Source organism: Flavobacterium sp. RHBU_24, from assembly GCF_046613695.1.
In the GTDB taxonomy this organism is placed as follows: domain Bacteria; phylum Bacteroidota; class Bacteroidia; order Flavobacteriales; family Flavobacteriaceae; genus Flavobacterium.
The window spans coordinates 1-44783 of sequence record NZ_JBKJHD010000025.1; the positions used below are offsets into that span (position 1 = coordinate 1).

At 41.0% G+C, this 44783-nt stretch carries 42 protein-coding genes and 1 pseudogene; 17 read left to right on the plus strand and 26 right to left on the minus strand.

The features are described from left to right. The 3 genes and pseudogenes from ACLI09_RS16845 to ACLI09_RS16855 form a co-directional block, all read right to left on the minus strand. Positions 1 to 5775, minus strand: a pseudogene (locus tag ACLI09_RS16845) (hypothetical protein); the annotation flags it as partial. A gap of 448 nt (positions 5776 to 6223) precedes the next feature. Next, positions 6224 to 7414, minus strand: a complete 1191-nt coding sequence (locus ACLI09_RS16850; RefSeq protein WP_411420816.1) for a vWA domain-containing protein — start codon at positions 7412 to 7414, stop codon at positions 6224 to 6226. Between the two features lie 24 nt (positions 7415 to 7438). Continuing rightward, positions 7439 to 8230, minus strand: coding sequence for an SIMPL domain-containing protein (locus ACLI09_RS16855; protein WP_411420817.1), 792 nt, complete (start codon positions 8228 to 8230; stop codon positions 7439 to 7441). 150 nt (positions 8231 to 8380) lie between these two features. Between ACLI09_RS16855 and ACLI09_RS16860 the strand changes: the two genes are divergently transcribed. Together ACLI09_RS16860 and ACLI09_RS16865 are read left to right on the plus strand one after the other, a co-directional pair. After that, positions 8381 to 10201, plus strand: a complete 1821-nt coding sequence (locus ACLI09_RS16860) for a histidine kinase (protein ID WP_411420818.1) — start codon at positions 8381 to 8383, stop codon at positions 10199 to 10201. Beyond that, a complete protein-coding gene (locus tag ACLI09_RS16865) occupies positions 10198 to 10947 on the plus strand; it encodes a LytR/AlgR family response regulator transcription factor (protein ID WP_411420819.1) in 750 nt (249 codons plus the stop codon). The genes ACLI09_RS16860 and ACLI09_RS16865 overlap by 4 nt, the downstream gene beginning before the upstream one ends. Before the next feature lie 212 nt (positions 10948 to 11159). Here ACLI09_RS16865 and ACLI09_RS16870 read toward each other — a convergent pair whose 3' ends face one another. The 3 genes from ACLI09_RS16870 to ACLI09_RS16880 are packed head-to-tail and all read right to left on the minus strand — an operon-like array spanning position 11160 to position 12858. After that, on the minus strand, positions 11160 to 11597 hold the full coding sequence (locus ACLI09_RS16870) for a DUF6526 family protein (RefSeq protein ID WP_411420820.1): 438 nt from the start codon (positions 11595 to 11597) through the stop codon (positions 11160 to 11162). Positions 11598 to 11600: 3 nt separating this feature from the next. Next, positions 11601 to 12161: a YdeI/OmpD-associated family protein gene (locus tag ACLI09_RS16875; RefSeq protein WP_411420821.1), complete on the minus strand. Its 561-nt coding sequence runs from the start codon at positions 12159 to 12161 to the stop codon at positions 11601 to 11603. A 1-nt stretch (position 12162) separates the two neighbouring features. Continuing rightward, a complete protein-coding gene (locus ACLI09_RS16880; RefSeq protein ID WP_411420822.1) occupies positions 12163 to 12858 on the minus strand; it encodes an HAD family hydrolase in 696 nt (231 codons plus the stop codon). 200 nt (positions 12859 to 13058) lie between these two features. Here ACLI09_RS16880 and ACLI09_RS16885 point away from each other — a divergent pair, with 200 nt between their 5' ends. After that, positions 13059 to 14297, plus strand: a complete 1239-nt coding sequence (locus ACLI09_RS16885) for a DUF1036 domain-containing protein (RefSeq protein WP_411420823.1) — start codon at positions 13059 to 13061, stop codon at positions 14295 to 14297. On the opposite strand, the gene ACLI09_RS16890 is transcribed toward ACLI09_RS16885, so the two are convergent. The 5 genes from ACLI09_RS16890 to ACLI09_RS16910 all read right to left on the minus strand — a co-directional run bounded on the left by ACLI09_RS16890 (position 14298) and on the right by ACLI09_RS16910 (position 17629). After that, complete coding sequence (locus ACLI09_RS16890) at positions 14298 to 14696, minus strand: GNAT family N-acetyltransferase (RefSeq protein WP_411420824.1); 399 nt, start codon at positions 14694 to 14696, stop codon at positions 14298 to 14300. It abuts the gene before it with no gap. Between the two features lie 10 nt (positions 14697 to 14706). Then, entirely contained in the window at positions 14707 to 15081 is a 375-nt protein-coding gene (locus ACLI09_RS16895; RefSeq protein WP_411420825.1) for a nuclear transport factor 2 family protein, read from the minus strand. Next, the gene (locus ACLI09_RS16900; protein WP_411420826.1) at positions 15082 to 15639 is read right to left on the minus strand and encodes a putative glycolipid-binding domain-containing protein; all 558 of its coding nucleotides are present in this window, start codon (positions 15637 to 15639) and stop codon (positions 15082 to 15084) included. It abuts the gene before it with no gap. A 247-nt stretch (positions 15640 to 15886) separates the two neighbouring features. Continuing rightward, positions 15887 to 16909, minus strand: coding sequence for a hypothetical protein (locus ACLI09_RS16905; protein ID WP_411420827.1), 1023 nt, complete (start codon positions 16907 to 16909; stop codon positions 15887 to 15889). 348 nt (positions 16910 to 17257) lie between these two features. Further along, positions 17258 to 17629, minus strand: coding sequence for a hypothetical protein (locus ACLI09_RS16910; RefSeq protein WP_411420828.1), 372 nt, complete (start codon positions 17627 to 17629; stop codon positions 17258 to 17260). A gap of 107 nt (positions 17630 to 17736) precedes the next feature. On the opposite strand from ACLI09_RS16910, the gene rmuC reads away from it, so the two are divergent. The 5 genes from rmuC to ACLI09_RS16935 all read left to right on the plus strand — a co-directional run bounded on the left by rmuC (position 17737) and on the right by ACLI09_RS16935 (position 24116). Next, positions 17737 to 19137: a DNA recombination protein RmuC gene (gene rmuC, locus ACLI09_RS16915; protein WP_411420829.1), complete on the plus strand. Its 1401-nt coding sequence runs from the start codon at positions 17737 to 17739 to the stop codon at positions 19135 to 19137. Continuing rightward, positions 19134 to 19700, plus strand: coding sequence for an acyl-CoA thioesterase (locus ACLI09_RS16920; protein ID WP_411420830.1), 567 nt, complete (start codon positions 19134 to 19136; stop codon positions 19698 to 19700). The genes rmuC and ACLI09_RS16920 overlap by 4 nt, the downstream gene beginning before the upstream one ends. A gap of 42 nt (positions 19701 to 19742) precedes the next feature. Then, complete coding sequence (locus ACLI09_RS16925) at positions 19743 to 20825, plus strand: hypothetical protein (RefSeq protein ID WP_411420831.1); 1083 nt, start codon at positions 19743 to 19745, stop codon at positions 20823 to 20825. A 126-nt stretch (positions 20826 to 20951) separates the two neighbouring features. Further along, positions 20952 to 22040 (plus strand): hypothetical protein, encoded by a 1089-nt coding sequence (locus ACLI09_RS16930; RefSeq protein WP_411420832.1) that lies wholly within the window; start codon positions 20952 to 20954, stop codon positions 22038 to 22040. A 24-nt stretch (positions 22041 to 22064) separates the two neighbouring features. Further along, positions 22065 to 24116 carry an FG-GAP-like repeat-containing protein gene (locus ACLI09_RS16935; RefSeq protein ID WP_411420833.1) on the plus strand — a complete coding sequence of 684 codons (2052 nt, stop codon included), beginning with the start codon at positions 22065 to 22067 and terminating at the stop codon, positions 24114 to 24116. Positions 24117 to 24161: 45 nt separating this feature from the next. On the opposite strand, the gene ACLI09_RS16940 is transcribed toward ACLI09_RS16935, so the two are convergent. Further along, the gene (locus tag ACLI09_RS16940; RefSeq protein WP_411420834.1) at positions 24162 to 25427 is read right to left on the minus strand and encodes an aminotransferase class I/II-fold pyridoxal phosphate-dependent enzyme; all 1266 of its coding nucleotides are present in this window, start codon (positions 25425 to 25427) and stop codon (positions 24162 to 24164) included. A gap of 215 nt (positions 25428 to 25642) precedes the next feature. Between ACLI09_RS16940 and ACLI09_RS16945 the strand changes: the two genes are divergently transcribed. The 7 genes from ACLI09_RS16945 (at position 25643) to ACLI09_RS16975 (ending at position 30647) form a co-directional block, all read left to right on the plus strand. After that, positions 25643 to 25978, plus strand: coding sequence for a TM2 domain-containing protein (locus tag ACLI09_RS16945; RefSeq protein ID WP_411420835.1), 336 nt, complete (start codon positions 25643 to 25645; stop codon positions 25976 to 25978). A gap of 4 nt (positions 25979 to 25982) precedes the next feature. After that, complete coding sequence (locus tag ACLI09_RS16950) at positions 25983 to 26390, plus strand: DUF2752 domain-containing protein (RefSeq protein WP_411420836.1); 408 nt, start codon at positions 25983 to 25985, stop codon at positions 26388 to 26390. After that, complete coding sequence (locus tag ACLI09_RS16955; protein WP_411420837.1) at positions 26387 to 26899, plus strand: hypothetical protein; 513 nt, start codon at positions 26387 to 26389, stop codon at positions 26897 to 26899. Before ACLI09_RS16950 ends, ACLI09_RS16955 begins: the two co-directional genes overlap by 4 nt. 93 nt (positions 26900 to 26992) lie before the next feature. Further along, positions 26993 to 27328 (plus strand): TM2 domain-containing protein, encoded by a 336-nt coding sequence (locus tag ACLI09_RS16960; RefSeq protein ID WP_411420838.1) that lies wholly within the window; start codon positions 26993 to 26995, stop codon positions 27326 to 27328. 18 nt (positions 27329 to 27346) lie between these two features. Then, positions 27347 to 27919, plus strand: a complete 573-nt coding sequence (locus ACLI09_RS16965) for a non-canonical purine NTP diphosphatase (protein ID WP_411420839.1) — start codon at positions 27347 to 27349, stop codon at positions 27917 to 27919. 99 nt (positions 27920 to 28018) lie between these two features. Continuing rightward, a complete protein-coding gene (locus ACLI09_RS16970; protein ID WP_411420840.1) occupies positions 28019 to 29794 on the plus strand; it encodes a DEAD/DEAH box helicase in 1776 nt (591 codons plus the stop codon). A gap of 79 nt (positions 29795 to 29873) precedes the next feature. Continuing rightward, a complete protein-coding gene (locus ACLI09_RS16975; protein WP_411420841.1) occupies positions 29874 to 30647 on the plus strand; it encodes a carboxypeptidase-like regulatory domain-containing protein in 774 nt (257 codons plus the stop codon). Here ACLI09_RS16975 and ACLI09_RS16980 read toward each other — a convergent pair. Continuing rightward, entirely contained in the window at positions 30644 to 31309 is a 666-nt protein-coding gene (locus ACLI09_RS16980) for a TrmH family RNA methyltransferase (protein ID WP_411420842.1), read from the minus strand. The genes ACLI09_RS16975 and ACLI09_RS16980 overlap by 4 nt on opposite strands. Before the next feature lie 57 nt (positions 31310 to 31366). Between ACLI09_RS16980 and ACLI09_RS16985 the strand changes: the two genes are divergently transcribed. Both ACLI09_RS16985 and ACLI09_RS16990 read left to right on the plus strand, forming a co-directional pair. Continuing rightward, positions 31367 to 31897, plus strand: a complete 531-nt coding sequence (locus ACLI09_RS16985) for an RNA polymerase sigma factor (protein WP_411420843.1) — start codon at positions 31367 to 31369, stop codon at positions 31895 to 31897. Continuing rightward, entirely contained in the window at positions 31897 to 32679 is a 783-nt protein-coding gene (locus tag ACLI09_RS16990; protein WP_411420844.1) for an anti-sigma factor domain-containing protein, read from the plus strand. The genes ACLI09_RS16985 and ACLI09_RS16990 overlap by 1 nt, the downstream gene beginning before the upstream one ends. Positions 32680 to 33241: 562 nt before the next feature. Here ACLI09_RS16990 and ACLI09_RS16995 read toward each other — a convergent pair. The 13 genes from ACLI09_RS16995 to ACLI09_RS17055 all read right to left on the minus strand — a co-directional run bounded on the left by ACLI09_RS16995 (position 33242) and on the right by ACLI09_RS17055 (position 44587). Then, entirely contained in the window at positions 33242 to 33730 is a 489-nt protein-coding gene (locus ACLI09_RS16995; RefSeq protein WP_411420845.1) for a hypothetical protein, read from the minus strand. Continuing rightward, entirely contained in the window at positions 33730 to 34689 is a 960-nt protein-coding gene (locus ACLI09_RS17000; protein ID WP_411420846.1) for a hypothetical protein, read from the minus strand. Before ACLI09_RS17000 ends, ACLI09_RS16995 begins: the two co-directional genes overlap by 1 nt. Then, a complete protein-coding gene (locus ACLI09_RS17005; protein ID WP_411420847.1) occupies positions 34673 to 35197 on the minus strand; it encodes a hypothetical protein in 525 nt (174 codons plus the stop codon). Before ACLI09_RS17005 ends, ACLI09_RS17000 begins: the two co-directional genes overlap by 17 nt. Continuing rightward, the gene (locus ACLI09_RS17010) at positions 35190 to 36377 is read right to left on the minus strand and encodes a PilN domain-containing protein (RefSeq protein ID WP_411420848.1); all 1188 of its coding nucleotides are present in this window, start codon (positions 36375 to 36377) and stop codon (positions 35190 to 35192) included. The genes ACLI09_RS17005 and ACLI09_RS17010 overlap by 8 nt, the downstream gene beginning before the upstream one ends. 4 nt (positions 36378 to 36381) lie before the next feature. Then, entirely contained in the window at positions 36382 to 38286 is a 1905-nt protein-coding gene (locus ACLI09_RS17015) for a type II secretion system protein GspD (RefSeq protein WP_411420849.1), read from the minus strand. A 2-nt stretch (positions 38287 to 38288) separates the two neighbouring features. Beyond that, positions 38289 to 39686: a GspE/PulE family protein gene (locus tag ACLI09_RS17020; RefSeq protein ID WP_411420850.1), complete on the minus strand. Its 1398-nt coding sequence runs from the start codon at positions 39684 to 39686 to the stop codon at positions 38289 to 38291. A gap of 2 nt (positions 39687 to 39688) precedes the next feature. Continuing rightward, a complete protein-coding gene (locus ACLI09_RS17025) occupies positions 39689 to 40081 on the minus strand; it encodes a hypothetical protein (protein ID WP_411420851.1) in 393 nt (130 codons plus the stop codon). 92 nt (positions 40082 to 40173) lie between these two features. Then, on the minus strand, positions 40174 to 40596 hold the full coding sequence (locus ACLI09_RS17030) for a type IV pilin protein (RefSeq protein ID WP_411420852.1): 423 nt from the start codon (positions 40594 to 40596) through the stop codon (positions 40174 to 40176). 11 nt (positions 40597 to 40607) lie between these two features. Beyond that, positions 40608 to 41732, minus strand: a complete 1125-nt coding sequence (locus ACLI09_RS17035) for a type II secretion system F family protein (protein ID WP_411420853.1) — start codon at positions 41730 to 41732, stop codon at positions 40608 to 40610. Further along, positions 41722 to 42216, minus strand: a complete 495-nt coding sequence (locus ACLI09_RS17040; protein WP_411420854.1) for a type II secretion system protein J — start codon at positions 42214 to 42216, stop codon at positions 41722 to 41724. The genes ACLI09_RS17035 and ACLI09_RS17040 overlap by 11 nt, the downstream gene beginning before the upstream one ends. Further along, positions 42209 to 42550, minus strand: a complete 342-nt coding sequence (locus tag ACLI09_RS17045) for a type II secretion system protein (protein ID WP_411420855.1) — start codon at positions 42548 to 42550, stop codon at positions 42209 to 42211. The genes ACLI09_RS17040 and ACLI09_RS17045 overlap by 8 nt, the downstream gene beginning before the upstream one ends. After that, a complete protein-coding gene (locus ACLI09_RS17050; protein WP_411420856.1) occupies positions 42525 to 43736 on the minus strand; it encodes a hypothetical protein in 1212 nt (403 codons plus the stop codon). Before ACLI09_RS17050 ends, ACLI09_RS17045 begins: the two co-directional genes overlap by 26 nt. Next, positions 43733 to 44587 (minus strand): toxin-antitoxin system YwqK family antitoxin, encoded by an 855-nt coding sequence (locus tag ACLI09_RS17055; RefSeq protein WP_411420857.1) that lies wholly within the window; start codon positions 44585 to 44587, stop codon positions 43733 to 43735. Before ACLI09_RS17055 ends, ACLI09_RS17050 begins: the two co-directional genes overlap by 4 nt. Positions 44588 to 44783 lie beyond the last annotated feature (196 nt).

Below are 44783 nucleotides of genomic sequence, written 5' to 3' on the forward strand. Positions count from 1 at the left end.
ATAACCCTGTACATACGCGGTGCCGTTGAAGGCATAGTCATATATATAAAAACGGTTGTTAGAGGTGCCCATAGAGAACGTACGAAGCGTTTGGCCCGTTATTGGCGCAGACCACAGGGTGTAGTCCAGCCTGTAAAGCGGGTTACTCAGCTTATGGAACTCTATTTTACCGGTGTTATTATTTGCGGTAGCAGCGGTGCCCTGTACTATGGCGCCGTTGTTATTTACTATTATGTTAGGAGTACTTTGGCTGCTTGTAATGTTACTTTCCACCCTCAGGGTAGCGCCACTGTTTACGGTAAGCATAGCGCCGCTTGCAACAGTAAGATTATTAGCATATGCCGTACCCGAAGTTACAGTAAGGGTTTTTCCCGAAGGTATAGTAACACAGTCTGCCACTGTAGGTATACCCGCAGGAAACCAATCGGTGCCCACGCTTGCAGACCAGTCTGTACCTGTGCCTACAAAACGTTTCTTATAATTTTCTACAAGTTGCGATGCCGTTTTAGGGCAGGTACCTATGTTAGCCGTTGCTACATAAGCCTGGCTTCCGCTTGGTGCCGCATAAACCGTAGTAGCATTGCTGCCAGAATAAGCTGTTGTTAAAGCTGCATCAGTATACAGGCCTGTAGCAGGCGCCCATGTAATTACAGGCGTACCGCTAATCTTTACGTTATCTATTACCCAACCATAGTAATCAGTAGCACCGTTATAAGTGTACCTAAAACGTATTAAAAAATTAGTGTTGGTAAGATATTCCGCAAGATTAATGGTTTCTGACCTAAATAGTGCGGTAGCTGGGGCCGTACCCGGTGTAGATGATGCACTGGTAAACTGGCTTGCCCATGCAGTGTAACTGCTGGAGTCAAAGCGTACCGTAGTATTAGTAAGTGTACCTGATCCCTGGTAGGCGCTGGCAGGGAAAGGTGTCCAGTTAGCACCTCCGTTAGTAGAAAATTGCACTGTACCATAATCAGCACCAGCCTGGCTTGCACAAATATGATCAAAAGTAAGGGTAGCATTACCAGAATATTTGGTAAGGTCTATCGCCGATGTAAGTGTTGCTGTTGTGTTACCGTTTCCATAAGTACCACCATAACCTACCAAAGAAATAGCCCGCGTACCTTGTGTATAATATGACTCACTATAAATTGCACCATTATTTGTAGTAAGTGTAAACAGCGTGTTTGCATCATCATTTTCAAAACCTTCAGCTACAAGGTTAGCAACGTTGTTATTGCCTACAGTTAGTTCCACGTAATCAACATTACAGGCGTCTGCACCCGGAGGCGAGGTAACCCCTGAAACCGTAATCTGGTCAGGGCCTCCTTTTACCGTAGCGATTACCATCGTCCTTGCATCAGACTCGCAACTGCCATTATAAGCCGTTACATAATAAGTAGTAGTAAAGGTTAACGATGGTGTATTCCAGGTACCGGTTGTTGAAGTTGTATAGGTACCCCCCGATGCCGTGGTATACCAGCGGTATTCGGTAGCCCCGGTACCCACAGCCTGAAGTGTTACAGGGCCGGAACCACAACGCTCTCCATTTGTTACACTTGTTATTAGTGCGGTACATGGCACTTTTAGCACCACGTTATCAATAGCAGCTGCGGGCTGGAAACCATCTACGTCGTCATTGGTCCATTGAAAAACCAGGCGCATAGTGCTACCCGCAAACGAGCTTACATCAACCGCTGCATTTACATAATTTGTAAAACTTGACTGGTTACCAAAATATGTACCCACCTGTATCCTGCCTGAACCCGAAGTTATTTCTGTACCGGCTGTGGGAATATAGGTTACAGGAACTAACCATACGGTTAAATAATCGTACTGGTCTGTAGCATATACTTCGCCAAAAGCCTTCCAGTCGAAGGAAAGAGCAAGGTTTGTGGTACCCGCCGGGATAGTAATATCGCGGTAAACCTGTGTTACTGAAATTTCTGTTTCTGATTCATAGGTATTTGTAATACCTCCATCATCACTAATGTATAATGATTTAGACCCTCCGTTATTCACAGCAGTACCTATATACCATTTATTAAGCTGCGTGTCATTTACCATTGTCCAGTTCGCTGCGCCTTCAAAATTATCCACAAAATCGATAGTTCCCGGAACCTGGAGCGTTGTAAACGAACCACCACTAGCCCAAAGGCCTTTATCTGTTCCACAAACAGAACGAACCCACCAGTAGTATTTTGTATTAGTTGTTAACGATGTTAAAGATGCCGAATTTGTTGTTACAATATTTTCAGGGACAACAGCTGTAGCATCTAAAGGTGCCGTATTTGTTGTGCTATAGTAATATTCATAACCTGTAGATGGCACATTTACAGGGTTTGTCCAACCTATAGTTGCTGTCGTAACCGCAACCGATGTGCTTGTGTACCCACCTGAAGGCGAGGCACATGCCGGAGTTAAATCTAGTTTAAAATCATCTACTCCTAAGTACCACGGACTGCTTGTAGAGGTAACGCTAAGGCCAAAATAATAAGTAGCTGTAGTGGTAGGCGTAAAAGTGACGGTATACAACGTATAGCCTGCCGTACCTACTGAGCTCGTAATAAACGTACCAATGTTTGTGGCACCTGTAGCCGATGCGGTTGTGTTAGCCAGTACATCCCCTGTAAAACCCATATAGTCTGATGCAGTTCCATTAGTATTATAATAGAAACTAAAATCATAATGTGTTCCTGCTGTAAGTGCAAAGCCAGGCGTCCATAACGAACTTGCTACGGTATTGCTCCACGCAATGTTCATATAGTTAGGGGTTGTTTTAGGAAGATTGTAGGTAGTAGTGGCAGCATTAGCAGATGTCCATGCCTTTGTTCCTGTAACAGTACTCCAGCAGCCTGGCACAACACCAGAGCCTATCGTTGTCATTCCATCAAAATTTTCTGTCCATGGAAAAGATGTTACCTCAAGGCATGTCGTTAATATACTACCGGCTGCCCCTGAAGAATAGGTGTAGGTACTGTTATAGTTGGCAGCCTTCATTACTATTACAAAGCCCACAGTATAAGAATTGTTCGCATTAAGCCCGGTAACCGTTACCGATGTTCCTGTACCGTTATACACGTTATAAGCCAAAGCATCGCCCTGGTATACAGTACCTGATCCAAATGTGGTGCTTGCCATATATGTTGAAGGGTCTGCTGTAGGGGTACCCACTGTTACAGCCGTTGTACCTTGTTTTACAAAAACCAGCACAGTATGCCTGGTAGGGTCAAATGTACCGGGCAATGTCCAGTTTAGTGTAGCAGCATTAGTGCCAACTCCTGTATTTGAAGTTACAGTAACATTGCCAGGGCGGGTAGCATAGTTAAGCGCCGGTATGGTACCGTCGGTTTTATAATCTATAGCCGTGCCACTGTTAGTATACGGCACGTTTTTAAAATAATACATAGTACCTGCCGTACCACCCGCTAAAGATCCGGTTGTAGTGGCACCACCCGCAACTTTTATTACCGGGCTGGGCGTACTTAGATTAGCATTGGCAGCATCAGTGCCGTCTACCGGGGTTGCGGCCGGGTCTGTAGTACTGCCGGTAAGTTTGTAACCATCCGGGGTAACAGTTCCTGTGGCAGCTGTCCAGGTAAAGGTTACCTGGGCAGTAGTAGCAGCGCTTACTGCAAGATTAGTTACATAGTTTGTAGGCTCAAGTTTTAAGGTTGTAAAGGTGCCTGAAGAGGTCCAGGTACTGTTATTACCGGCACCACACAAGGAACGCACCCAAAAATAATGCTGTGTGCCTGCTGGCAATCCTGTAAGGCCCACCGACGTACCGGTTGTGGTAAGGGGTGAAGCTGGGCTTGTAGGCGCAGTATTTGTAGTGCTCACGTAATATTCATAGCTGGCGGGTGACGAAGTTGAAGCCGTCCAGGATATTGTTGCTGTACTTGTAGTAACCGCGCTTGAAACAGGTGCTGTAGCAGGCAAACATGAAGGTGTCAGGTCTACAGATATGTCATCAACATAAAGATTCCATTGGTCTGCCGCAGAATAAGCATTAAAACCTATGTAGTAAACACCTGTAGTTGCCGGGGTAAAATCAATGGTAGCAGTAGTTTGCGTTGTACTGGCAATATTTGTATGATTAGCAAGCTGTATCGTCATATCGGCTGCGGCTGCACCTGTACCATAAGCTACTTTTAGCTTTTCGGTAAGTGTTGTACCGGCTGAGCTGTATTTGTATATTAACCGGTATGAAGTACCGCCGGTAAGGCTAAGCCCCTGCGTAAAAAACCATGCATTTGCAGCATTGCTGCTATTGTAGGTGTACTGTAATACCTTGCCCGCAGGCGCACTTGAAGAACCTGTAGATGTTATCCAGTTATTGCCTGATCCCGCATTTTGTATTGTAGTACATGACGGTATGGCCGGTACCGTAACCGACTCAAAATTTAATGAATAAGGCACTGTTGTACTATTACATAACGTAGTAAAATTTAGAGGTGTACCGGCTGGGAAGTATGTTGTGCCCCCGCTATTGGTTGCATAGGCCCTATAATAATATGTAATACCCGGAGAAAGGCTGCTAAGGTTTGTGCCATATACCCCACTTGCGAGGTTGGCACTGGAAACCTGTGTCCCTGTCCCTGAAGTGAAAGTAGAACTGGTACTGTATTCTATACCATAAACAGTGGTAGTAGTACAGCCCGCAGTTACAGCGGAACCGGATATGGTAGTGGATGTAGTGGTGGTGCTTCCTGCAGTACCTGCCGCAGTTATTGTAGGTGCAGAATTAACACCAGCACCGGTTACGGCGACTGATATTGCAGTGGCGCCACCTCCTGATACGGGAATACTACCATTATAACTTTGTATACCGGTTGGTGTAAGCTTTACATATACCGTTTGGCTTAGGGTGCCTGATGATGGCGTTAACGCTAATGAAGAAGTATATGTACCACTTAATGTGGTACTAAATGTATAGCCTGTTAAGGGGCCTACCACCACATCTGCGGTTGTAAGGCTGCTTCCCGATAATGTAAATGAATTTGTAGCAGACGCATTTGTACATACATTACCAAATGTAGCAACAGACCCCACACTAATATTTGGAGTTCCTGCTGGTACGTAAGTAAGTGACACATCGTCTATTGCACCGTAACCATCCGGAGCTACATTATCGGCATTAAAAGTAAAGATAAGGTTCGTTGTTGTTCCGGCTAACGCATTGGGCAACGTTACCGTTTGTGCAGTAAAACTTGTGACATTTGCTATCGGGTATGGGCCAAATTGGAGCGCTGTGCCTGTACCGCTTGGTAAGCTCCCACTTGAAGGTGTTCCCGTAGAGGTATATACCGCTATATAGTCATAGGGGGTACCCGAAAAAACGTCTGCGGCTGCCTGTTTGTATTTAAATGATAATACAATATTTGTGGCGCCTACCGGTACTGTTATTGACCTGTAAATGTGTACCGTTCTGGTTGCACCAGAGGAGCCTACATTAGTAGCACTGTTGCCAATAAATGCACAACGGTTTCCCGTATAGCCAGTTTGGCCGGTACCTACGTACCAAACACGGTTTGTATTAGTAGGGTGATTTACCACCGTCCATCCGTTAGCAGCAAATGTAGTTCCGTTCTCAAATCCGCCATCGCCTGTAGGCGAAATAAGGGTTTGACCATAAGACTGTAAAAAGCCTAAGAGTAAAAATGCCCCTAAGAGCAAAAACCTGTTTTTAAAAACTGTAAGGCAGTTACTGCCAAACAACACATTTCCTGCAGGTGGTACTCCCACCAGCGCTTGTAAGTACTTTTCTTTCATGTTACAACTGTTAAGGAGCCAAATGTATAGATTAAACAAATATTCAACATAAGTGGCTAAATATTTACTGTTTTATAACATTAGGGCACCTAAAAAAACAAATGAAACATTTTGATAAGCTGCTAAAAATAAATTATTGAATTATATTTAATAATTTTCTTAAAAAACAAAAATAACAAATTGTTATATTTTAAATAAAATAATGTAAAATGTGCATATTTTAAAATAATTAGCGATGTAAGGCAAAAAAATCAGTTAAAATGCAATGTTATAATTATAATAATACTACTACAAAGAGAGAAAATTGTTGAAAAGTATTCAATTCTTAAACAAATGATGACAATTGTTAAAAACCTAGGGTGTGCATACCATACTTTAAAACAAAATCCCCTGCTTAATTTGAGCAAGGGACTTATAAATTGGTTGGCCGGTAAGATTGGTGGTTGGTTTATTTTTCTACACTGTATCCTTTTTGCTTTGCAAGCGTTTGTATAGAGGCGGTTATGGCATCACCCAAGTCTGCACCGGACTTATTCTTCTTGGCTTCGGCATTTATATATTCCTGGCGCTTTTTAGCAAGGGTAGCTATTTCGTGCTGTATCGCCTTACGTTCTGCCGCTTTTTGCTCCACATAAGCTTTTATCTGTGCCTCGGTTTTATTTTGCAATTCTTTGGGCAATTCTTCTTTCTTTAATTTTTTTACAGCTTCTTTATCTTCTTTAACCTTATCTACAAGATCCCAACTATCATTTTTGTAAACCTCTTTAGATTTGCTCACGGCACGCTCTGTGTAATTAGCGGTAGAGATACTTTCGGCATTGGCATCCTGTTGTACCTGCATCTGTTTTTTAACCTGTCCCTGAGCACCATAGTTTACATAGGTACTATTCATACGGACATTGCATTCGCTTATCTTATCATCATAAGGTGTATTAATATATTGAACCGCCTCGTTTGAATTTATGTTAAAAAATTTACCCTTGGCAAAGTCGGCTCCATCTTTCCAGAGCAGGCTTATACCCTCTTGCGCGTTGCCGCAAAAAATAGTGTTTACAAATATATCTTTTACCAGCGCATCCCTAATAGCCTCTTTATAATTAACGCCGCCCTGGTTAAAACCTTCGTTACCGGCTATATATACCAACTTCATATCCTTTTCGTCATTCCCCCAGGTAAGCTGGCGTGTGGCATCCTGTATTACAGCGCCGCAATATTCGCTGCCGCCGTTTGTACGCAGGGCAAAAAGTTTCTCTGAGATAAGGTCAAGGTCTGTAGTGAGCGGCGCCACCTGGCGGATGTAGTTGCTTTGCTGTGCCAGCCCGTCGTTACCATACTCATAAAGGGCTATTTGTATATCGGGCGTTTGCCCTGAATATTTTAAGGTAGTAAGCGTGTTTACGATATTCCACAGTCGCGATTTTGCCTGTTCAATAAGGCCGTCCATACTGTTAGAGGTATCAAGCAGCAATGCTACCTGTATCTTATTGGTTATAGGCACAGGTGGTACGGTTGGCACGTCGGCGGGATTGTTTGCCGCAATATAAAGCGGGTCAGTAGTGTCCTGTTCGGTATTTTTGCAGCCTGCAAAACTTATAGATGCACTCAATAAAAGTAATGGGTAAATATGTCTTCTTTTCATGATGGGTGGAATTTTAGAATGTTATTATTTTATTTTGAATTTTGCTTTTATCTCGTAGCGCACTTTTATTTCAGCCATGTTTTGTATGCCGGTATCATTACTTCCGCCCCTACTCATGCTTCCGGCATTAAGCACCACATTGCTCGATGTGCTTTGCTGCCTGTAGCCGCCATTTATGCCTCCATATATAAATCCGTTGTACCTGTCATAATAAGGATAGTTGCCTGTGCCGGTACTGCTAACCTCAGGCACCTCTACCACACTTATAATACCGTCAAGCTCCTCCCCTATGCTTTCCAGCAGATATTCGGCTTTATCCCGGGCGGCTTTTATGGCTTCAATTTTTACCTGTTTGCGGTATTTTAATATATCGGTGCTTTTAGAACTTACTATACTGAGGTTATCCAGCCATTTTTTTTCATTAAAATCTTTCATCAATGTCAGTATATCGGTATTTTGCTTTACAGTAAAGCGCACCACTTTTCTATCAGTCTGGTTTCTGTAGTAATACCACCAGTGCCACCAGTAATAATAAGAATATGAAGCATATATACCCGCGTTATCGGCCGTAAGCGCTTTAACGGGAACACCATTTTTTTCAAGCACAGCATAAAACTCTTTTTCCACCTCATCAACAGCAACCCATTTTTTGCCGTCGTGGTATTGCATAAGGTTAACTTCAAATTCTACCTCATCAGGCCTCAGGCTTATTTCGGCGCTGCCGTTTACTTCAATAAATTTGGTATTATCTGCCGGCTGCTGCGCATTGGCAAAAAGTGAACTAATAACAAATAAGAATAGTAACAGTTGTTTCATTGTTAATTGGTTATGATTACAAAGCAAATGTATGCGGCTTACTAAAACGGTTTTTGCAGAATGGGTAAAACGGATATTTCACTTGGTAAAAACCATAGGAAAACTGTTTTTAAATAATTTATTTTACATTTATAAAATCTTATACCCATTATGCGCTTAGCCCATACCATTGTAGCACTGTTTCTTTCTATGCTTATAGCCCCTCAGCTACAGGCTCAGGACACCATTAAGAAGAAACAAAAGGCGTATGAACAAAAGGTAATTGATGTAACAGCCGCCGGAAATGCGCTGCAAAACTCCCTGAAAAAAAATAGCAACATAGAAATAGCACCCGATTATGAAAGGCTGGCAGCCGGCTTTGAGGCTAAGGCCGATTATCCGCGCGCTGAAGAATATTATAAAAAGGCGCTTGAAGTATACACATCATTAAAAGACAAAAGTGCCATGGCACGCCTGAGCCGCAGTATTGCAAAAGTGCAGGAACAACAAAATAAACTGAATGCAGCTGCCCTAAACTATAAAGCTGCCGAAAAAATTAGCCCCGATGCTAAAAGTGAAGCCCTTAATTATAACGACTTTAACCGGTTAAAAAACAGCAGTAATACCGTAGAGCAGGATAAATATGTGCGTGGCAATATTAAACTGCTCGAAAATGATAAGGAAACGGAAGAGGCATCTGAAGCGTATGTAAAAAAAGCGGAGATAGACCTGAAAAGCAATAATACCAAAGAGGCCATTAAAAGCTATAAAAAAGCGATAACCTATGCCGATGAGCCTGAGAAAATAGTAATGATAAACAACAGCCTGAGCAAGGTACTGGTAGCCACAAGCAGGTATGACGATGCTATAGCCTCGACCAAGCGGTTGCTGGATACCGCCCGCGTTCACAACAACCTCAGTGCTCAGCTGGGCTACCTGCAAACGCTGTCTGATATTTATTTTGAAAAAGGAACACCAAACGAAGCAGTACCCGTACTTAAAGAAACCTACAAAATAGCGCTGAAATCGGGCAAGACAACTGCGGCTAAAAAGAGCCTTGAGGGCCTGGTAGGCTACTACAAATCAGTGGGGGATTCAAAAAGCATCACGCCACTATATGAACGCTTTTTTAATGAATTTGACAGCCTCATACAACACGACAGCACACTGGTCGATGCAAAAACCATTCAGGTTACCGAGCAAAAAATAAAACAGCTTGAAAAAGAAAAAGTACTTAAAGATGAGTTGATATCCCGTAAAAATATATTCAACTACTTCCTTTTGGGGTCATTAGTGTTATTATTATTTTTTGTGGGTACCATAGTAAAGGCGTTTTATGCAATAAAGAATAAAAACCGTGAAATTGCATTGCAGTCGCTACGCCGCGAAATGAACCCTCATTTTATATTTAACAGCCTTAACAGCGTAAACCATTTTATTTCGCAAAACAACGAGCTGCAGGCAAATAAGTACCTTACCTCTTACAGCTACCTGATGCGCAATGTAATGGAGAACTCTAACCGGGATTTTATCCTGCTGGGTAATGAAATAGAGCAGCTTAACAAGTACCTGCAGCTGGAACACATGCGCTTTGCAAATAAATTTGACTATACCATTACCGTAGACGAATCTCTTGATACAGATGCCCTGTATGTGCCAAACATGATTATACAGCCGCACCTGGAAAATGCTGTATGGCATGGCCTGCGCTATAAGGATGAGAAGGGTTGCCTAAAAGTGGCATTTTACCGCTCGGGCAGCAGCGTTATTGTGACCATTGAAGACAATGGTATAGGACTGGCCAAAAGCAGCGAATTAAAGACCGACAACCAAAAGATACACAAGTCAAGGGGGATAACAAATACCCGTGAGCGTATAGGGCTGCTGGGCGAACTCTATAAAAAGGAGATTACCTTTAGCATTGCCGAAAAGCAATTGCCCGAAACCGGTACCGTAGTACAGATAATATTCCCGCTTATTTATAGTATATGACAGGACTTCAAAAAATAAGGAGCGTAATTGTAGAAGATGAAGCCGCAGCCCGGGATGTGCTGCGTAACTACCTGCAAAAATACTGCCCCCAGGTAGAAATAGTGGGCGAAGCCCAAAACAGCCGTGAGGCGGTACCGCTACTGCACGAACTACAGCCGCAGCTGGTATTCCTGGATGTGGAGATGCCGTTTGGCAACGCGTTTGACGTGCTGGAGGCTTGCAGCGATTTACAGTTTGAAACCATATTTGTAACGGCATTTTCGCAGTATTCGCTAAGGGCACTGAACCAGAGCGCGGCCTATTACCTGCTTAAGCCCATAAGCATTGAGGAATTGATACTGGCCGTAAACAAAGTGCAGCAGCAAATAGTTAAAAGCGAGGCATTTAACCGCAATAAGATTATAGTAGAAAACTTTAGGGAAAGTACGCCGGGTAAGCAGCGCGTAATTTTACCAACCATGGAGGGTTTTGAAGTAGTAAAAATGGAAGAAATTGTCCGTCTTAAGGGTAATGGTAACTTTACCGACCTGTACCTTACCAATGGTACAAAAAAAATGGCGTGCCGTTTCCTGAAGCATTTTCACGAACTGCTACCCCTGCCATTTTTGCGTGTACATAAGTCACACATTATCAATCTTAATTTTGTAAAGCTTTATAATAAAGGCAGTTATATAACGCTCGAAGACGGCAGTGAAGTAGAAATATCCGTAACCTACAAAGATGATTTTTTAAAGAATTTTAAGTGAGGTTTATTTGGATATTTTTACCACAAAGTGCACAAAGATTTTCACAAGGGCCACAAAGCATAATAAATAAAACGTATTTTTAAATTATTACGTGCACAACGCTGGCACGTAAAGCTTTGTGTCCTTCCGCCAAAGGCGGCTAACTTTGTGAAAATCTTTGTGCACTTTGTGGTAAAATTTGAGGTGAAAAATAACTATTCTATATTAAAAAACTAAACCCTCCTGTAATCGCCCTTCCAGTTAACAATTGCTTTTTTAATAGCACCTGCCGAAAGACCCTCTGAAATAGCACGGTTTAGTAACGGCACAAATTCCTCATCGGATGCAAAGCGCAGGGCAAACAACTGGCCTTCTGTAAGTTGTTCTTCTAAAGGTTCTAAACGGTTACCAGTGATAACAAAATAACGGTAGCGCAGTTCGTGCAATACAAGCCGGTTTTGCAATGTAAGCGCATAGTGCTGGCGCAGCATATAACTAAGCCATGTAAGGCAGCCAAAGGCAAACCCTATAGCAAGCCATATTACACGTTCATCTTCCATACACCAGGCACGGCAGGCACATAAGCCCATCGCAACAAGCATAACCGGATAAAATATAAAGTGGTGCGGCACATACCAGCGTATGTGGTTACTGTAGTTTTGTGGTTTCATTATTTACGTTAATCGTTTGTTTTGGGCTGAGGCTTCTATAAGCTTTTCAAGGCGCTGCAATTTAGTCTTTTCCTGCTTTGCTGTAACTATCCTGTGCAGGATCTGTTTTTTATAGCCCGGTGGCTGGGCTTCAAAAAAAGTCCATGCTGGTTTATCTGCCTTAAAAATACTGAGTAACCCTTCCGGCAGTTCTGCTGTTTTTTCCTGTTCAAATGCATAGATCCTTGATTTTGCTTCCGTGCGTTTTCCAAACGCGGCCAGGCCAGCATCTTTCATGAGGCCGACTTTTGTTAGCTTTTCCACTTTCGCAATATTTACTGCACTCCATATACTGCCTGCTCTTCGGGGTGTAAAGCGTATGCTGTATGCTTCGCCATCTACAGTGCGCCGCACACCGTCTATCCAGCCGTAGCACACTGCCTGGTCTACAGATTCTGGCCAGGTCATGCTTTCCTTACCTGAGCCTACTTTATAAAAACCAACAAGTAGTTCGGTTTCCGATTTATAATTGTCCTCGAGCCATAGCCTGAAATCGTTTTGCGTTTTAAAAAAAGTCGGTTCCATATTAACCAATGCTTTCTATTACTTGTGTTACCTGGCGTATGTCGGTCAGGGGGCTAAAATTTGGGTGCACCACCTCATGGTCTATGCGCTCATGCGCCCAGGTGGTATGAAACGGGATATGGCAGGCATATCCACCTATCTCCAGCACAGGGAGCACATCACTGCGAAGCGAATTCCCTATCATCATCAGTTCATTAGGTTCTATCTCAAGGCGCTTCAACAACTTCTCATAGTTAACAGCCTCCTTATCCGCCATTACTTCGATATGGTGAAAATAAGGGCCCAGGCCGCTGTCGTGCAGCTTGCGCTGCTGGTCTTTAAGGTCGCCCTTAGTAGCTACTACCAGTTTATATTTGCCGTGAAGCTGTTTTAGGGTTTCTTCTACCCCATCAATAAGCTCTATAGGTTTTTGCAGCAGTTCTTTACCCAAATCGAGTATGCGGGTAATGTGTTTACTTGTAAGGGTACCGCCAGATATGCTTATGGCGGTCTCCACCAGGCTCAATATATAAGCCTTTATACCATAACCATATAACGGCAGGTTTTTAATTTGTATCCTGAAAACTTCTTTGCTAATGTTCTGGTGGCTAAGGTAGTCTTCCATCAATATGCAAAAAGCTTTCTCTGTTTCTTCAAAATAGGGTTCGTTTATAAAGAGCGTATCGTCAGCATCAAAGGCTATTACTTTTAGTTTCATAAGGCTTATATCAATTGCAAGATAAATATAAGGTTTTTTAACGAATACTAATGCATAGCCAGGACACAGGATATTACTTTATAGTAAAGCCTCACAAAAAACGGTAAAAGGTAAAAATAGTCGACACATAGCACAAATATGACTTCTGTTAAAATTAAACTAATTATTATATTGCCTTGTCCGAATAAACTACCCCAAAAATGAAACACTTACTGGTTATTGCAGCAGTGCTGTTGTTTTCTGAATCATCCGCCCAGGTTGTATTTGAAAACAAAGGCAGCATGAAAATACATGTTGCCATCGCGTATTTTAAAACCGGATCCGGATGGCTCTCCGAAGGATGGTTTACCCTAAAGCCCGGAAGCCGTGAAACGCTCTATGTACCACCGCCAGGGAGTAGCCAAAATTTTTATTATTGTGCTAATGTAGAAAAAAGCGATAGCTGGCTGCTTGGCGATGTAAGTTTTCAAATAAATAAGCTGCATGCTTATTTATTTGAAAATGCAGACCAGCCTTATATGGGCAATGATGTTAATATACAAAGCGTTAAATTTATTGAAAAAATAATTGACCCTTCGCGGGAAACTGTTATAACCCTGGATCCTGTAAACCTTACTTACCATAAGAAACGGCATGGTAAATGGCGCTTTTCGCTTGATAAGGAGGGTAATTTTGCCGAGATAAGCACTGATGGTGAATATTACCGGGAAATTAATTTTGATCAGGGCGAGCCCATAGGATGGTGCAGGGATTTTTATAAAAATGGCGCAATTAAAGCCGAATATAAGTTACTCAGCGAAAAGCCATTTGTATATGATGGGAAATGCACAGCATACAGGGAAAATGGCACTGTAGAACGTGAAACTGTTTACAGAAACGGCATACCTACCGAAGAAGTTGTTTTTGATGAGAGCGGGCAGCGCTTTGAGAAAAAGGCTACCTACTATGTTACTAAGATGCCTGTACAAAATATATTTCTTAACAGTACCACAGACGATTTTTATAAAAAGGGGCACTCTAAATCGCTTATCCCTGTAGAGCTGCCACCCAATACAGTAGAATGGTACTATGAATATGTAGTGTCGAAGGATGCCTCTATAGCTACCGAACTTTCTAAGAAATTTGACCTGGATGCACAGCTTGCACGTTACATGGCACAGCCGGCAGGACCCAACAATATTTTACTGAATACATTAAACCCGCCCATTGGAAACGATGTAGCCGACATTTACCTGATAGAACTGGAACACTGCGAAAATTTTATGAAAAATGGGCATATTGAATATTTCCCTGCAGGATCACGGCTCAATTACAAATCAGGTATTGTACAGGTAAAAGACCTTAAGATGAGCAAACCCTTTATTGGCGTAAAGAACAAGGATATTAATTATGGCATAAATATTTCATTGCAGGTGGTGGCCGTGGTTTCTAAGCTGTAATTAGCGCTTCCTGTTAATTATAAAGCCATTAGTTATTGTATCAAACCCCATTTTGGGGTAATATTCCATAGCGCCCGGTGCCGAAAGTAATATCAGTGTTACAGTATCACCCATTTTTTGCTGTGTAAGCGCTATTAATTTTTTACCAATACCACGCTGTTTATAATCGTCGTGTACTGCCAGGTCGCTCAGGTAGCAGCAATAGCAAAAATCGGTAAGCGAACGCGCCACACCCACAAGTTTATCATCATGCCATGCCGTAATAATGAGGTTAGAATTGCTGTACATTTCGGCAATGCGGTCTTCATCATCTATAGGCCGGTTTAGGCCGGAACTCTTATAAACTTCTATGACCTGCGCCGTATCGGGCATAACATCGGTTCGATAAATGATATCCATAACCCAATAATTATGAAACTAACTGGCTGGAGTGCGCCGCCACTACCTGCCATTGGCTTCCGTTAAAATGCCACACCCTTGTAAACCTGAAAATACCTACCGAGACATGCCCGTCATATTCGCTGCTTAGGTTTTTAACCACCGATACAATTGCCGTATTACTATCCAGCACTTCAATAAGCTGTGCACTTATATCAATACTGTATATCTCAAGCTTTCCGCTGCTGTGGGTTTGCAGGTCATCCTGCTTTGTTATCAGGTGCCCGTTATGATTGGTAAATATAAGGCCATCTGCCAGCAGGGCATCCAGCTCCGCAACGTTACTGCCTTTCATGGCTGCGATAAGGCGTTCTTCAAGGGCTTCTATTTGTATTTTGGTGTCCATTTATTTGGTTTTTAGCAATTTAAATATGTTAGGGTAATCGGTAACAAAACCATTATCATCAGTAGTTATGAGCGCGCTGAAATCATCATCTGTATTTTCATACATCCAGCTGTTGCCGCCTTTTTTGGTATAACGCTGCACTTTGTGGCTTATGGTATTCTCAAGCACATCAAAATATACTACGCTTATTTGCTGAGGCTCGCCTTCAATAAAATTAAGCGAGCGAATGGGCAATGTGTTAGTTAATGGCGTAAACGAAATATCTACAAAAACAGCTTCACCAAAGTCGGCCAGGTCAGCACCGCTTTTATTCGTCCATATCGCGCCATTGCGTGTGTAGACGTGGTGGTGTTCTTCCTGCCTCAGCGTGTAGCGCATGTCAATCTCAAGCACCTCCCAGTTAGTCGTAAGCTTTAAAAAATATTCGATATACACCGGTAGCTTACCGGCCCAGCCTTCAATTTCACTGCGGATAATGATTTCATCGCTGTGATAATTTACCGCGCAATGTTCTTCGGTATCATACAGTAATCCTTCCCATACAAAGCTCTGTTGCATAACTTTATTTTACTGCAAGTTAGGAAAAATCCTAAGTATAGGAACTGTGATTTAAGAAAGGTTTAAGCAAAATTTTGAACTCACAGACTATATGAAGCTATTACACAAAGTCCCACAAAGAAGGCACAAAGTCGCTCAAAGTGTCCTAAAATTAGACTTAGTGAATCTTTGCGCCTGCTTTGCGAAATATTTTTAACCAACAAAAAATCCGCACTCAGGCAGATTTTAAATCATATTAAAATATTGTTTACCGGCTTTTCATATACCCTATCTTCTGGTTGCGGCTGTTAACCAGCGTGCCGCCATTTGCTACGTATATCCTTTTATCAGAATCCTCATCAGAAAACATCATAGTGTAACCGCTACGATCAGATTTATAAAGTTTGCCAATAAGGTATACTTTGCTGTTTTCTACCTGTACCAGATTACCCTTTGTTGTCAGGTAGTACTGCCCGTGTGGGTCCTGAGTAAAATATACATCAGAGCGTACGCTTGCGGCAATACTTTGCTGCAGGCTCCTGTTTGAGGCAGGTACATCGCGTGTTGCAACCGTATTAGATTTTACCGTTATGGGTTTCACAACAGGCTTTGGCGTGGCAGTAGTACGTGAAACAGCCGGTGTTGCCGCAGCAACTGCATGCTGCGTGGCAACTGTTGCGGCAGGTGCGGCAATGGTTTTACCCACATCTCCCGCATTACCCCAGCCGTTTGCAATAAACGAAAGCCTGTCGCGCTTGGGAGGGTGGGTTTTAGTTCCGTTAGGCGAAGATATAAGGGCCATAACCGCTTGGGCATCTGGCAATGATGCACCCATTTTGTGCAGCACAAACCCGCTGAACTCATCGGCATCAAGCTCTGTTTGGGGGCGTGAGCCCACATTATCGAGTGTATGCCCGTTAAGGTGGTGGCCTATTTCGTGCGCCAGTATACTTATTGCGGCCCAGTTAGTCCCTGTAGATGCGTTTATCTTATCCATAAAATCAGGGTTGTAAAGTATAAAGCGCTTGCCGTTTAGCATTACGGCAGCGGCATTGGGCACATTGGCAGCCCTAAGTTCAAAGTTGGGTTTAAGCCCAATAACCGCCATCATTTTACTGATTACTTTTTCGGCTGTAGGCCCTGATTTAAAAGTGGTAATATCGCCCGTAACCTCTTCGCCATAGTAACTGCACATGTGCGAATATTTAAGGGGAGCGAAACTCTTTTGTGCCAATGCCGGCACCATGCAGCACAACGCTGCGATAAACATGCAGATTTTTATGCCTCTCATACGTCAGTCAGGTTAAAGTGTGTAATTATAACCAGTAACGCAAATTAAAAGCCAAAAAGTATTTTGTAAGTTGTTAAGGGAGAATATTTAACACTATAACGATTATTGTAATAACCTCCATACGATTAGTAAAAACAGGGCTCCCATATTATTACCCGTATCAGCAGCCTCGAGTATGCCCTTTGCCTATCGGCATCGCTGTACATATTTACAGTGCTCCCGTCAGGTAATCTTTTCTTAGCCGTGTAAATAGCGTACGAAGCAAAAAAACCTGCACTAAAATGCTCCAGGCTTTTCCGGTTGTGCCAGCTGCTCAACCCGTTCAGCACGCATTTTCTTTTCTAAAGCCTAATCAACATGCTTACCTCGTTCTTTAAGCAACTTTTTTGCGAGCAGATAGTCAAACTCATTCCATTCGTCTTTTTTTTGCACCAGGTCATGTAACTCTTCATCCGTAAAATCTAAAAGGTAATAGCCGTCCGGCACATTAGCTATCTGTGCTTCGGCTATTTGTTCGAGGTATGCCTGCGCCCTTTCAAAATCTTTATGCTGAATTTTAATCGCATATTCCTTTTGAAATTCACCACTGAAATTGCTGTCCAGCCCGGATGAAACTTCAACAATTTCCGCTGGCATTTCATTAGTTTCCAGCAACGCCTTAAGGGCTTTGGCCTCTTCAATAAAAGCGTAGGTTTTAAAAACACGAAGTTCAGCATCCATGGCAATTAGGTTTTATATACATAGGTAAAAGTAATAAAGCAAAGCACAACATGTATATTAAATGCCGATTTTTCCCTACTTTTACGCTTTAGCAATTTTACATACAAATGCCGGAAACCCTTACCCTTTTATTCGCCTTTATCATTGCCTTAGCCATAGGTGTTTTTATAGGGAAAATTATTTTTACATCTAAGGCAGCCGCCAATAATAAAGTATTTGAAGAACGGCTCATCAGCCAGCTTACGCTTATAGAACAGCTGAAGGCGCAGGCAGCCAATGAGAAGCTAACCACCGATAAACAACTTATACAACTACAACAGGAGCGCGACATCATACGCCAGAGCAAAGACGCCCTAAGCGTACAGCTAACTAAAAAAGAGGCCGACTTTGATAACCTGCTGGAGCGGATGCGCGAGCAACGCCAGGAAACGGAAGAACTTCGGGAAAAATTTACAAAGGAGTTTGAAAACCTTGCCAATAAGATACTGGAGGAAAAATCAACCAAGTTTACCGAGCAAAACCAGCAGAACCTTAAAACCATTTTAGGCCCGCTTGCGGAGAAGATTCACCTTTTTGAGCGCAAGGTAGAAGATACCCATAAAGAAAGCATCGACTACCATGCGGCACTGCGCCAGCAAATTTTAGGCCTTAAGGAAATGAACGAGGCTATGAGCCGCGAAACGATTAACCTTACCCGAGCGCTTAAAGGCGATGCCAAGATGCAGGGTAACTGGGGCGAGCTGATACTGGAGCGTGTATTGGAGAAATCGGGGCTGGAAAAAGGCCGCGAATATTATGTACAGCAAACCCATACCAACGAGGAAGGCGGCCGCATACTGCCCGACGTGGTAATAAACCTGCCCGACGGCAAAAAAATGATTGTAGACAGCAAGGTGTCTCTTGTAGCGTATGAGCGCTATATAAATGCCGACGACGATCCGCTGCGCCTGGTACACCTAAAAGAGCACGTAAACAGCATCCGCCGCCATATCGACCAACTGAGTGCTAAAAATTACCATGACCTCTACAGTATGGAAAGCCCTGATTTTGTGCTGCTTTTCATACCTATGGAACCGGCCTTTGCCATAGCCCTAACTGAAGATACCACGCTGTACAACAAAGCCTTTGAACGCAACATTGTCATCGTTACGCCCAGCACGCTGCTGGCTACGCTGCGCACTATCGACAGCATGTGGACGAACCAGAAACAGCAGGAAAACGCACTGGAAATTGCACGCCAGGCTGGTGCGCTATACGATAAGTTTGAGGGTTTTGTAGGCGACCTCATCAACGTGGGAAAAAAAATGGAGGAGGGCAAAAAAGCCTACGAAGGTGCCATGGGCAAACTCGTGCAGGGCAAAGGCAACATTATCGTATCTATAGAAAAATTAAAGAAAATGGGTGCCAAGGCAAAAAAGGCATTACCCGAAAACATACTGAACCGGGCATTACAGCAGGATGAGGATGCCCTTTTAGAAAAAGACCCTAACGAATTGCTTAATTCATGAAAAATAGTATATCAGCGTCGGGCCACAGGAAAGCAAGCGCATCAAAAGTTACCATATCAGAACTGATGCTGCCCAGCCACCAGAACTTTAGTGGGAAGATACACGGCGGTTACATCCTTATGCTTATGGACCAGATAGCCTTTGCGGCGGCCTCAAGGTATAGCGGCACGTATTGCGTTACGGCCAGTGTAGATACGGTTGACTTCCTTAACCCTATAGAGGTGGGCGAACTCGTAACCCTAAAAGCATCGGTAAACTATGTGGGCAACAGCAGCATGATAGTGGGCATCCGGGTAACTTCAGAAAATATAATGACGGGGGTAGAAAAGCACTGTAACTCATCTTACTTTACCATGGTTGCTAAAGACAAGGAAGGTAATACCGTAAAAGTGCCCCCAATGGAACTTAATACATTTACCGAAGTACGTCGCTTTTACAGTGCGCTTAAGCGTGTAAGCCTTAAAAAAGAACGCAGCCTCCATGAGGAAACTTTTGACCATAAAAGCCCGGAAGCCTTAGACGGGCTTAAAAATTATCGCGTTATGCTGGCGCTTGAAAAATAGTAAAGATTTATATATTTGCAACTTACATAATGCGAAACCTACATGAAACAGTTGCACGGGCTTATACTATTTTTACTTTTTAGCATACTTGCCTCCTGCGGGAGTAACGGCAACGACGACTACATTCCACTACCGGAATCGCCCGTAGTGATGGACCTTGCCGCGGTTCCTTATGCCAGCCTAAGCGATTATAACTTCTTTGAGGGAGAAATTAAAAACCTCAGCCCTGTGTATGGCGTACTGCCGTATGACCTTAACAGCAGCCTCTTTACTGATTATGCTAAAAAGAAGCGTTTTGTATGGATGCCAGCAGGCGCTAAAGCCACGTATAGCGAAGACGGCAAGGTGCTTAACTTCCCGGTAGGTACCGTACTGATAAAAACATTTTACTATGACGCGATTGAAGAAGGTGGGGAAACCGACCTTGTAGAGACGCGCCTGATGATAAAAAAGGCATCCGGATGGATTTTTGCTGACTACGTTTGGAATGAAGACAGGACTGCCGCGGTTTTAAGCACGCAACATACCGGCCACCGTCTTGTAAAGTGGTTAAAGGACGGAGAGGTACGCCAAACGTATTATAAAATTCCGGCTACTGTACAGTGTGCGCTGTGCCATACAGTAAACGACCAGCCTACAGCCATTGGCCTCAAGCCGCAAAACCTGAACAAAAATTATACCTATGCCGATGGGGTTAAAAACCAGTTGGCAAAATGGGTGGAATTTGGTTACCTTGATACCGCTCCACAAAACATCGCAAGCACGGTAGACTGGACCGATACCACCAAACCACTGGAACTCCGCGTGCGCTCCTACCTTGATATTAATTGTGCACATTGCCATACCGATGGTACCTACTGTGGGTATACACCCATGAACCTGGCGTTTAACAAAACAACCACCCCGGAAAATTTTGGTATCTGCAGGGTACCTGTAGATTTTGTAACCGGCGACCAGCAATATATTGTTAAAGGGGGCGATGTGGAAGGTTCGTTGATGCATTTCAGGATGACGACTAACATCCAGAGCGAAATGATGCCGCTCATAGGGCGTTCGGTTATAGATGAAGATGCTGCGGAAATGATAGAAGACTGGATAAACAGCGTACCTGATACCTGCGATTAACCTTATATCTTCATCCAAAATTATTTTATGTAAAAATTTATAATTTTAACATTTAACATTCTTTATTCTGTTTTAACTTGGTAATATTCACATATATTTGCAACACACAGACAACATTTTGCAAATATGAAATTACATGCGACCATACTGAAAATTTCTATCTTACTCATGCTCGCCGGCACTATGCTGTCCTGCGGTTCAGACGATTCATCCGAATATAAACCGGTATCACCTGTAGTGGCCGACCTTACTGTTGTGCCTTACCCTAAACTTAGCGACTACCATTTTTTTGAAGGGGAAATGAAAAACCTTGAGCCGGTTTATAAAGTTATCCCGTATGACCTTAACAGCGGCCTATTTACTGATTATGCCCATAAAAAAAGGTTTATCTGGATGCCGGAGGGCGTAAAGGCAACTTATAATGGCGACGGCAAGGTACTGGAGTTTCCCACAGGTACAATCTTGATAAAAAACTTTTATTACGATAATGTACAGCCGGATAATACAACACGTATAATTGAAACCCGGCTGATGATACGCAAAAGCACAGGCTGGATATTTGCAGATTACATTTGGAACGACGAGCAAACCGAGGCTTATTTTAACCTGGCAGGTGGATATACCCCGGTTACCTGGATGGAAGGCGCAGAACAAAAAACAACAAATTACCGCCTGCCACCTGAAACCGAATGCTTTACCTGCCACAAAAAACAGGAAACAATAGCGGCAATAGGCGCAAAACCCCAAAACCTAAATAAAAACTACTTATATGCCGATGGGGTGCAAAACCAGTTATCGCGCTGGGTAGAGGAAGGTTATCTTAATGAGGCACTGCCACAGCAGATAACAAGCACGGTTGACTGGACAGATACCTCACTACCTTTAGAGCTGCGCGTGCGCTCCTACCTTGACATTAACTGTGCCCATTGCCACAGCGATGGTGCCCATTGCGATTACAGGCCCATGCGTTTTGCATTTAGCGAAACCGGCGTTGCGGCAAACCTGGGCATCTGTGTACCGCCGGAAGAAAATATAAACAGCTCGCTTACCTATATTGTTACAAAAAAGAACGCGCTCAGGTCGGTAATGCGTTACCGCATAAATAGTACCGACCCTGCACAAAGGATGCCCATACTGGGCCGTACTGTAGTGCATACTGAAGCCGTAGCGATGATAGAACTATGGATAAACAGCATGGACGCGCCGTGCCCGTAACTTAAAACATACAAAAACACGCATATGAAACACTTACTTACTATTGCCTTTTTATGCTTTTGCTTTACAGGCATAAATGCCCAGCAAACCTGTGCCACTGCCGTAGCTGTAACGCCGGGAATATATGATGTAACGCTTGCCGAAGAAAGCCAGGTGCCCACACCATTGTGTACCCAGGGCTCTAATAATCCTACGAGCAGGGGTGCCTGGTATACCTACACCCCTGAGGTAACAGTTACTGCTACAGTAAGCACCCTGATACCCGGTTATACGGAGCACGACACCCGTGTTCATATATATTCCGGTACGTGCGACAACCTGCTTTGCGTGGGCGGCGACGATGATAGCGGCGGCGCGCCCGGCTATACCTCTATTGCATCGTTTACAGCAGTGGGCGGTACTACCTACTATATAGCGTTTGACAATAACTGGAACAGCGACAACTTTAGCTTTAACCTTACCGAGGCCGAATATGTGCCCCCTTTGTTTACCGACCAGTTTATAACGCTTGATGGTTACCGCAAATGGTGTATCGTAGACCTTAATGGCGACTATCTTGATGATATTGTAGCATCGGGTAATGGCTTTGTAAATGTCTTGTACCAAAACAACGGCACTCCCGGCTTTACGGCAGCTACACTAACGTCCCCTACTATAAATAACATGACCGACTGGAGCATGGCCGCAGGCGATTATGACAGCAATGGCTTTAACGACTTACTGTATGGCAGTGGCGGGGGTGCAAGCTTACTACTTGCCAACGATACCGGTACGGCCTATACTACCGTACTTAATACGCCCATATCTATTTTTTCGCAGCGCTCTAATTTTGTAGATGTAAATAACGATGGAAAGCTCGATGCCTTTGTATGCCACGACTTAGCCCCCAACGTATGCTTTATAAACGATGGCAACAGTGGCTTTACGTTTCAGCAGGGTGGCCTGGGCGACTGGCCCAGCGGCGGCAATTATGGTTCTATATGGATTGATTATGATAATGATGGCGATAGCGACCTTTTTATTGCTAAATGCCGTGGCGGTGGCGACCAGGCCGCACTTGACGAACTGCACCGCAACAATGGCGACGGCACGTTTACCAATGTAGCCGTGGCAGCAGGCCTATCAGACCTGCACCAGTCGTGGAGCGGTGCCTGGGGCGATTATGATAACGACGGCGATATGGATGTAATGATAGGTAACAGCGCAGGCGCCTTTGGCAGCGCCGACCCTAACGATCCTTTAAACGCGCACAAGCTTATGCTCAATAATGGCGACGGTACCTTTAGCAATATTACCGCTGGCTCCGGATATGATACATTTACAACGCCCAGCCTGGTACACGTAGCCCACGATTTTAATAACGACGGCTTTATAGACATCTTTGGGGGAGGCCATAGCATTATGTACAACAATGGCGATATGACCTTTTCACCAAAAATTATCCCGGCAGACAGCGGCCCTATAGGCGACCTTAATAACGATGGTTTCCTTGATATACAAAATGATAACCATATTTACTTTAATACCCCTAACGACAACCACTGGATTAAAATAGAACTTGAAGGGACCGAGAGCAACCGAAACGGTATAGGCGCGCGGGTAGAAGTGCATGCAGCAGGAGCTGCCTGGGGCGATACCCAGATACGCGATGTAAAGAGCGGCGACGGGTTTTGGTACATGAGTTCGCTAAATACTTATTTTGGCCTTGGTGCTGTTGACGCTATAGACAGCGTGGTTATAAAGTGGCCCTCTGGTGTTATAGATACAATTATATCTCCGGCTGTAGACCAAAGCCTCCACATTGTGGAAGGCAGTAATGTTTTAAGTACTGCTCTAAATAGTACCTCTGCATTCACCATTTACCCTAACCCCGCAAAAGATGTGCTTACCATAAATACAACCGCATCGTTTGAGCCGGTTAAGGCAAGAATTTATACTATAGATGGTAAAGTGGCATGGTCCGGCAGCATTACTGGCAGCAAAATATCTATCCAGCAACTACAAAAGGGCACATATATACTTACCCTACAGGATATACAAGGCAAACAGCACAGCACTAAATTTATTAAAGGATAAAAAAAATGGCCGCAAATTGCGGCCATTGTACTTATATACTGAAGTTTATTTTGCGGAAACATCTACCGTGGTAGCTTCTGCGATTTTTTTATACGTGCCGTTTTCCAGCTTCTCACGGATGGCTTCATAAGCAGTAAGCGTCTGGTCGATGTCTTCTTTAGTGTGTGTAGCGGTAGGTATCATCCTAAGCAGTATAATGCCTTTAGGGATAACGGGATATACCACAATACTAAGGAAAATACTGTAATTTTCCCTAAGGTCGTTTACCAGCGCCATGGCTTCGGGTATGCTGCCTTCCAGGTATACAGGGGTAACACAGGTATTGGTGTCGCCTATATTAAAGCCCTTTTCTTTAAGGCCACCCTGTAGGTAGTTTACATTTTCCCACAGTTTGTCTTTAAGTTGCGGTGTGGTACGCAGCAGGTCAAGGCGTTTAAGGGCTCCTTTAACCAGTAGCATAGGCAATGCTTTGGCAAACATCTGGCTGCGCAGGTTATATTTTAAAAAGTCGATAACATCTTTATCCGCAGCTACAAATGCGCCTATGCTGGCCATAGATTTAGCAAATGTGCTAAAATATACATCTATACCATCCTGGCAACCCTGCTCCTCGCCGGCGCCGGCGCCGGTGGCACCCAGCGTACCAAAGCCATGCGCATCGTCTACTAAAAGGCGGAAGTTATATTTTTCTTTAAGGGCAACAATTTCTTTTAGCTTACCCTGCTGTCCGCGCATACCAAAAACACCCTCGGTAATTACAAGTATACCGCCGCCCGTGGTTTCAGCCATGTTAGTGGCGCGCTCCAGGTTTTTCTCAATGCTCTCTATATCGTTGTGCTTGTAGGTAAAGCGCTTGCCCATATGAAGGCGCACACCATCTATAATACAGGCGTGGCTGTCTACATCATACACTATAACATCATTTTTGCTTACCAGTGCATCTATGGTGCTCACCATACCCTGGTAGCCAAAGTTTAACAGATAAGCCGACTCCTTTTTAACAAAAGCTGCGAGTTCCTGCTCGAGCTGCTCGTGCCAGCTGGTATGGCCGCTCATCATCCGGGCACCCATAGGGTAAGCCGCTCCATATTCGGCAGCAGCCTCTGCATCTACCTGGCGTACTTCCGGATGGTTTGCAAGGCCAAGATAATCGTTTATACTCCAGTTAATTACCTCTTTACCATGAAACATCATGCGGTTGCTAAGGGGGCCTTCAAGCTTAGGAAAAACATAATAACCCTCTGCCTGTGAAGCCCACATGCCTAATGGGCCTTTATTTTTTTGAATCCTTTCGAACAGATCTTTTACCATAAATCAAAATTTACTTTTCGTAATTTAAAAACGCACCAAAAGTAATTATTAAATTGCTGTTATCATAATAATTTTAACTTCTTATGCAGGGGCAACCTATTAATTTAGGCTAATAATACAAACAGGAAGGCAGTTTTAAAAAAAAATTATGAAAACGTTAGCGCTAACAATATTTTTTTTAGATTTACTACATAAACAATCAAAAACAAATACAAATGGATTCTCAGAAAGTAGACATGTTCCTTATGGCAAATGGTAAGCACTTTAGCCCTGCCCATATCAATTTTATACGCGAGAGGCTGCAGGCCGTGGACGATTCTAAATGGGGCATGATTAACAGCGTTGACCTTAAAGACCCTACAACAGTGCTTATAGTTTCAATATTTGCCGGCAGCCTTGGCATAGACCGTTTTATGATAGGCGATACCGGCCTGGGTGTAGGCAAGCTATTAACATTAGGAGGTTGCGGCGTATGGTGGCTGGTCGACTTGTTCCTTATACAGGATGCGACACGCCAAAAAAATATGGAGAAACTACAAATGTACCTATAGTGTAATGAGCAGGTCCAGGCTATACCTGTTACTGGGCACATTAACAATAGTTGGTTATGTTTATTTGGCCTACAGCCTGTTCAGTCATAACCATAGCGGCATAACCGTTTGCCCGATAAAGAACATAACAGGTATACCCTGCCCTTCCTGCGGTACCACACGCGCCGTAATAGCTATAATATATGGGCATTTTAGCAAGGCCGCATTCATAAACCCACTGGGCTACTTAGCCGCGGCTTTTATGGCGGTGCTGCCATTATGGTTGTTGCACGACCTGATTTTACAAAAAGATACATTACGCGTTAGCTACGCTACAATGGAAAATTATATAAAAGGCAGCAAATTAATTATAGTGGTTGCCGCGTGCCTGATGCTTACAAACTGGATATGGAACATTTATAAAGGCTTATGAACAACACTAACCATACCCTGCAGCCTTATGAATATGAAGCCGCAGGCAATGCATACCTTATGTCATTAGCAGCAGCGGTAGCCGGCTTACCCCTGCCCATTATAAATGTTATCGCTGCTTTTATTTACTTTTTGGCAAGGCGAAAATCATCTTACGCCATACGCTGGCACTCATTGCAGGCGTTGCTGGCACAATTAATCGTAATGCCTTTTAATAGTATTGCCCTGGGATGGACACTTTCTATTATTTTACATCAGCATCCTTTTAGCGCCTGGGTATTACCCCACAGTGATCATATTGTGACGCATTCAGACTTTACGCAGTTTAGCTTTCCTCCCCTATTCTGGGCCTACCTGGCTTTTGTACTGCTTTTAAACATCTTTGAGTTTATCGCCGTAATTTCTACAGCAATACAGGTACGTAAAGGTATTAATGTACGTTGGTTTGGCATTGCTGTCATTACCGACGCACTTTGCAGCAAAGAAAACCGCGACCCCTATACTATTTAAGTCGGCTATATTTAATGACATTTCTTTGTAACAAATGTTCCTTGAAATTGTCTTATATAAAAACACGATTTAACGACCACAAATTAAAACACCATGGACGCGAATAAAGTAGATATGTACCTGATGGCGAATGCCAAATATTTTTTACCACAACACATAAATTATCTCAGGGAGAGTTTGCTGAAACTTGACGACTCACGGTGGATAATGCTAAATACCGCAGATATACATGACCCCGGTAACGTACTGCTGGTTTCTATATTTGGAGGTAAGCTGGGCATAGACCGGTTTATGATAGGCGATGTGGGCCTGGGCGTTGCAAAGTTGCTTACCTGCGGCGGATTCTTTATCTGGTGGCTGGTAGATCTGTTCCTGATACAGGATGCCACACGTGAAAGGAACATGGAAAAAATACAGCGTTTCTTGTAAAACATCTATTTTTGCAGTATGAAACTTGTATTTGCATCAAACAATATAAATAAGATTACCGAAATAAAGCACCAGTTGCCACCGGATATCGAGCTGCTGAGCCTTGAAGATATAGGCTGCCTTGAAGATATTCCTGAAACGGCTGATACCATAGAAGGCAACGCAATATTGAAAGCCAACTATGTTACTGAGCGGTATGGTTACAACTGCTTTGCAGACGACACCGGCCTTGAGGTAGATGCGCTTAACGGGGCGCCCGGCGTATACAGCGCACGCTATGCCGGCGAAGATAAAGATGCAGACGCCAATATGGATAAACTTTTAAAAGAACTGGAGGGTAATAGTAACCGGGCCGCCAATTTCAAGACGGTTATAGCGCTCAATCTAAACGGTGCGCAGCATTTATTTACCGGGATTGTAAACGGCAGCATCACTATGCAAAAGGCGGGGGATAAGGGCTTTGGCTACGACCCCGTTTTCAGGCCGGAAGGACTTGAGGTGACTTTTGCGCAAATTTCGCTTGACGAAAAAGCGCTCCTTAGCCATCGCGGCAGGGCAGTAAAACAACTCATCTACTTCCTTAAAAAATAACTGACTGATAGTCAATATATATCTTAAAAATAAATCTGCAATAGCCATTAGCTTATATGGTTAATAAATTGTACCTTTGCGGCTTATTTAAAAGCATATATGAACAAATTTGAACTATTGGGGCTAAGCGAGCCGCTGTTAAAAGCGATAGCCGACCTGGGTTTTGAAAACCCGTCGGAAGTACAGGAGAAAGCCATACCCCTATTATTGGAAAAAGATACCGACATCGTGGCACTTGCCCAAACCGGTACAGGCAAAACTGCTGCATTTGGCTTCCCGCTTATCCAGAAGATAGATCCTGAAAACAGAAACACACAGGCACTGATACTTTCGCCAACGCGCGAACTTTGCCTGCAAATTACTAACGAAATAAAGTTATACTCTAAGTATATTAAGGGTATAAACACCGTAGCGGTTTATGGCGGCGCCAGCATTACAGAGCAGGCACGCGAAATAAAACGCGGCGCACAGATTATTGTGGCCACCCCGGGCCGTATGCAGGACATGATAAACCGTGGCCTTGTAAATGTTACCAAGCTTGATTTCTGCATCCTTGATGAGGCAGACGAAATGCTTAACATGGGCTTTTATGATGATATCGTAAACATATTATCTACATCGCCGGATGAAAAAAGCACCTGGTTATTTTCTGCTACCATGCCACAGGAAGTGGCACGCATAGCAAAAGAATTTATGCGCAAGCCGCTTGAGATTACCGTAGGCCATAAAAACTCGGGTTCAAGCACTGTATCGCACGAATTTTACCTGGTTAACGCCCGCGACCGCTATGAGGCGCTTAAGCGTATAGCCGATGGTAACCCTGATATTTTCTCGGTGGTGTTTTGCCGCACAAAACGTGATACCCAGGCCGTAGCAGAAAAACTGATTGAAGATGGATATAACGCAGCGGCGCTGCACGGCGACCTTAGCCAGGCACAGCGCGATGGCGTTATGAAATCATTCCGTGGCAGGCAGATACAAATGCTTGTAGCGACCGATGTTGCCGCGCGTGGTATAGACGTTGATAACATTACACACGTTATTAACTACCAGCTGCCGGATGAGGTAGAAACCTACAACCACCGCTCTGGCCGCACAGGCCGCGCCGGTAAACTGGGCACTTCTATTGTAATCATTACAAAAAGTGAGCTCCGTAAAATATCGCTTATCGAAAGGACAATCAAGCAAAAATTTGAGGAGAAAACCATACCATCGGGCATCGAAATTTGTGAGATACAGCTACTGCACCTTGCAAACAAAATACACGATGTAGAGGTAGACCACGAGATAGACTCTTACCTCCCGGCTATTGAAGAGGTTATGAAAGACCTTACAAAAGAGGAGCTTATCAAGAAAATGGTATCGGTAGAATTTAACCGTTTTATCAATTACTATAAAAAGAACAAAGATATTTCTGCCCAGAAAGCAGGAAGCGACCGCAGGGACGAAGGCTTCTCAGGAGGATCTTCAGACGGTGCCGCACGTTTCTTTATCAACATTGGCTCACGTGACGATTTCGATTGGATGCAGCTTAAGGATTTCCTTCGCGATACCCTTGGCCTTGGCCGTGACGATATTTTTAAAGTTGATGTTAAAGAAGGTTTCTCGTTCTTTAATACCGATGCGCAGCACGCCGAGCTTGTAACTTCTACACTTAACGCGATGCACCTTGAAGGGCGCCGCCTTAACGTAGAGATATCTAAAAACGACGGAAGCCGAAATAGTGGACGCCGCGACCACGGCGGACGCCCGTCTGGCGGAGGCTTTGCGCCCAGGGGTGAGCGCAGGGGCGAATCATTTGGCCGTGGCCGTAGTGATTCATCACGTCCGCCGCGCCGAAATGAAGGCAGCAGTGACCGCAAGCCACGCAGGTAGATAAAATATTTCTTATCAATTGCATACTAACTACAAAATATCACGTTTGTTTATTACTTTTACAGCACATAAACAATCAATGAGGTATTTTGTAGTTTTTTTTATATCGTTACTTTCACTTACAGCCCACTCCCAGGATAAAGGCAAAGCCACTTCGAGCGTAACAGGAACCATCGTTTCAGACATCACACTGCTTCCTGTGTCGGGAGCTAACATAATCAATATTAACCGCGTTAAGGGTACCGTATCAGACGGTAAGGGTAATTTTACCATAGAAGCCACAGCTAATGATACCCTGCATATTGCATTTATAGGCTACCTGCCTATAAAAGTGCGTGTAACTAACGACTGGATAAACAATGCAACCAACACCAAGATACCCCTAACCGAGCGCGCTAAAGTGCTTGACGAGGTAATAATAAACAAATACAACCTTACAGGTTACCTGGTTATAGACAGCAAACTTGCGCCGGTAGACGATAAAAGCTACCGCTACAACATAAGCGGGCTGTACGGCTATGAGGGCGGCAACAACTCCCCTACCGCGTTTAAAAAAATTGTAAGCTCGGTTTTTAACCCTGCCGATGTGCTGCACAATATCTTTGGCAAAAAGCCCACAGAAATGCGCAGGCTGCGCGAAATGAAAAAAGACGATGCTGTGCGTAATGCCCTTGCCAACAAATTTGACCGCGAAACGCTTGCTGCGCTCCTTGGCGTAACTAAAGATGATATTGCAGAAATACTGGAACGCTGCAACTACAGCGAAGAATTTGTAAAAACCGCAAACGACCTCCAGATAATGGATGCCATAAGCGGCTGTTATGAAGATTACAAAGCCGTAAATAAGAATTAGTGCTGCTCTAAATACCTCGACGTAATAAAATCAATGTCCTTTATTGATTTCCGGGCCCAGTCGATACGCTTTTCAAGCATCTCCTCATCTGATAGCTGCCATTGTATATCTGATTGCCTGAGCCTGCTGCTAAGGCTTTGTATGATTATAGCCGCAGATGATGATATATTAAGGCTCTCCGTAAAACCCACCATTGGTATTTTAAGGTAACCATCAGCTTGTTCTAACACCTCATTGCTAAGACCCAGTTTTTCAGTACCAAAGAACAATGCTGCAGGTTGCGATATATCAAAGTCCTGTAGCAGGCACGATTCATCATGCGGACTTGTAGCAATAATGCGGTAACCCTTTGCCTTAAGATGCTCTATACATGATGCAGTGGTGCCGTAACGGCTCACATCTACCCATTTTTGCGCGCCAAGCGCTATCTCCTTATCTATTTTTTTGCCGTATTTTTCTTCAATAACGTGTAACTCCTGAACGCCAAATACTTCGCAGGTACGCAGCACGGCGCTGGTATTGTGCAACTGGTACACATCTTCTACAGCTACCGTAAAATGCTTGCTGCGCTGCTGTAATATCTTTATAAAATTATCGCGGCGGCTTTCGGTAATAAACGTTTCAAGGTAAGCCAGATACTCTTGGCCTGAGGTATTTTTCATCTGTATTTTTAACTTATCATACTTTTTAGTATCTTCGGGATAACCAAACCCTGGATAATGACACAAGAACAATTACTGGAACAAATTTACAAAAAAGACGGCAAAGCGTTTACTGCACTATACGACATGTATTCAAAAAGCCTGTATGGCGTTATTTTCAACCTCTTAAAAGATAAAGAAGAAAGCGAGGACGTACTGCAGGATGTTTTTGTAAAAATATGGAAGAACATTGACACCTATAACGAAGGGAAAGGCCGTTTTTTTACCTGGATTGTAAATATCGCCCGTAACTCGTCTATAGACAGGCTTCGCTCTAAAGGCCATAACAATAGTAAAAAAAACCTTTCATCAGACAATTTCGTACATATACTCGATTACAATACCAGTGTAACCAACAGGATAGATGCAATTGGGATAAAGGAATTTATAAACAAGCTGAAGCCAAAATGCATTAAGCTAATCGACCTGCTTTTCTTCAAGGGCTATACCCAACAGGAAGCTTCAGACGAACTTGAAATACCACTGGGAACTGTAAAAACGCAGAACAGGAATTGCATAGGTGAATTAAAAAATATACTACAGGACTAATGGAAATGGAAGAATACATAGCATCCGGTACGCTTGAGTTTTATGTGTACGGGCTTTTGTCTGAACAGGAAAATCTTGAGGTTGATGCATTGGCTAAAAAGCACAACGAAGTGGCAGCCGAGATACTTGCAATAGAAAAGACGGTCATCAACCTGTCTTATGCTGTGGCTCCACCGCTTTCGGCAGAGAATTTTGAACGCATACGCGAAAAGCTTATTGAGAAACACGGTGGTGTGGTACAATTACAGCCAAAGCGTAGCCTGAGTGGCTATATAGGCTGGGCAGCGGCCGTGGTGCTTATGATGGGCCTTGGCATACAATCTTACAAATACAACCAGGCTACAGAGCAGGTACAGTCAGCCACCGCACAGCGCTCTAAATTTGAGCAGCTGGTAGCTGATGCCAATAAAAAGAATGCCGAACATGAGGCGGCGCTTGCCATAGTGCGCGATGTACAAAATACCACTGTAAAACTTGCAGGGCAGGCTGTAGCGCCACAGGCGTATGCCACCGTATACCTGAACAAGGCTAAGGGTGAAATATATGTAGACGTGGCAGGGCTGCCAAAAGCGCCCGCGGGCAAGGTATACCAGATATGGGCGCTTAAGCTAGAACCTTTAACGCCTACCAGCATAGGCCTTGTAGATGACAACGAGGCAAACAGTGGTGTATTTAAAATGGACAACTATATGGGTGCACAGGCCTTTGGTATAACACTTGAACCGGCAGGAGGAAGCAAAACGCCAACTATGGAGCAACTATATACTTTAGGTAAGGTATAATACCTAATTGACAAAAATGAAAGGAAGTCGTAAGGCTTCCTTTTTTTCATAATTTAACTATCGAATCCCTTTTAACTCAAACTGTAAGCACCCATGCTAAATTATATTCTTTTTTGCAGTAACATTTTGTGCAGTAGGCTATCTGACAGGTTGACCACTGAAAAAAATCGCATAATTTTGATTTGTAAAAATTGCGGGCATCAACAAGATTCTGGTGTATTGTTAGGAGCGGGGGATTAATATAACGTATCGAAAAGAAGGTCAGGAACGTATTGAAATCTTTTAAATAATGTTGCTTCGATAAAATAATTTTAGTGCGGTTATTCAATCTGTAGTTACTTAATACGAAAAAAAAAGTCGGAAAACCTTATCGATAAAAGATTTCCCACTATAATTTTATTTTAGCCTTTCCCGAACAGATGTCGAACTTTTTTGAAGAAGATTTTGGAACGTTTTACAAAGTTATTTTATATGTGCGGACAGATGCCTAATGATAAATATGGTGATAAGTTGAAATTGACATAGTATATCTTATTATAAATAAATTTACAGAAAAGGCAATTTAGTTCTTTGCGAACGTATACTCCTGGCCTCCAAATATTATTATCAAATCATTTTTAGAAAATGACTTAACCCTTATATTATTTTTGACCTGTTGTTTCTGTAATCTCAGCAGTGTCTCATTAACTTTTAATAAAGCAAATTCTTTCGTTCCTGATTTAATGTAGCCATAATAAATAATTTCAGGCATGGGAATTATTTCCTGTTGTACAGGATTTACTACAGCGTTTTTATACTTTGGTTTTACTATACTGTTATTATTTTTACCTTCAGCTATACTTGGACTGGGTGTTGCAAGGAAAGGATCCCTATCAAGATATTGAAATGCGATGGTGTCGCGTACTATTTCGAGATTTTGATAATTATTTGCTACAATATTTTCGGATTCAATAGTTGAAGCGAAAAAATAATTTTTAAAGTATTTATAAGCAACTGTACCCCATAAAGATATAACTACTATAATTAATATGATATTTAACTCCTTTTTCATTACTGTAAAATGAGCTTATAGTAACTGCCGTAAGCACCCTGGTTACCTGCCTGGTCATTAGCCCTAACTCTCCAATAATAGGTTCCGGTGTTACTAAAAGTATAATTATACGATGTAGTACTTACATTGGCTGTTTCTATGATATTATTAAAGCCGGTGTCTGTAGCTATTTGTAACGAATATGTGACAGGTGAAACGATTGTTCCCGGATCAGATCCAATATTCCACTCAAAGTTAACATCTGAGCTTAATGAAAGCGAATCATTATTTTCAGGAAGTGAATTTTGAGGCTGAAGAGGTGCTGTAGTATCAATATAAAATGACCTGGATGCAAACTGTGTTTGAGAATTGTTATCAGCATTATAAGCCCTGACTTTCCACATATACTGGGCATCATCAGTAATTGTTCCTGAAGTTAAGGTAAAAAAAGTTTCTTCGATATCCGATTGTTGAAGTACAATTGTACTACCTGCTGTAACATTAAGAAGCTGAAATTCATAAGTAGTTGCTGCGGTAAGTCCGGTCCAGCTAAATGTCATGGCCCCATTATTACTATAGATGCCCGAGAGTGGGCTCACTAATGGTACTTGCTGGTTATCAAGATCATCACTTTCAATAAGGGTGAAATTTACAGGAAAGGTATAGCCTGTTTGATAGGCAAAATTCTCGCCCCTCACGCGCCACTGATAAGTACCCGGATTTAACGAATAAGTAAAATTATTTGTGCTTATAAGAGAATCAAGAACTATTGTACCCGATGTATATACCTGGAGCCTGTAATCATCAGCCCCCTTTAAATCATTCCACTTAAATGTTACAACATTGCTGTGCACTTCTTCTCCTTCTACGGGCGAAGATGTAGTTACCATATCATTAGTAATATCTTCTTCAAGTAGGTCTTCGCATGAAACCATGCTAAACAGCAATATTAAAACGAAAAAATTATTTATTGTTCTCATAGTTTTGAAATATCATTTTTAAGTGTAATACGGTTGGGTTATTGCTTTTCTTAATAGTATAAAAGTGCATACTGGATACTCTCGAAAGTAAAAATTTTTTTTCAAAGTCATAAGAGAGTCTTAACAGATCATTAAAGCTTCCGGTAAGTTCAAACTGGTTAGTGTAAATAGTGTAATTCTCATCATTAAATTGGTGTATAGAGCGCATATCAAATATCGATATACCCAATTTTTTATTTACAGTAAAACTTATAATATCCTGCTGTATTTTTTCTTTATCTACGGTTTCTTTCCCTATTATCCTGTCTATCTTATCAAGTGTGTATTGTAATTTTTTTATGTTGTTCTCGCTTTTATCTAACTCTTTCTTTTTTTCGGTAAGGGCATTGTTTTCTTTTACCAAATCTATAAGCTGGCTAAAAGAACGTTTATAGGCAGCAGCCAAAAGCAATACAAATATTAATGCAAGTGCCTTTAATTTAAATTTGTATGTATATTTTTCAAACATCGTTTAAATGAATTTTTATTTCAAATTCCTGTTTGTTATCCTTATTCTTTTTTATAGATAAAATTTCGAAAGTACCTATCCAGCTATTTTTTTTTACTTTCTCCATCCAGCTGTTAAAGCTCCTGTCGTCCTTACTAATACCGAAAATAAGTATTGTGTTAGCATTAACTTCTATTTTTTTGCCCTCTTTAATATCCGTAGACAATGGAGAAATTTCTAAACTGCTCAATATTATTTCGGCCGGTACCGATTTAGCTATTGTGTATATATAGAAACTCATGAAATTTTTAGACATCTGCCCGGTATCAGCCAGTATCTTCAATTTTTGTTGTCTTTCAGTATCCATCTTCTGTATCTCATTAAATGTGCGTGTTGAGTACAGATTTTGCTCATTTAACGCTGCATTTTTTGAAAGATAGTACTGTATGCAAGAATAACTTATAATAAGTAATGTAAATACAAACGCCAGCATTACTATGGCCAGTTTATTAAAAGCCTTCTTATATACTACCTCTTCAGCATTTATACTTGCCGGTACAGATTTTTCTATTTCCGGAACTTCAATATAATATTTTACAGCACAACTGTATAACAATAACTGGCTCGATGAAAGTTCCAGCTCCGAGATATTATAATGAGGGAGTAAATCGCCGGGCAAGACCTTTTCTAAATGAACCAGTTTATCATCTGTAAATTCGAGCAGGGTAGTATTAGAAATGTAACTATTCTTTCCCAAAACATTTTTCATCACTACCGCCGCAAGTGGCCCTATATGCAAATCTATTATTTCAACCTTATTTTTAGCTAATGTATTTAAAAATTCATCTATAAATGTTTTTCTGGCAAATGAAATAAATTCTACCCCATCGGTTAAATAAGTGGTAAGGTATATGGTATTGAGGTCGATATTATTTTTCCAGGCAATGTCTTGTTCACTTTTATTATCAATTTTTTTATTTAGCACACCTTTTCCGTCAAATACAACTATAACAGGATTTTTAATATCAATGCCCTTTATGGCAGCTTCGAATGTAGGAAAAACATTCTTCGCTATTACAATTAATTTATCCTTCCTCTTTACTACTTGCAAGGTAGAAAAGGTAGAATCTGTATCATTAGTATCTCTAAATATCCCTAATACCGTAAGGGCATTTATTTGAAATAGTTTATTTATAATCATATCCTTAATAAATTATGGTAGGCTTTATAAAAATGTGTAGTTTGGAATTATTTTTTGATTTTCTCCTGCTGCTAAAAAACCATTTTATAATCGGAATTCTTGAAATTAGCGGTACGCCAGAGCCTGAGTTTTCTTTTTTAAGTTCATCAAGGCCTCCCAGCAGTACCATTTCATTATTTTTAACGCGCACTAAAGACTGAAACTTTTGTGTCGCTTTACCTGGCGGGGCAGTTTCACCTACACGTGCCAAAAACGAGCTTTTTTCTACTGTTACGGTTAAAGTTACATTTTCATCTGTAGATACATAAGGCTTTATAACGACACTTAGGTCGGCATCTGTAGATTTCCATGAGCCTGACTGAAGCACACTATTATTAAGCGTATTAGTTAAAAGCTGGTTACTTTGCTCAAAATAATAGCTCGTTTCGCCTATAGATAGTTTAGCCTCATGCCCGCTAAGTGTTGCTATTTTAGGTGTTGACTCAATTTTTATTACAGAGTTATCCTCTAAAAATTTAAGGTTTAGATAGAATGCCTCAGTAACTTTACCCAACTTTACAATCCCAAAACCGTTAAAAGCATCAATGAGGCTATTTACAGATGATCCGTTAAGAGTTACGTCGCCCGATGGGAACACTGTGCCGCCGGTAGTTACCGCCTTAGTTTTATCAAGCCCGGCTTTTAATCCTGTTTGTATATCATACGATTTATTATATTGAACTATCATGACATCAATTTGTACAAGCGGCACGACTTTATCAATCTGATGAATGTAGTCTTTCATTTCCTGGATAATATTCCTGGCTCCAGAAACAATAAGTGAATTAAGTTCTACAAATTCTTTAATTTCAACCTTTTCAGAAAAAATCTTGGGCAGCGAGGCCAGCACAGACTCTATAGAGCGATTTTGCAATGCTATCAGTTCTGTATATCTGAGACCTTCTGTAGATTGCTCACCAACCATATAAAAATTATCCTGTTTCTTATAGGTATATTTTTTTCCTTTAAATATATTATCAAGCAATTCATCAAACGTAATACCATCTGCGTATAATGTAGTTTTCTCATTTTCAGGTTTATTATACAAAAAGTAAGGTATATTAAGCTTTTGTGCCGCTTCCATTATTATAGCTGTAGCATCGGCGTTGTTTGCCTTAATTGAAAGAAAACCTGTGCTATTTAGCACAATTTCATAACTCCCCTCTTCCCCTGCTGAAACTTTTGCCTGCCTTCTGCCCGCATTCCCCGTACTTCTTTCCGTACTGGAAGGCTGCAAATTTTTTTCAATAAAATATACATCATTTTCATCTTTAGTGGCTATAAGGTTATTAGATTTTGCAATCATTTCAATTACCTGGTCAAAAGGCCTGTTTACCACATAAGCGGTAATTGGCATGCTTTTTACATCCTGCGCAAGCAAAATATTTTTTCCCGAAATTTCAGTTATTGCAGCCGCAGCATTTACTAATGTATCATTTTGAAATTTAACGCTGAGAAAGTCATTTTCAGAATTATATTTTACATCAATAGGTTTAGGTATTTTCTTTGCAATTACAATCTCCTGTTTTTTTCTCTTGAATATCATAATATTATTCCTGAAGGTTACTTCAAGGTAATATTTATCTACCAGATATAAGATTACATCTTTTACAGTAACATCAAAAAAGTTATTGCTTACAACATCATTAAGATCATTATCAACACTAACGTTAAGTTCGTGTTCAGAAGCTACAGAATTGATAAAGTCTTTTAATGTAATGCCCGACACATCAATCTTAACAATTTGATTAATCCCTGGTTTTATTGCAGATAGTTCGTTCAGCTTTAATTCAAGATCGCCATTTTCCTGAGAAAAAACAGGAAAACAAGCTAAAACCAATGTCAGGATCAGGAGTATTCTTCTGAACATACTTAAATATTTATTAGAATTGAGTAAATTTCTTCAAGGGATGTTTCGCCCGATGCCAGTAAATCATAGGCTTGTGCAGAGAGTGTTTTATATTTAATCGCGGCTGCTAATTTTTGGGTTTCATTATTTTTTATCATTATAGCTGTTTCATATCCAATGCTAAATAACTCATATATTGCCATCCTGCCTTTATACCCCGTATGAAAACAATTATTACACCCTGAGGGTTTATAAAGATTATCTAAAGTATAAGGTATTTTAAATGATCTTGGAAAATCAGTAGCTATAAATGGCACACGTACTTTACAATGGTTGCACAACTTACGTAGCAGCCTTTGCGCAACAGATAGGTTTAGGGTTTCTGCTATAAGGTATGATGGCACCCCCATATCTATAAGTCTGGATATAGTGCCTAAAGCAGAATTTGTGTGTATTGTAGACAATACCAGGTGGCCGGTAAGTGAAGCCCTAATTGCCATAAGGGCCGTTTCCGGATCCCTGATTTCCCCCAGCATTATAATATCAGGATCCTGCCGCAAAAATGATTTTAATGCAGCCGAAAAAGTAAGCCCAATGTCTTCTTTTAACTGGACCTGATTTATGCCCTTAAGTGTATACTCAATAGGATCTTCTACAGTTAAAATGTTTCGTTTATCATCATTTAATAGTTTAAGGGTAGCATACAACGTAGTGGTTTTTCCTGAACCGGTAGGCCCGCTTATAAGTATGATGCCGTTTGGCTTCCTTACCGCCTCAAGATAATGATAATGTTCTTCTTCTTTAAAGCCCAAAATATTAAGGCTAATGTTAGAAGCATCCTGCCCTAAAAGCCTCATTACTATCTTTTCTCCAAATAAAGTGGGTAAAATAGAGACCCTTATATCAAATTCTCCGGTAGTGATGCGGCCATCCTGAGGCAGGCGTTTTTCTGTAATGTTAAGCTTAGATTTAATCTTTATCTTATTTACAAGTTCAAGGTAATTATCATGTTCTACACGGAAGCGCTCTATAAGCTGCCCATCAATCCTGAACCGTATCCTTGCTTCTGTTTCATAAATCTCAAAATGTATATCGCTACTTTTTAAAGACCTGGCTTCGAGGATAAGCATCTCTAAAAAATCATTTTCAGACAAACTAAACGATTTAATGCTTACCAAATCTCTTTCTTGCCGGTAGTAACGTGAAAGTGCTTTTTGTATCTCTGCTGTATCTGTAGGTATAAAACTTACCCTATGCCCTATAAGCATTTCTATCTCATCTTTTACATCTTCGGAGTTATTAGCTTCATCGATATACAGCGTTAGCCCATGGTCATTTACCAAGCCTGGCAATACCCTGTAATGGTTTGCCATATCTGCAGATACTAAATGGCGTATTTCCTGATCTATAACTAAAGACATATTTATATAGCGATTATTACTGATTTAAAACCACAAAACTGAAACGCTAAAAAACCCAGTAAAAGCAAGGCAGAAAAACCTGCCAGCGGTATACTGTCCGGCTTAATGAGGCTACGCAAAACATAACATAAGATAATAGCAAAAACCATTGATAAAATAAAATATAAGAGGTATAACTTAATTGTAAACAGCGGGGTAACACTGATATAAAATAATAGGTCTCCCAAGCCAAAGTAGTGCCTGAACGGATTTTTTAACACACCTTGTTTAATAATCATATACCCCACAAGTGCAAAAAATATTACTGCAAATAAAATAACATTGTAAATAACAATAGACAGACCTGCGTAGCCAGTCTTTTTATATAATAATACCGCCGATGCAATAAATACCATTGCCGGCAGCACAATGTGTATAGATCGGTATTTTATATCCTGTATAAAAATAACAACCAGGCAAATAAGCAATATTACAATTAATGCTTTCATTATTCTTTAGTAACTTCAGTTAGCATTTTCTGTTCGTTTATTTCCCATGTATTAAAGGTACCATCGCCATCAAGATCTGTTACTGATGTAGCGCGTGCTGTAAATGTATTAGATGAAGCCTCTACAATTTCTATTTTATAAACGGCCTGCCCCCCCTCATCTACTGTTTTTTCCTGTTCAAAACCAAGTTCTTCCGCACTGGCAGAGTATTTTGAAAAACGGTAAAAATTACTTTTTTGCAGGCCATATACTTGGTTTAGCATTGCCTGGGCTTCAATAGATTTTGCCTGGCTAATTACTGATGTCTGGTTGGGTAATACCATGAGCAATAATATACCTATGATACATAATACAATAAGTATTTCTGTAAGAGAATATGCTTTAACATATCCTTTTTTAAAAAATTTTGATAACTTTTTCATATCAGTTTATTTTAATTCCTTATAATTTTACTTAAATCAAACATAGGGGCATACATGGATATCATAATAACCCCTACCACTATCCCTATGACTATTATTATCATTGGTTCCAGCACTACACCTATCATTTTTGTTTTATGGTTAATATCTTCATTGTATTGTTCTGTTAGCTTTTCAAACATTACATCCAACTGATTAACCTGTTCTGCCACTTCAATCATAGAAACCATTCTGTCTTCATACACGCGATGTTTTCTAAAACTTTCTGTAAGCGTTCGTCCTTTTGTTACATCATCTACAATATATTTTATAGACAACTCTAGAGGGTAAAATCCTACCATTTTTGCGGTAAGTTTTAAAGAGTTTATCAATTGTGTTTTTGAAGTAAGCAATAAACTCATAGACTGGCAAAAACGGGCCAAATATATTTTTTTTACTAACTGGCCAAAATAGGGCAGCCTCATAACCATTGCAGAAGTGAAATTGCGATAACTATTTTTTTTGTTTAGTGTAGCATGCAATACTATAAGCGCTATTATTAAACCAAACAGGATACTAAAGAATAAACCTGAATTATTAGACAATTTTATAATATATTGGGTACTTTTAGGCAGTTCACTATTAAATTGCCTGAAAACGGATGTAAACATCGGCACTACCTTAGTAAGCATAAAATACAGCACTAAAATGGTAACTACCAATACTATGACAGGATAAGTAAGCACTGATATTATTTGCCTGCGCATCTGTATTTTAGAGGCAAAGTATTTCTGTAGCTCACTCAATACTACCTCAAGCTTGTGTGTTTCCTCCCCTATCTGTATACTAAAATATTCATACGCTGAAAACTGGCCTGAAGAAAAGAGGGCTTCATATATAGATTTCCCAGATACTATTTTATTTTTTATGTCTAACAGCATTGCTGCATCATTCTTATTTTTGGTTTGGCTATGCAATATTTCGAGCGCTTTTTTAAAATCTACTCCTGCTCTTAAAAGCATCCCCAGTTCACGATAAAAACTTTCCTTCTTTTTATCTGTAAATTTTTTACCAAATGAAAGGCTGAAATCAAAAGAGGCTTTACTGCTTTTTCCTTTAGCTTCTAAAGTCTTATAGCTACTAAGGTCAATACTCATTATGATGACTATTTATTAGTTCTGCAGGATAAATTTTCTTGTAAAAATATGTGTTAAACGATTTTTTTCCGTCTATTAACTTTAAATTAATTCTCTTGTAGCTCTGTCTTTTGTTTAAAGAAGAAATAGTATCGAAATACATGTTTGCTACATGAATATGAAATGTATCAATAAATTCATCTGAATAACGTGTTAAAATATCCCTGTCGATTGCATAAGTAGCACTTGCATCGTCATGCATCAAAAACTTTAACACACCATCATTATATTCTATATACTTACTTTCAAACATATCTTTATTTAAGGCATAATTTACTCTGTTAAGGTCTACAATTTCAATGTTAGCTTGTTTAAAATCTAATAAACGTTCTGAAGTAATTGTAAAAACAACAAAAATAATAGACATTATAATAGCTGTTATAACCATGCCTATAACTGCCTCAATTATTGTAAAAGCTCTAATATGTCCCCCTTTTTTATTCATTTATATAAAATATCCTTTCATTCCATTCTGTCTGGCTGCTGTCTTTATGCATTATTATAACTTTGTCAAATCCATCATTTTTCTCCGTTACAATTTCAAATTTGTTCTTGTTATCTTCTGGCAAAGGAATACTATCCTGCTTTAACTGCAATAAGAAAAACACTTCGTTAATACTGTTTTGCTCCCTATAATATTTTAAAGAGGTCTTTGAAGTAAAAACCGCGGCATACACCATGGTAGCTATGTAAAGGCAAATAGCAATAATAGTTAGAGCTATTAAAGACTCTAATAGCGAACCTGCCTTAAAATTATATGAGCTTTTTGATAACACCATAAGCATTAGCTTTAAACAGCGGAACACTATAAAAAAAACCAGGCCTCTTTTCAGGGCCTAAATCAATATTAACAACACAATTGTTATTTAACGATGTAGCGGTCCTGTATGATATCCTGTTTGTATACACTGATCCTGCCACGTTACTTCTTAAAGATGTATTGCCTGTAGAATATATATCGCAAAATGCTCCTACATTAGCTTCAACATACACATTATTATTATCTACTCTTTGATATTCATTTCCATACATAATTATCAATCCGTAAATACTACTACCTTCATTTATTGTAATCTTACACTTTTCACTTACCGAATGATTTGAAGCATAAAGAACCGAAGGGTATTTCAATCTTACATTCTTACCCACTTCTATACCTAAAGTAGCAAAAGCCTGAACACTGCCTTCAAAGTTGTCTTCAAAAATTATCTTTGGCGCCATCAGAATCACATCTTCAAGCTTTGCCATGGCTGACACTACAATAGAATCAGACGATTTTATTATTGTATTTCCTTTTATATCCAGATTCCCAACACGGTTGATATCATTAAGCACTAATGGAGGTTTTAAAAAAGAATTTATGATTTTACCTTCTTTCTCAACAGACCCTAAAATTTCCGCAGTACCATATATCCCCATTGCGCCTGAAACAACATTATCTGCAGGCTCTGGCAACATACCTTTCGATATAAAGCCTTTACCTGAACAATAAAAACTATTAGGCACATCTGAAAGATAAACAGATGCTACATATGATGTAGGTAAATATGAATTTCCTAAGAGTTTGACATTACCGGAGTATGAAATACCTGCTCCATAATTAGGCACATATAAAGCTGTGTTATCCCGCGATGTACAACCTACAAAATGCATAGAAGCAACAGTATCATTCCCCATTATTGATTTTGCAACGACAAGAGGTATAACACCATACTGTTTTACTTCAAAAGATGAAAGTATACCTGTATCATCTTCATCCGGTGTTGCATATTTGTCGTCCATATGCGAAACAGCAAAATTTACTAGCGATTCATTATGCACATAAAGATTTTGATGGCTAACGTAATACTGATTCAGTTGAGTATATAGCCCGGCCATAAACAGCATAGCCGCACATATAATAGCAACAATAAGGCAAATGTATATAGCATATAACAAACTGTTTGCCCTTACCATAGCTTTCATTTTTTATCCTGCTTTTTTTTATGGAACAACCGGCTCCAGAAACTTTCTTTCTCCTTATTATCAGTAGAAACTTTTTTATCTTTTAGCTTTTCTTTTTTATTATTTTCAGCAGGTGAAGTCTCTGAAACGTCTTCCTTTTCTTTTTTGCTAAAAAGCTTTCCAAAAAAACTACGCTTGGTTACTTCTCCATTTTCGCCATTACTGGCTTTTTCTCTTTTTTTAGATGCCGCATTTTTTTGTTTACCATCTGCCATCTGGCCTGTTGTATTATCCTTATTTTTTTTTCTAAATATATTCCTGAAGAATTTGTGCTTGTTAGCCGTTATGGTGTCTTCTGGTTTTTCTGGTTTTTTCGCTTTAGGCATCACTACACTTCCGTTATGGTACTTTAGTGTATCCTTTGAGATATAATTTATCCAGCGCCCGTTTTTAGCATTGTTATTATACGACCCTTTTTCCACAAGTACACCTGCCGGATCATATAAATAATAATCACCATCCTTAAGTCCGCCGTCCCAGTAGGTTTCAGATTGCAATGTACCGTCCTCGTACCAGTTTTTCCAGAGGCCTTCTTTTAATCCGTTTTTAAACTTACCCGACTCGGCCAGTTGGTTACTATGGTAATATTTATTAAAATCATCCTGAAGCAGTTCGCCGGCCGTGCCATACTCGCTATTGTGAATAGCGCCGCCTTTAAACCAATAGTAGTCACGGCCTTTTTTAGGATTTACTTTTTTTGTAGTAGTATAAAATTCATAACGAAAATGCACATCTGATATACGCTTTATAAGCGATGTATCAGAAAAAGAGCACAAAAGCACAAATGCTATGAATAAAGAAAATTTCCGCATAACGGTGATTGGTTTGAGCCGCAATATAATAATTTTTTTAACTCAACATTAAGAATATTTGAGTAATTTACAGACCGTTTAAATGCGTAAGAAAAGTCATTAATTTTGATACCCAATTTGACATAAAAATGCGTGAAATAGCAAAATATCGTTATTTTTGTTTAGCATAAAGTTCTTATAAATAGTGGGCAAACAG

What these genes read in the sequence shown, in the direction of transcription:
- ACLI09_RS16850 (WP_411420816.1), bottom strand. Translation starts at nt 7,414, where the DNA reads ATGAAAAGAAGACATATTTACCCATTACTTTTATTGAGTGCATCTATA.
- ACLI09_RS16855 (WP_411420817.1), bottom strand. Translation starts at nt 8,230, where the DNA reads ATGAAACAACTGTTACTATTCTTATTTGTTATTAGTTCACTTTTTGCC.
- ACLI09_RS16860 (WP_411420818.1), top strand. Translation starts at nt 8,381, where the DNA reads ATGCGCTTAGCCCATACCATTGTAGCACTGTTTCTTTCTATGCTTATA.
- ACLI09_RS16865 (WP_411420819.1), top strand. Translation starts at nt 10,198, where the DNA reads ATGACAGGACTTCAAAAAATAAGGAGCGTAATTGTAGAAGATGAAGCC.
- ACLI09_RS16870 (WP_411420820.1), bottom strand. Translation starts at nt 11,597, where the DNA reads ATGAAACCACAAAACTACAGTAACCACATACGCTGGTATGTGCCGCAC.
- ACLI09_RS16875 (WP_411420821.1), bottom strand. Translation starts at nt 12,161, where the DNA reads ATGGAACCGACTTTTTTTAAAACGCAAAACGATTTCAGGCTATGGCTC.
- ACLI09_RS16880 (WP_411420822.1), bottom strand. Translation starts at nt 12,858, where the DNA reads ATGAAACTAAAAGTAATAGCCTTTGATGCTGACGATACGCTCTTTATA.
- ACLI09_RS16885 (WP_411420823.1), top strand. Translation starts at nt 13,059, where the DNA reads ATGAAACACTTACTGGTTATTGCAGCAGTGCTGTTGTTTTCTGAATCA.
- ACLI09_RS16890 (WP_411420824.1), bottom strand. Translation starts at nt 14,696, where the DNA reads ATGGATATCATTTATCGAACCGATGTTATGCCCGATACGGCGCAGGTC.
- ACLI09_RS16895 (WP_411420825.1), bottom strand. Translation starts at nt 15,081, where the DNA reads ATGGACACCAAAATACAAATAGAAGCCCTTGAAGAACGCCTTATCGCA.
- ACLI09_RS16900 (WP_411420826.1), bottom strand. Translation starts at nt 15,639, where the DNA reads ATGCAACAGAGCTTTGTATGGGAAGGATTACTGTATGATACCGAAGAA.
- ACLI09_RS16905 (WP_411420827.1), bottom strand. Translation starts at nt 16,909, where the DNA reads ATGAGAGGCATAAAAATCTGCATGTTTATCGCAGCGTTGTGCTGCATG.
- ACLI09_RS16910 (WP_411420828.1), bottom strand. Translation starts at nt 17,629, where the DNA reads ATGGATGCTGAACTTCGTGTTTTTAAAACCTACGCTTTTATTGAAGAG.
- rmuC (WP_411420829.1), top strand. Translation starts at nt 17,737, where the DNA reads ATGCCGGAAACCCTTACCCTTTTATTCGCCTTTATCATTGCCTTAGCC.
- ACLI09_RS16920 (WP_411420830.1), top strand. Translation starts at nt 19,134, where the DNA reads ATGAAAAATAGTATATCAGCGTCGGGCCACAGGAAAGCAAGCGCATCA.
- ACLI09_RS16925 (WP_411420831.1), top strand. Translation starts at nt 19,743, where the DNA reads ATGAAACAGTTGCACGGGCTTATACTATTTTTACTTTTTAGCATACTT.
- ACLI09_RS16930 (WP_411420832.1), top strand. Translation starts at nt 20,952, where the DNA reads ATGAAATTACATGCGACCATACTGAAAATTTCTATCTTACTCATGCTC.
- ACLI09_RS16935 (WP_411420833.1), top strand. Translation starts at nt 22,065, where the DNA reads ATGAAACACTTACTTACTATTGCCTTTTTATGCTTTTGCTTTACAGGC.
- ACLI09_RS16940 (WP_411420834.1), bottom strand. Translation starts at nt 25,427, where the DNA reads ATGGTAAAAGATCTGTTCGAAAGGATTCAAAAAAATAAAGGCCCATTA.
- ACLI09_RS16945 (WP_411420835.1), top strand. Translation starts at nt 25,643, where the DNA reads ATGGATTCTCAGAAAGTAGACATGTTCCTTATGGCAAATGGTAAGCAC.
- ACLI09_RS16950 (WP_411420836.1), top strand. Translation starts at nt 25,983, where the DNA reads ATGAGCAGGTCCAGGCTATACCTGTTACTGGGCACATTAACAATAGTT.
- ACLI09_RS16955 (WP_411420837.1), top strand. Translation starts at nt 26,387, where the DNA reads ATGAACAACACTAACCATACCCTGCAGCCTTATGAATATGAAGCCGCA.
- ACLI09_RS16960 (WP_411420838.1), top strand. Translation starts at nt 26,993, where the DNA reads ATGGACGCGAATAAAGTAGATATGTACCTGATGGCGAATGCCAAATAT.
- ACLI09_RS16965 (WP_411420839.1), top strand. Translation starts at nt 27,347, where the DNA reads ATGAAACTTGTATTTGCATCAAACAATATAAATAAGATTACCGAAATA.
- ACLI09_RS16970 (WP_411420840.1), top strand. Translation starts at nt 28,019, where the DNA reads ATGAACAAATTTGAACTATTGGGGCTAAGCGAGCCGCTGTTAAAAGCG.
- ACLI09_RS16975 (WP_411420841.1), top strand. Translation starts at nt 29,874, where the DNA reads ATGAGGTATTTTGTAGTTTTTTTTATATCGTTACTTTCACTTACAGCC.
- ACLI09_RS16980 (WP_411420842.1), bottom strand. Translation starts at nt 31,309, where the DNA reads ATGAAAAATACCTCAGGCCAAGAGTATCTGGCTTACCTTGAAACGTTT.
- ACLI09_RS16985 (WP_411420843.1), top strand. Translation starts at nt 31,367, where the DNA reads ATGACACAAGAACAATTACTGGAACAAATTTACAAAAAAGACGGCAAA.
- ACLI09_RS16990 (WP_411420844.1), top strand. Translation starts at nt 31,897, where the DNA reads ATGGAAATGGAAGAATACATAGCATCCGGTACGCTTGAGTTTTATGTG.
- ACLI09_RS16995 (WP_411420845.1), bottom strand. Translation starts at nt 33,730, where the DNA reads ATGAAAAAGGAGTTAAATATCATATTAATTATAGTAGTTATATCTTTA.
- ACLI09_RS17000 (WP_411420846.1), bottom strand. Translation starts at nt 34,689, where the DNA reads ATGAGAACAATAAATAATTTTTTCGTTTTAATATTGCTGTTTAGCATG.
- ACLI09_RS17005 (WP_411420847.1), bottom strand. Translation starts at nt 35,197, where the DNA reads ATGTTTGAAAAATATACATACAAATTTAAATTAAAGGCACTTGCATTA.
- ACLI09_RS17010 (WP_411420848.1), bottom strand. Translation starts at nt 36,377, where the DNA reads ATGATTATAAATAAACTATTTCAAATAAATGCCCTTACGGTATTAGGG.
- ACLI09_RS17015 (WP_411420849.1), bottom strand. Translation starts at nt 38,286, where the DNA reads ATGTTCAGAAGAATACTCCTGATCCTGACATTGGTTTTAGCTTGTTTT.
- ACLI09_RS17020 (WP_411420850.1), bottom strand. Translation starts at nt 39,686, where the DNA reads ATGTCTTTAGTTATAGATCAGGAAATACGCCATTTAGTATCTGCAGAT.
- ACLI09_RS17025 (WP_411420851.1), bottom strand. Translation starts at nt 40,081, where the DNA reads ATGGTATTTATTGCATCGGCGGTATTATTATATAAAAAGACTGGCTAC.
- ACLI09_RS17030 (WP_411420852.1), bottom strand. Translation starts at nt 40,596, where the DNA reads ATGAAAAAGTTATCAAAATTTTTTAAAAAAGGATATGTTAAAGCATAT.
- ACLI09_RS17035 (WP_411420853.1), bottom strand. Translation starts at nt 41,732, where the DNA reads ATGAGTATTGACCTTAGTAGCTATAAGACTTTAGAAGCTAAAGGAAAA.
- ACLI09_RS17040 (WP_411420854.1), bottom strand. Translation starts at nt 42,216, where the DNA reads ATGAATAAAAAAGGGGGACATATTAGAGCTTTTACAATAATTGAGGCA.
- ACLI09_RS17045 (WP_411420855.1), bottom strand. Translation starts at nt 42,550, where the DNA reads ATGGTGTTATCAAAAAGCTCATATAATTTTAAGGCAGGTTCGCTATTA.
- ACLI09_RS17050 (WP_411420856.1), bottom strand. Translation starts at nt 43,736, where the DNA reads ATGAAAGCTATGGTAAGGGCAAACAGTTTGTTATATGCTATATACATT.
- ACLI09_RS17055 (WP_411420857.1), bottom strand. Translation starts at nt 44,587, where the DNA reads ATGCGGAAATTTTCTTTATTCATAGCATTTGTGCTTTTGTGCTCTTTT.